Below are 57,671 nucleotides of genomic sequence, written 5' to 3'. Positions count from 1 at the left end.
AGGTAGAAGGTCTCGCTGCCGGCCGAACGCGCCACCGCTCACCGGGTGCCCCCGCCGCGTACCGAGGGGTGCCAGGAGAGCACCGCGCGTTCGAGTTGCCGGGCCAGTACGTTGACCGCCACGCCGAGCAGGTCGGTGCCGAAGAGCAGCACGGCGAGCGGGATCAACGCGACCGAGCGGATCGGCCGGAGGAACTCGACGGTCGAGGCGGTGAACTCGCGCAGCACCGGTACGGTGCCGAGGTCGAAGCCGACCAGCACGCCGAGCGCGACCGCGATCGCCAGGCCGAGGAACCAGCCGCGCAGCGTTTCGGTGGGGGCCGGTGCGGTCGAGGCGGGCGGCGGTACGGTGGCGGCTCGGGTCACGGGAGCAGTTCCGAGACGTCGACCTTCTCCTTGATCAGCCCGTCGCTCAGCATCAGGTCCGCCAGGGTCTGCACCGAGTCACGGTTGATCTCGGCGGGCCAGGCCGGCAGGGTGATCTTCGCGGCCACCGCCGGATCGATCTGGGTGTACGTCTGCAACACCTGGCGGGCCTCGTCCGGGTGCTCCTGGGCGTACTTCAGGGACTTGTCCATCGCGGCCTTGAACCGCTTGGTCAGGTCGGCCTTCTGGTTGATGGTCTGCTCGGTGGAGAAGTACGCCGCGACCGTCATGTCCGGGATGGCCTCGGCGAAGTTGTAGGCCACGACCCGGGCGCCCTGGTTCTGCGCGATCGTGAAAAACGGCTCGACGACCATCGCCGCGTCGACCCGCTTGCCCAGCACCGCCGCCGGCATCTCCGGGAACGGCAGTTCGGTCCACTTGATGTTCGACGGGTCGCCGCCGGCCTTGCGGATCGACGCCCGGGTGGTGGTGTCGGTGATGTTGTTCAGGTTGTTGATCGCGATGTTCTTGCCGGCCAGGCCGGCTGCGTCGGTGATCGGGCTGTCCGGCGGCACCACGACGCCGCCGAAGTCCGCGCCGGGCTTGCCGGTGGAGGAGTTCCCCACCGTGATCGCCTTGACCGGGATCTCTTGCGAGCGGGCGGTGATCAGCGAGACGACGTTGCCGAAAGCGAAGTCGAACTGCCCGCTGACCACCCCGGTCACCGCGATGGAACCGCCGGTGGTGTTGACCACCTCGACCTCGATGTTCTGCTCCTTGAAGAAGCCCTTGCTGTTGCCCAGGTGCAGCGGGGCGACGTCGACGATGGGGATCGCCCCGACCTGCACCTTGTCCACGCCGCCGGAGCCGCCCCCGGGCGAGTCGTCGGGGGAGGAGCCGCAGGCGGCGACGGCGAGGAGGGCGGCGAGGGCGGTGGTGGTGGTGGCGAGACGGCGCATCGGGTCTCCCGGCGTCCGGCGGTCCTGTCGGGACCGGGCTGAATGGCTCACGAAGGAGCCTCGGGGGTGATGGTGGTCGCTAGTCGAACGAATGTTCTCATTTGGAACGTTTGCACAGTGACCGAGTTCACGTCAACAAGCGCTCCGCAACTTCTCCGCAACGTCGCCGAGCGGTGCGCCGAGCGGCGCCGGGACCTCGTTGACGGATCGGGGGGACGGAGATCGCGTTCGTCATAAGCTCGGAAGTCCGCATGTCGAACGTGTCCAGGACCTGATCACCCGGTACGCCTGGGGCGAGATCTGGACCCGGCCGGAGCTGGACCGGCATACCCGCAGGTGCATCACCCTGGCCGTGCTGGCCACCCTGCATCACGACGAGGAGCTGGCGATGCACGCCCGAGCCGCGCTGCGCAACGGGCTGACCCGGGAGGAGGTCCGCGAGGTCCTGCTCCAGGTGAGCGTCTACGCTGGCGTTTCAGCGGCGAACCGGGCGATCGAGGTCGCCCAGGAGACTCTGCGGCAGGAGGACGGGTGACCGAGGTGACCGAGGAGACGGCCCGGACCGGTGAATTCGTCCAGTCGTTGGAGCGGGGACTCGCGGTCATCCGGGCGTTCGACGCCGATCGCCCGCAGTTGACCCTGAGCGAGGTGGCCCGGGCGACCGGACTGACCCGGGCGGCGGCCCGACGCTTCCTGCTCACCCTCGTCGAGCTGGGTTACATGCGTACCGACGGGCGGCTCTTCTCGCTGCGCGCCCGCATCCTCGAACTCGGGTACGCATACCTGTCCAGCCTGAGCCTGCCCGAGGTGGCCCAGCCGCACATGGAAAGCCTGGTCGCCGAGGTACACGAGTCCTGCTCGATGTCGGTGCTCGACGGCGACGAGGTGGTCTACGTGGCGCGGGTGCCGACCAAGCGGATCATGACGGTGGCGATCAGCGTCGGCACCCGTTTCCCGGCGTACGCCACCTCGATGGGGCGGGTACTGCTGGCCGCCCAGCCGGCCAGGTGGCTCGACAGCTACCTCGACACCGCCGAGTTGCGCCCGCTCACCCGGCGTACGGTCACCGATCCGGCGCGGTTGCGGACCATCCTGAACCGGATCGGCAACCAGGGCTACGCGATCGTCGACCAGGAACTGGAGGAGGGGCTGCGGTCCCTGGCGGCGCCGATCCGGGACGCCGACGGCGCGGTGATCGCGGCGCTGAACGTCTCCGCGCACGCCAGCCGGGGCAGCTCCGAGGTGATCCGCAAGGAACTGCTGCCGCCGCTGCTCGCCACCGCGAAGCGGATCGAGGAGGATCTGCGCGGCGGCCAGTCGCGCTAGGTCAGCCGCCGAGAGGTGCCCGGGCGGAACGTTCCCCCGGCCTCGAAGGGCACGATGTCCTCCAGCGTCCAGACATCGGACGCCGAATCCTCCCCCAGGATCTCGATCTCCGGCAACTTCTGATGCTCCGTCGGCTGTCTCGCCCCGGCCAGGGCTCCGAGGCACTCCGGAAGGGACGGCCGGACTACCGACCGTCCCGCAGGTCGGCCAGGCGGGTGGCGGAGAAGCTGATCCGGTCGAACCAGACCGGGCAGCCGGCGCCGGTCGGCGACTGCGCCGACAGGCCGAACCGCAGCGGTGTCCCTGCCGGGTCGAGCCGGAAATGCCGGACGAACTCCCACCACGTCCCGTCGGTGCTGGCGTGGAACGCCCAGGCCGGGCCGAGTCGGGAGATCCGCAGCCAGAGCGGGGCGGCGTCGTCGACCACGAATCCGTTGGCGTCGTCGGAGACGTCGCGGCTGATCACGGACACCACCATCGCGGCACCCTGCGGTGAGCGTTCGTACGCGAGTTTGGCCCAGTGCCGGGGTCCGGAGTAGAGCAGTAGGCAGCCGGCGTCGTAGCTGCCGGCGAAGCCGACCCTGACCCGGGCCGAGAACTGGAAGTCGTCCTCGGGTGCCGCGGTCAGCAGCCGGGGAGCGGAGAGCACGGGCTCGCCGCCGGTCGGGTCGACGAAGAGGTCGGTCTGGGCCGGTGCGCTGACCGTGAGCCCGGTGATGCCGTCGCGTGCCCAGTCGGGCGGCGCGACCTCCCAGTCCAGCGGTGTCGGTAGGCCGAGGTCGATCTGCTGCATCCGAGCAGGATGCCAGAGAACCACCCACCCCGGGGGCCCGGGTGGGTGCGGGTCGGAGGGAAAACCACCGCACCGCCGGGGTTTACCCCTTGGTTGAGCGGCGATTCCCCGGGTAATGGCGGTTCTCGCCGCGCCGCGGCGTGACCACCCGGGGCGAAAGTCTCGCGACAGGAGCGGAGGGAATGGGGTGGGGGGAGCATGGTACTGAGGCGTCGAGCGGTGTTGTTGGTGGTGCTCGTGATGAGCGCCATACCACTGGTTCTGGCGGGCTGTACGGGCAATCCGCTTGAGCGGGTCGGCCGGCCGGCACCGCCGCCACCGAAGCTGGCGATTACCCCCGCACCGGATAGCCGGGATCTGCCGACGAGCGTCGAGATCGGTACCGCGGTGAGGGACGGGAAGGTCGCCAACGTGGTCGTGACCGATGCCGCCGGCACCCGGGTCGAGGGCGAGATGCGCGCCGATGGTACGAGCTGGATGCCGAGCAAGGCGTTGGCGAACAAGCAGACCTACACCGCCGAGGTAACCGCGAAGAATGACGCCGGGAAGGCGGTCACCCAGAAGACGACCTTCAGCACCATGGACAAACCGGCTAAGCGGACCGTGACCAACCTTAATCTGCAGAGTGACCAGACCTACGGCGTGGCGATGCCGATAACGGTGTCATTCGACTCGGACGTCCCGAAGGACGCCCGTGCCGGGATCCAGCGACGGCTGCTGGTCAGCACCGACCCGCCGCAGCCGGGCGTCTGGTCGTGGGACGAGAACGGCCGGCAGGTTTCCTACCGCGCTCCCGACTTCTGGCGCCCGGGGACGACGGTCACCGTCCGGGCCGCGCTCGACGGGGTACCGATGGGGGGAGGGAGCTTCGGCGACACCGACCGCTCCGGCACCGCGAAGATCGGCAACCGGGTCTTCCTGGAGATCGACAACGCCACCAAGCAGATGTCGGTGTTCAAGGACGACGTGCTGGTCAAGAAGATCCCGGTCAGCCTCGGCAAGAGCAGCACCCCGACGTCGAGCGGCAAGATGGTGATCATGGAGAAGCACGAGTCGACGGTCTTCGACACCACGGGTTCCCCGGACCCCTACGTGGTCACCGTCTCGGATGCGCAGCGACTGACCTGGGGTGGCGAGTTCATCCACGCGGCACCGTGGTCCGTCGGTGACCAGGGGTACGCCAATGTCTCGCACGGCTGCACCAACGTGTCGGACGCGAACGCGGAGTGGCTGATGGAGACGACCAGGATCGGTGACCTGGTCACGATCAAGGGCACCGAGGTCACCCTCGACCAGGGCAACGGCTGGACCGCCTGGAACGTGACCTGGGACGAGTTCGTCAAGGGCAGTGCCCTGCCGGTGCCGGCCGACCTCAAGCCGGCGTCACCGGCTCCGGGTGGGCCGGCGAACGGCGGACCGCCGGCCGCCGACAAGCCGCCCGCGTCGCCGACCCCGTCGTCGGGCAGCGGCGGGCGGTAACCCGGCATCGCGGCAGCAACGCGGGTGCCACCGGCGACGATCGTCGCCGGTGGCACCCGGCGTCCGGCGGGTGGCTGGGCCGACGCCCATCCCGGCCGGGCGTACCGGCCGGAACGGGGACGCCGCACCCGGCCCCCGCTCACCGGCTGTTGTACGCCTGCACCACGTTCGACGGAATCCGGCCCCGCTCGGAAACCTCGTAGCCGTTCTGCACGGCCCATTCCCGGATGGCGCGGTTCAGGTCGCGGTCACTTCGCGTCGGGCTCGTGGCGGCGCCACGCCGACCCGACCGACGGCTTTCGACCGAGCCGCGTCCTACCCGGCTGCCCGCGTGGATGTAAACGTCCAGCGCCTTGCGGAGCTTGCCGGCGTTCTTATCCGACAGGTCAATCGTGTAGTTGACGCCGTCCAGGCCGAACTCGACAGTGCGGTCGGCCTCGCCGCCGTCGAGGTCGTCGGTCAGAAGTGTGATTACCTGCTTCGCCATGGTCGATTACTCCTCGTGAACATTTATTACTAGGTGTCGAGTTTGACTGATCGCATGCCAATTCTGCAAGACATTGGCTATTTCTCGCGCGTCGGCGGCAACCGCCGGGACTCTGGTTCTGGCGTTGGCGCGCGCGGTATCCCGGCCGGGTAAGGCTTCCGTGGTATGCCGCCGGAGCGCCGCCCCAGCAGGTGGGAGGCTGTCATTGCGGGCCGGGCGCGCTATCTCGATTAATCCGGCCGTACGCATTCCGGTGCCGGCGCTGCCGGGCGCGCCGCTCAGCCGGGCGCCGGTCCGGAACTGGTCCGGGCGACGAACCGGGGAGTCAACGACACCCGGCGGTTGGTCCGGACGCCGCTTTCGAGTTGTTCGATCAGCAGCTCCAGGCTGCGCCGGCCGAGTTCGGCGAAGTCCTGCCGGACCGTGGTGAGCGGCGGCAGGAAGTAGCTCGACTCCGGTACGTCGTCGAAGCCCACCACGCTGACCTCGTCCGGCACCCGGCGGCCGGCCTCGTGCAGCGCCCGCAGCGCGCCGAGGGCGATCTGGTCGTTGCCGCAGAAGATCGCGGTGACCGTCGGATCGGCGGCGAGCAGCCGGCCGTGCTCGTAGCCGGCCCGAGCGCTCCAGTCACCGGGTCGGGGTGCCGGCACCGGGGCGCCGGCGGCGTGCAGCGCCGCCCGCCAGCCGTCGGTCCGGTCCCGCGCCTCCGGCCAGTCGGGCGGGCCGGCGATGTGTTGCACGGTGGTGTGCCCGAGTCCGAGCAGGTGCCGGGTCGCCATCGCGGCGCCGGTGGAGTTGTCGATGCAGACCGTCGGTACGTGTTCGCCGCCGCCACCCACCCCGACCACGGCCAGCCCGGCCGGTGCCTGGGCCAGGGCGGTGCCCACACTGCTCTGCGGGGCGATCGCCACGATGCCCTCCACGGACTGTTCGCAGAGCCGGTCGACCGCGTCCAGCACCGACTCCCGGTCCAGCGTCCGTACGCTCGCCACGCTGACGAAGTAGCCGGCGGCCCGGGCGGCCTGTTCGAGGCCGTACAGAGTGGAGGCCGGCCCGAAGAGCGTGGTCTCGAAGGCGATCAGTCCCAGGGTGCGGGACCGGCGGGTGACCAGGGTGCGGGCCGCCGAGTTGCGCCGGTAGTTCAGCGCCCGCATCGCCGCGAGTACCCGGTCGCGGGTCTCCGGCCGGACGTTCGGATGGTCGTTGAGGACCCGTGAGACGGTCTGGTGGGAGACCCCGGCCAGGCGCGCGACGTCGCGCATCACCGAGCCCCGGGTCCGGGGCGGCGGGCCGCCGGGCTGGTCACCGGCGTCGATACGGTCAGCAGTCAACGGCCGCTCCTTTGTCTCGGCCGGCCGTCTGGCGGTGGAGGTCCGGCGACTTTCCAGCATCACGGATCCATACCGTCGCCGGAAGTACCCCTTGACGGCCGGCATGAGAACGTTAACACTCACGAAACAGGAAGCCCTGTGGATCGTCCGGCGTGCCCTGAAGGTCGGCTTTCTCCATGGCAGACTGGGCCGAATGCGGCAGCCTCCGGTATCGCGCAGACGGTGGCGAGGGGTGCCGGTCGGCCTTGCGTGTGAACGGTAACTACGACAGACAACGATGTTCCCAGGCGAGGAGGAAACGGTGCTGAAAAAGGTCTCCGCCGTTGTACTCGGCGGACTGATGGTGACCGCGTTGGCCGCCTGTGGAGGCGACGGCGGCGCGGGCAGCGGCTCCGGAAACGACGATGGCAAGATCACGCTGGGCTTCGCGCAGGTGGGCGCCGAGAGCGGCTGGCGTACCGCGAACACCAAGTCCATCCAGGACTCCGCCAAGGAGGCCGGGATCGACCTCCAGTTCTCCGACGCGCAGCAGAAGCAGGAGAACCAGATCAAGGCGATCCGGTCGTACATCACCCAGAAGGTCGACGTGATCGCCTTCTCTCCGGTGGTGGAATCGGGTTGGGACACCGTGCTCCGTGAGGCGAAGGACGCCAAGATCCCGGTCATCCTGACCGACCGGGCGATCGACTCTCCCGACAAGACGCTGTACAAGACCTTCATCGGGTCCGACTTCGTGCTTGAGGGGAAGAAGGCCGGTGAGTGGCTGGTCACCGAATACCAGGGCAAGGCCGAGCCGGTGAACATCGTGGAGTTGCAGGGCAGCACCGGGTCGGCGCCGGCCAACGACCGCAGGTCCGGCTTCGCCGACGTCATCAAGGCGGACCCGAAGTTCAAGGTGGTCGCCTCGCAGACCGGAGAGTTCACCCGGGCCAAGGGCAAGGAGGTCATGGACGCCTTCCTCAAGGCGCACAAGGACATCGACGTGCTCTACGCGCACAACGACGACATGGGTCTCGGTGCGATCGAGGCGATCGAGGGCGCCGGCCTGAAGCCGGGTGTCGACATCAAGATCATTACTGTCGACGCGGTGAAGGACGGCATGCAGGCGCTCGCCGACGGCAAGATCAACTTTATTGTCGAGTGCAGCCCTCTGCTCGGCCCACAGCTGATGGATCTGGTGAAGAAGGTCGTCGCCGGTGAGACCGTGCCGGAGCGGGTGGTCACCGAGGAGACCACCTTCACCCAGGAGCAGGCCAAGGCCGCGCTGCCGAGCCGGCAGTACTAGCCGAGGATCCCGCACCGCGGCGACGCGACGGACGGAGGAGGGCGGATGGAGACGTCGGGGGAGCCCCGGGCGATCCTGACCATGGCCGGCATCGGCAAACGGTTCCCCGGCGTACGGGCACTCGACGGGGTCGACTTCCGGCTCTTCCCCGGCGAGGTGCACGCGCTGATGGGTGAGAACGGCGCCGGGAAGTCGACACTGATCAAGGTGCTGACCGGGGTGTACGACGTGGACGAGGGCGAGATAGTCCTCGACGGCACCCCGGTCCGCTTCGCCGGCCCGTTGCAGGCGCAGCAGGCCGGGGTCAGCACCGTCTACCAGGAGGTCAACCTCTGCGCCAACCTCTCCGTCGCGGAGAACATCCACATCGGCCGGGAACCGCGTCGCTTCGGCGCCATCCACTGGAGCGAGCTGCGGCGTCGTTCCCGGCGACTGCTCGACGGGCTGGGGCTGGACGTCGACGTCACGGCCCCGCTCGGCAGCCTCTCCCTGGCGGTGCAGCAGATGGTCGCGATCGCCCGGGCCATCGACATCTCCGCCAAGGTGCTGATCCTGGACGAGCCGACATCCAGCCTGGACGCCGACGAGGTCGGGCAGCTCTTCCGGGTGATGCGCCAACTCAAGGAGGAGGGCATGGCGATCCTGTTCGTCAGCCACTTCCTCGACCAGGTCTACGAGATCTCCGACCGGATGACCGTGCTGCGCAACGGGCGCCGGGTCGGTGAGTACGTCACTCGGGAGCTGAGCCAGCTCGACCTGGTCAGCGCGATGATCGGCAAGGAACTCGCGGCGTTGGAGGAGTTGGAGGAGCAGCCCCGGCGCTCGCTGGCCGCGCTGGAGCGGGGCCGGCCGGTGGTCGAGGCGGCCGGGCTCGGCCGGGGCGGCGCGGTCGCCCCGTTCAGCCTGTCCATCCACCGCGGTGAGGTGGTCGGGCTGGCCGGGCTGCTCGGCTCCGGGCGTACCGAGGTGGCCCGGTTGCTCTTCGGCGCGGACCGGGCCGATTCCGGGGAGCTCAAGGTGGACGGCGAACCGGTGGCCATGCGCGGCCCGCGCACCGCGATGGCCCGGGACATCGCCTTCTGCTCCGAGAACCGGCGCACCGAGGGGCTGGTCGCCGACCTCACCGTGCGGGAGAACATCATCCTGGCCCTGCAGGCCGCCCGGGGCTGGTCCCGTCCGCTGCCCCGGCGCCGGCAGGACGAGCTGGTCGACAAGTACGTCAAGGCGCTGCGTATCGTGCCGGCCAACCCGGAGGCGCTGGTCGGTCAGCTCAGCGGCGGCAACCAGCAGAAGGTGTTGCTGGCCCGCTGGCTGATCACCGAACCGCGGGTGCTGATCCTGGACGAGCCGACCCGGGGCATCGACGTGGGCGCCAAGGCCGAGATCCAGCGGCTGGTGGCCGCGCTCTCCGACGGCGGGATGGCGGTGCTCTTCATCTCCGCCGAGCTGGAGGAGGTGCTCCGGCTCAGCCACAAGATCGCCGTACTGCGGGACCGGCAGATGGTCGACGAACTGGCCAACGACGACGAGGTGACCGCCGACCGGATCATGGCGATCATCGCCAGCGGCCACGGCGGCGCGCCACCGGACGCGGCCGGCCGCCCGCACGATCCGGACGTGGCCGTCGTCCGGGAGGAGGTGTGATGGCCAACCTCGTACGGCACCGGTTCTTCTGGCCGGTGCTGACCCTGGTGGTCCTGCTGGTCAGCAACCTGTTCTTCACCCCCGACTTCTTCGTCGTCGACGTCCGCCAGGGGCACCTGTACGGCAGCCTGGTCGACATCGTGCGATTCGGAGCGCCACTGATCCTGGTCTCGCTCGGCATGACCCTGGTGATCGCCACCGGCGGTATCGACCTCTCGGTCGGCTCGGTCGTGGCCATCTGCGGCGCGCTGGCCTGCCTGCGGATCAGCGAGCTGGGTGACCAGAACAGCGTGCTCGGTGTGCTGGCCGCGGTGGGAGTCGCCCTCGGGCTGGCCCTGCTGCTCGGCGCCTGGAACGGGCTTCTGGTGGCACAGTTCGGCATCCAGCCGATCATCGCCACCCTGATCCTGATGGTCGCCGGCCGGGGGCTGGCCCAACTCATCACCGATGGGCAGATCATCACGATCAACAGTTCGCCGTACAAGTTGATCGGCGGCGGCTACTGGCTGACCGTGCCGTTCTCGATCCTGGTCGCGATGCTGGTCTTCGGGCTGGCGTTGCTGCTCACCCGGCGTACCGCGCTGGGTCTGCTGATCGAGTCGGTGGGCGGCAACGCCGAGGCGAGCCGGCTGGCCGGCATCCACGCCCGGCGGATCATCTTCACCGGGTACGTCTTCGCCGCCTTCTGCGCCGGAGTCGCCGGATTGATGATCAGCTCCAACGTCTCCAGCGCGGACGGCAACAACGCCGGCCTCTGGATCGAGCTGGACGCCATCCTGGCGGTGGTGATCGGCGGTACGTCACTGGCGGGTGGCCGGTTCTCCCTCGGCGGTACGGTGCTGGGCGCGTTGATCATCCAGACCCTCACCACCACGATCTACACCATCGGCATCCCGCCGGAGACCACCCTGCTGTTCAAGGCGCTGGTGGTGACGGTCGTCTGCCTGCTCCAGTCGCCGGCCTTCCGGGCCAAGGTCTTCGGTCGGCGCCGGAAACCACCACTGCCGCCCGCTCCAGAGCGCGAGCAGCCAAAGATCGAGGTGCCGGCATGAGCGAGCGGAGTGCCGGCATGGGCGAGCGGAGTGCCGGCATGGGCGAGCGGAGTGCCGGCATGGGCGAGCGGAGTGCCGGCATGGGCGAGCGGAGTGCCGGCATGGGCGAGCGGAGTGAGCGAATCGAGGTGGGGGCATGACCGCCGTTCCGGGTACCGTCGCGAACGGTCGGGCGCGGATGTTGCGCCCGCAGCAGAAGTACCTTCCCTTGCTGGCCACCTCCGCCCTGCTGACCCTGATGTACAGCGCCGGGGTGCTGCGCTACGACGGCTTCTCCGACACCCAGGTGGTGCTGAACGTCTTCGTCGACAACGCGTTCCTGCTGGTGGTCGCGGTCGGCATGACGTTCGTGATCCTGACCGGTGGTATCGACCTCTCGGTCGGCTCGGTGGTGGCGCTGACCACGATGCTCTCCGCCTCGCTGCTGGAGGAACGGGGCTGGTCACCGTATCTCGTGCTGCCGCTGGTGCTGCTGCTCGGCGCCCTGCTCGGCTGCGCGATGGGCTGCATCATCCACTACTTCGAGATCCAGCCATTCATCGTCACCCTGGCCGGGATGTTCCTGGCTCGCGGGCTCTGCTACACGATCAGCACCTCGTCGATCACCATTGACGACCCGTTCTGGACCTCGGTCGCCCAGCAACGGATCCGCTTCGGCGGCTTCTTCATCTCCATCAGTGTGGTGATCGCGCTGGTGGTGGTGGCGATCGGCATCTACGTACTCGGCTACACCCGGCTGGGCCGCAACACGTACGCGATCGGCGGCAATCCGCAGTCGGCGCTGCTGATGGGCCTGCCGGTCGGGCGTACCCGGATCGGGGTCTACACGATCAGCGGGTTCTGCTCTGCGCTCGGCGGGCTGCTGCTCAGCTTCTACATGCTCTCCGGCAACAACGGGCACGCGGTCGGCCTGGAACTCGACGCGATCGCCGCCGTGGTGATCGGCGGCACGCTGCTGACCGGCGGCTCGGGCTACCTGGTCGGCACGGTGCTCGGGGTGCTGGTGCTGGGGCTGATCCAGACCATCGTCACCTTCCAGGGCGATCTCAGCTCCTGGTGGACCAAGATCGTAATCGGTGTGTTGCTGTTCGTGTTCATCGTGCTGCAGCGCACCGTGACCCGGCGGCAGGCATAGCCGGGATCCGCCCGCTCCGGCGGGCGCCGGTCGACCGGACCCGGCCTGGTGGTAGCGCTAACACCATGGTTGGCTGGCGGGGTAGCGGGGGCTCCGGTGGGGGCGCCGCGAGCCGGTCCACCGGGCGCGGGCGGCCGGCGAGGGAGAACAGAGAAAGTCCAGGAGGACACGAGTGAGCGCTAACGGTGCGGACCGGTACGTGGTGGGTGTCGACTTCGGCACGCTCTCCGGCCGGGCGGTGGTGGTCCGGGTCTCGGACGGCGCCGAACTCGGCTCGGCGGTGCACGAGTACCGGCACGAGGTGATCGACGACCGGCTGCCGGAGACCGGGGCCAAACTGCCCGGCGGCTGGGCGCTGCAGATGCCGGAGGACTGGCGGTCGGTGCTGCGCGAGGCGGTGCCCAAGGCGCTCTCGGTCGCCTCGGTGGCCCCGGATGCGGTGATCGGGATCGGCACCGACTTCACCGCCTGCACCGTGCTGCCAACCCTCGCCGACGGCACCCCGCTGAACGAGGTCCCCGGGCTCGCCGACCGGCCGCACGCGTACCCGAAGCTGTGGAAGCACCACGCCGCGCAGCGGCACGCCGACCGGATCAACGAGCTGGCCGAGCAGCGCGGCGAGCCCTGGCTGTCCCGGTACGGCGGGCGGATCTCCGCCGAGTGGCAGTTCGCCAAGGCGCTCCAGGTGCTCACCGAGGATCCCGAGGTCTACGCCCGGACCGAGCGGTGGATCGAGGCGGCCGACTGGATCATCTGGCAGCTCTGCGGCGAGGAGACCCGCAACGTCTGCACCGCCGGCTACAAGGGCATCCACCAGGACGGGCAGTACCCGTCCCGGGACTACCTCGCCGCGCTGCACCCCGACTTCGCCGACTTCGTGGATACCCGGCTCGCCCACCCGCTCGCCCCGCTCGGCGGGCTGGCCGGCCGGCTGACCCCGGAGGCGGCGGCCGCCACCGGGCTGCCGGCCGGGATCGCGGTGGCGGTCGGCAACGTCGACGCGCACGTCACCGCCGCCGCCGCGAACGCCGTCGAGCCCGGTCAGTTGCTGGCCATCATGGGCACCTCGACCTGCCACGTGATGGTCGCGGACGCCCTGGCCGAGGTGCCCGGGATGTGCGGCGTGGTGCAGGACGGCATCGTGCCCGGCAAGCTCGGCTACGAGGCCGGGCAGAGCGGTGTCGGGGACATCTTCGGCTGGTTCGTCGAGCACTGCGTACCGGCCGGCTACGCCGAGGAGGCCGCCCGGCGGGGGATCGGGGTGCATGAACACCTGACCGAGTTGGCCGCCGCGCAGCGCCCCGGCCAGCACGGGCTGGTCGCGCTGGACTGGCACAACGGCAACCGCTCGGTGCTGGTCGACCACGACCTCTCCGGGGTGATCGTCGGACAGACCCTGGCCACCCGGCCGGAGGACCAGTACCGCGCCCTGATCGAGGCGACCGCCTTCGGCACCCGGACCATCGTCGCCGCCTTCGAGAACGCCGGGGTGCCGGTGACCGAGTTCATCGTCGCCGGCGGCCTGCTCAAGAACACCTTCCTGATGCAGGTCTACGCCGACGTGTTGCGCCGGCCGCTGTCGGTGATCGACTCCGACCAGGGGCCCGCGCTGGGCTCGGCGATCCACGCCGCGGTGGCGGCCGGGGCGTATCCGGACATCACCGCCGCGGCCGCCGCGATGGGCAAGGTCCGGCGGGGCGTCTACCAGCCCGACCCGGCCAGCGCCGACGTGTACGACCGGCTCTACGCCGAGTACGAGCGGCTGCACGACTACTTCGGCCGGGGCGGTAACGACGTGCTGCACCGGCTACACGCGCTACGCGAGGAGGTGCGCCGATGACCAGCGGCGGACTCACCGGCACGATCAGCGACGCCGTCGCCCGGATCCGTCAGGAGGTGTGCCGGCTGCACGAGCAGCTCACCCGCTGGGAGCTGGTCACCTGGACCAGCGGCAACGTCAGCGCCCGGGTGCCCGGCGCCGACCTGATGGTGATCAAGCCCAGCGGAGTGTCGTACGACGACCTCACCCCGGAGTCGATGGTGGTGACGACCCTGGACGGGGACGTCGTGGACGGCAACCACTCGCCGTCCAGCGACACCGACGCGCACGCGTACGTCTACCGGCACATGCCGCAGGTCAACGGCGTCGTGCACACACACAGCCCGTACGCCACCGCCTGGGCCGCCCGGGACGAGGCGATCCCGTGCGTGCTCACCGCCATGGCCGACGAGTTCGGCGGGGAGGTCCCGGTCGGGCCGTTCGCGCTGATCGGCGGCGACGACATCGGCAAGGGCATCGTCGCCACCCTGGAGGGACACCGCTCACCGGCGGTCCTGATGCGCAGCCACGGGGTCTTCACCATCGGGGCCAGCGCCAAGGCGGCGGTGAAGGCGGCGGTGATGTGCGAGGACGTCGCGCGTACCGTGCACATCGCCCGGGCCGGCGGCCCGCTGGTGCCGATCGAGCCCCGGCACATCGACGCCCTCTACGAGCGCTACCAGGGGGTCTACGGCCAGCGTTGACGTCCGGGCCGGCGGCGGAGGCCGGGGCGGTCCGGCGGCCCGCGCGCCCGCCCCCGGGCTGGTGCGCCGGCAGCCGGACTGGCATGCTCGCGCCAGAATGTCCCGGGCGGGCGCGCCCGTGCCCGCCGTCCACCCACGACCCCTGGTGGTGCCAGTTGACCGGATCCCGTCGACCGCCCGACGACCTGCCCGGGGCGGCCGCCCCGACGCGTGCCGGGGCGGGCGTCCCGGTGCCGCCGGTGCCGGGGGAGTGCCAGGTGTGGCGGCTGCCGATCGGTCCGGCGCACTGGGCCGGGCTCGACGTGCTCGACGACGAGGAGCGGGAGCGGCACGCCCGGTTCCGGCGGGTCGCCGACCGGGACCGCTACCAGGCCGCCCACGTCGGGGTGCGGATGCTGCTCGGGCACTACCTCGGGATGCCGGCCGGGCAGCTCGGCTTCTCCCGGCACTGCCGGCACTGCGGCGCCGGGCACGGCAAGCCGGTGGTCGACCGACCCGCCACCAAGCTCGACTTCTCACTCACCCACTCGGGGGAGTGGGTCGCCGTCGCAGTGGCCACCGACCCGGTCGGCCTGGACGTGCAGGAGCTGACCGACGGTACCGACGTGGCCGCGTTGAGCGGTAGCGTGCTGTCGCCGGCCGAACTGAGCTGGTGGACCGACCAGCCTGCGGAGTCCGCCCGCCGGGCCTTCTTCGGGTACTGGGCCCGCAAGGAGGCGCTGCTGAAGGCGACCGGGCACGGGCTGGCCGTACCGATGAACCGGATCACGCTGACCCCGCCGGACGAGCCGGCCCGGCTGGTCGACTGGGCCGCCGGGCGTCCCCTCGACGGGCCGGTGCAGCTGCACGACCTCGACGCCGGCCCGGACTACACCGCCGCCGTCGCGGTGCTCTCCAGCCTGCCGGTCCGGATCAGCCGGGCGGAGTTCCCGGCATCGTTCGCGGCCGGCCGCCCGATGCCCGGCCCGGTCTGAACGCCGACATCCGGCCCGGTCTGCACGCCGACATCCGGCCCGGTCTGCACGCCGACATCCGGCCCGGTCTGCACCGTGTCCGCTCCGGTGCCTCGCCGAGTGCGTCGCTCACCCGGCTGTGCCCGTCCAGCTCCGCCGCACCGGTCGTCCTGGCTCTCCGTAAGGACGCGCCCAGACCCCGCGCGGGAGCAGTCACGTGCCGTCGTCCCGCGCCCGGCGGCGGATCGCCGCTGCCGTGGCGTCGTCCACTATCCGGGCGCAGACCTCGGCCGGTTGCTCGTACAGGTAGAAATGGCCGCCTGACCACAGGTGCACGGGGGCGGGTGAGCTGCCCATGCTGGTCCAGCTACGCATCTGGGTGGCGGTCACAAAGGGGTCGGCGTCACCGCCGAAGACGGACACGGCCACCGGAAGCGGTTCGACCAGTGGCGGGCGATGATCGGCCATCAGGCGCAGATCCGCGTCGAAGGTACGCAGGATCCGCTCGGTGAGCGCTGCATTCTGCCAGGTGCGGTCGGGGATGCCGTCGAGTGCGCGGGCGAACTCCAGCAGGCCCGACGAATTCCACTGCCGCACCACGTGTTGCAGGTTTCCCGCGGCGGCATGCGGTGCCGGGCTGCCGGAAACGCCCAGCCACACGGGCGGGCAGCCATGCCGGGCGAGTGCGTGGCTCAGTTCGTACCCTAGGACGGCGCCCAGACAATGCCCGAACACCGCATACGGTCTGACGGTTCCCTCGACGAGAAGCGGTACCAGCGTGTGCACGGCCTCCATGAGGCTGGCAACCCCGACGCGGCCGCCAGCGGCCACCCGGCCAGGCAGCTCAGGTGCGAGGATCGTCCAGTCGGCCGGCAGGTACGGCAGGATCGGGCGGAAGCTCTCCGCGGACCCGGCGGCGTGGTGCAGCAGCACCAGGGTGGAGAGCGCCGACGTGTCGGGAGTGGGGTCCGCGCGCCCGACCAGGCGCCGTACTCGCACCGCCGCCGTGCTCCGGCCCAGGTCGGCTGTCACTCCCCGGTTACTCCGGCCGTCCGGGCATGGGCCGTCTCGTATGCCGCGACCAGTTCACCGACGCTGCCGACGTCTGAGATGGACGTCTCCTGGAACGGGTCCACCTCCAACTCGGCTTCCAGGTTGACGAGCAGTTCCGCAAGCATCAGCGAGGTGAAGCCCAGCTCCACGAGGCAGGCATCGAGGTCGACCGATCCCGTCTCGGTACCGTTGTCCTCGAGGACCCCGCGGACCTGCCGCACCACGGTTTCGGCGATCGCCTTCCGGATCAACACGTGAAACCTCCATCGACAACCAGGGACTGTCCCGTGACGAAAGCCGCCGCGGGAGACGCGAGGAAGAGCGCCACGTCTGCGATCTCCGCGACATTCGCCAGCCGGCCGAGCGGGGTGCGGCGGCGGATCCGCTCGCGCGCTTCGGGCGGCATCCGCGCCGTCATGTCGCTGTCGAAATAGCCCGGCACGACGGAGTTGACGCGGATGTTGAGTGGCCCGAGTTCCCGAGCCAACGCCCGGGTGAACCCGTCCAGCCCGGCCTTGCTCGCCGCGTACGCGGACACTCCTCGTACGCCCCGGACGGCGTTGACGGACGACACGTTCACGATGACCCCACCTCGACCGATCATCAGGCGGGCGCACGCCTGAGCTACCGCCATCGCACCCACCAGGTTCGTCGTCACCAGCGACTCCATCACCGAGGTCGGTGTCGTGAGCAGTAGTTCCTCGTGCGTGACACCGGCGTTGTTGAGTAGCAGGTCGACCGGCCCGAAGCGGCGGTACGCCTCGCGTATGGGCGCGCGCACCTCGGCCGGGTTCCCGAGGTCGAGAGAGTGCCACCAGAACGCGTCGGGGTGCCCCGCCGCGGCCTCCTCGATGAACGGGCTGCTGGAGCGGCTGAGGCCGGCGACCTTCCACCCCTCGGCCAGCAGGCGACGGACGACTTCGGCACCGAGGCCGCGGCTGGCTCCCGTGACGACCGCGAACCGGCTCGTCGAGCCCTTCCCGGCTCGGTCGGCTCCGAGCTGCCCAAGCGACGTGCTCACGCCGTTGACTCCCTTCCTGCCGGCTCGCCGTCGTCGGCGCTGGACGCGACTATCCCCTGGCCTTCTTGAAGCGCGCCGAATGCAGTGCCTCCCGGGACACGGTGACGAGTGCGGGCACCTTGAAGGGGGCCAGGCGGCTGCGGCAGTACTCGCGCACCCGGCGGCGGACACTGCGATCGTCCTCGTCGTGCTGGAGGTGCACGGTCGCCGTCACCACCATGCCGGTGACGGGGCTGGGACGTCCCTTGACGGTGACGTCGGCGATGTTCGGAATTCCGAGGATCACGTTCTCCACCTCGGCGGGATAGACCTTCTCGCCCCCGACGTTGATGATCTCCGAACGTCGTCCCAGCACCCTGAGGTACTCCCCGTCGGTCTCCACGACGTCGTGGGTGTTGAAGTATCCCTCCTCGTCGAATTCCGCCCCGGCGTTGAGGTATCCGAGCATCGCGGTGTCCGACCTGATCCAGAGGACTCCGTCCACGATCTTGTGGGCGAAGCCGGCGGTGCCGAGCTTCATCCATCCACTGCCGTCCGCCTTCGACTTCGTGGGGAGGATTCCCAACTCCGAGAGCCCGTAGGTCTGCTTCAGGCGTACCCCCGGGAGCGCGGTGCGGAGAAGTTCGAGTGTCCGGTCCGGCATCGGCTCGGTCCCGTACGTGACGAGTTCCAGGGTGTCCGTGCGGAATCGCCGGTGCGCGCCGACCGCGAGAAGCATGTTCAGGAACGTCGGAGTCGTCGGCAGTATCTCCGCACCATGCCGCACGATGCTCGCGAGTACGGTGTCCGGGGCCCGGTCGGGGACGGTGATGACCGTTCCTCCGGAGCTCAGCGTGTGCAGCAGCGTGTTGATTCCGCCGATGTGGTCCAGGTTGAGGAAGAAGATCGTCCTCCGGCCGCCTCCGGCTACGGTGTGGTAGCGGATCAGCAGCCTCGCGAAGTCGAGAACCGTCGCCTTCGTCCGCCCCGAGGTACCGGAACTGAACAGGACCAGGCCGGGCCTGCCGGTGGCCCGCAGCGATTCGTGGAGCCCGTTCGTGGCCGCCCGTCCGGTCCTCCGCGAGACCCGGTCGCCGTACCGGTCGACACTGACCACCACTTCCACCTCGGCGACGTCGAGGTAGGTGCCGACACCCTCCACCGGGCTCGGGGTGATCGGGACGACGATGGCCCGCCGGGTGACCAGCGCCAGCAATGCGGCGGCCACCTCCGGAGAACAGACCCCTTCGAGCATCACGACGTCACCAGGGCCTATCGACTCGGACTCCAGATAGGCCACCCACTCGTCCACCATCGAACCGAGAGCGCGGTAACTGAGCGGCTCGTCGCCGTGCACGAACGCCTGTGCCCCGGCGTGCGCCCGCAGCCGTTCGAGGAACACCAGACCCGCTCCGGTCCCGGCCTCAGGTTCCATACCTGCTCCGCTTCGGGCCGGATGCCCGACCCGGCCACCCGACAGGTTCGGGGTGGGGCGTGAGGTCGACACGTTCACCGCCCGGCGCCGGACCGACGCACGTCACCGACCCGCGCCGCCGTGGAAGGGTCCGTCCGTCCGGGTCGTTCCGTCGGCGGACGTCCTCGGCGGCGCTAACCACGGCCGTGTCCGTCGGGTGAGAGCCCCATCTTCGCCTCCACCAGCCTGCTGATCCGCTCGATCGAGTCGAGGTTTCCGTTGGTCACCTCTTCCTCGCCGAGGGAGAGCCCGAACGTCTCCTCGACGAAGAGCACCAGCTCGACGAGCCCGAGGGAGTCGACGATCCCCTGCTCGAGCAGCGAGGCGGTGTCTGACAGTCCCTCGTCGTCGCCGAGGAGGAATCTGTTGACGACGTACTCTCGGACGCGTTCCGAAACATCCGGCTCGGCTGTCGTCATGAAGTCTCCTCCGCGTTCGTCGCGTGCTGCTGCCCGTCGTGCGCTCCGGTGCGGTACGACCTACCGCGCACGGGCGCGTGAATCCTGGTTCGGTACGTCGTAGCGGCCGTGGCCGGCAGCCGTGGGGTAGTCGGAGGCCAACTTCTCGGCCAACCCCACGAGGGCACGGCGATCGACCTTTCGGTTGTCGTTCAGGGGAAACTCGTCAAGACGCCACTGCCGCCGGGGCACCATGAAGTCCGGCAGGGTGGCTCGGAGGCCGTCGATGATCTGTTTCCGTGCCATCGGTGCGCCGAGGTAGAACAGCGCCAGTTCGACGTCGCCGGTAGCCGTGGTGAACCCGACCACGACCGCATCCGACACGCCGAGTTCCCGCCGCGCCGCGGCCTCGATCTCGGACGGCTCGATACGGTAGCCGCGCATCTTGATCTGCTGGTCTATCCGGCCCAGGTAGGCGAGTCCGGCCGTACCGGCACGGCGTACCAGGTCGCCGGTGCGGTACCAGCGACGGTCGTCATGGTCGAGGAACCGGCCGGCGTCGTCCGCGGGGTCGAGGTATCCGGGGAACATCTGCGGTCCGGTGACGCACAGCTCGCCCTCGTCCGCCGCGAGATTGCCGTCCGCGCCCAACAGGACGCCCTCCATCGTGGGATAGACCGTCCCGATCGGCACGACGTCGTTCACGCACAGCGCCGGCGAACGCTGCGGGTTCCACCGGTAGGCGGTACAGGCGAGAGTCAGCTCGGTCGGCCCGTAGAGGTTCTCCACCACCGAGCCGGCGGAGGCCAGTTGCCAGTCCGTCGCGTCGCGGGCGGTCAACGCCTCACCGCAGAACAGGCTCCACCGCAGCGAGGGCATGCTGTTCGCGGACAGGCCCCCCGCCCGGTGGACGAGGCGCACGGCGCTGGGCACCGAGAACCAGACGGTCAGGCCGTGATTCCGGACGAAGTCGGGCAGGTTCGCGAACGCGTGCGGCGTCGTGCACACGCTGGTGGCACCCGCGCTCCAAGCCATGAACAGGTCGAACATCACCAGGTCGAAGGTGATGTCGAAGGTCTGGGAAAGCACGTCGTCGGGGGTGATGCCATAACGCGCCTGGTTGTACTCCAGAAACCAGTCCATGTTCGCGTGCGTCACGGGTACGCCCTTGGGGCGACCCGTCGACCCGGAGGTGAACAGCACGTAGGCGACGCCGCCGGGGTCGACGGCCACGGGATCGGCCAACGCCGCCGCCGGGTCGGGACGCAGGAGCGGTCGTCCGGCCGCGACGACCGCCGGATCGGGCACCAGTACGGGCAGTCCGGCGAGCGGGCCAGCACCGTCGGCGGCGACCGTCACTCCGCGGCCGTCCGCGATGAGAATGCCCACGCCGGCTTCCCGGGCCATCGCGGCGGTGCGCTCGGCCGGATAACCGGGGTGGAGCGGCACCACCACCGCCCCGGCGTACAGCGCGGCGAGGATCCCGGCGTACGCCTCGATCGTGCGGGATGCGAGCACACCGACCGCAGCGGGGCTACCTCCGGACCGGCGGACCAGGGTGCCCGCCCAGCACAGCGCCAGGTCGTGGAGTTCACCGTACGTCCAACTGGCGCGACCGATGCGGAGCGCGATGCGATCGTGGCCGCCGTGTAGCCCGTGGGCGAACCACTCGGCGAGGGTGCGGGTACCCACGCCGTCTCTCGAACCACTGTAAGCACTTGGCGACATGTGGGCCTGCCGATCCTGGAAGCTGTGGTGCGCTACGGTGGCGCCGTCGCCTGCGGTGGCGTCCGCGGGCGCCGTCACGCCGGTTCCTCGCCGGCCCCCGCCGCCAGGCGGGCGCCGATCGCGGTGAGGTAGGCGGTGGCCTCCCGGCCGTTGACCACCCGATGGTCGTAGGTGATGCCGAGGTGGAAGAACGGCCGGGTGCGGGCCACGCCATCCTCGTCGAGGTAGACCTCCTCCTGTAGGGCGCAGAGCGTGACGGTGCAGGTCTGACCGGGGAAGACGATCGGTCGGGCCAGCACGATTCCCGGATCGCTGTGCAGCGAGAGGGTGATGTTCCCGCCCCGGAGATCGGATTCGCGGAGCGTGCGGCGGCGGGCACGTGCCCGGAAGTCCATCAGGGTGCCCGAGATGTCCGCCAGCGTCCGCGCGGCCGCCTCCCGGAGGACGGGGACGTAGAGCCCGCCGCCGACGTCGACCGTGACGCCGATGTCGGGCGTGGCGGCGAGTGTCAGGCTCAGGTCGTCGTGCACGGTGGCGTAGAACAGCGGCCATTCCGCGTGCAGTCGCGCCAGCGCTCGTACCACCAGCTCCGGGATGCCGATGAACCCGCCCTGCCGTCCGCCGATCTCGCGCAGCTCGGCGAGGAGCGGCGCGGCCTGCACCTTGGCCGCGGCGAACGCGCTGGGAATCGTGGCGTGCGAGGCGGCGACCGTCCGTGCGACGGCCCGCTGGTGTGCCGAGAGCTGGCGGCGGTCGCCGGTCCCGCCCCGGCCGCCGGCGCGCAGCGCTGCTACATCGGAGAGCTTGACCACCCGCTTGCCGAGCGCGGCGACGGCCGCCATCGGGATGCCATGCTCGGCCAGGTACTCCGCGGCTGCCCGGCTGACGACCGGAGCCACCTCGGCGCTGCCGGTCCCGCCCGCCGGCTCGGGCGTGTCGGTCGGGGCGGCCGCCTCCGCGCTGCCGGTCCCGTCCGCCGGCTCCGGCGTGTCGGTCGGGGCGGCCAGCTCGGCGTGCACGTGGGCGACGACCTGGCCGGGCTCGCAGGTGGTGCCGGCGACCACGGCGTGCCGCAGGTAGCCGGTCGTCTCGGTGGCCAGGTCCGCCAGTGCCTTCGACGTCTCGATCAACGCCACCGGGTCGCCGGCGGAGACCCGGCCGCCGTCGGGCACCAGCCACTCGGTGAGGACGTACGAGGTGTCGTTCGCATTGAGCGTCGGCACCGCCAGTTCAGCCATGGTTCTCCCCCCGCAGGGCGGCGCGGATCGTCTCGTCCTGGACGAGGAACCGACGCTCCAGGTGCGGTGCGGCCGGTATCACCCCGCAGGCCGGCCGGACCAGGCGCACCGGCTCGGGCAGCACGCCCCAGAGGCGGTCGTGCAGGTGGGCGGCGATCTCGTTGCCCCAGCCGCCACCGGCCACGCCGTCCTCGACCACCAGGATCCGGCGTACCCCGGAGGTGAGCGGCAGTACGGGCCCCACGTCCGCCGGGTACAGGCGGGCCGGTACGAGCAGTTCGCTGACGCACTCGTCCTCGATGAACGCCTGCCGCATCGCCGCGAGTGCCCGTGGCGCCACGCCACCCGGCGCGATGACGAGCTGGTCCGGTCGACCGCCATCCATGATGGACACCCGGGCCCACGTCCCGGCGCCGGGGAGCAGCTCGTACCGGAACAGGTCGTCCACCGACCCGTCACGCGCTGCCGGCGTCGTGTAGAGCACCTTGTCCTCGAAGAAGATGCCGGGCTCCCGCCGGGCGAACATCTCGGTGAGCACGTCCAGCGGGTCGTGGAACGCGGACAGCTCGTACAGTGCCAGACCGGGTACGCCGAGGAAGTGCTTCTGCAGGTTCTGGCTGTGCGTCGGCCCGTACCCGCGGTTGCCGCCGACCGGGCAGCGCACCACCATGGCGATCGGCAGCCGCTGGCCGTACATCGTGACGGACTTGGCGGCGAAGTTCACGATCTGGTCGAAGCAGAGCGTCACGAAGTCGCCGAACATGACCTCGACCAGCACCCGGTCCCCGGCGAGGGCCAGCCCGGCGGCGACCCCGCTCATCGCGCCCTCGCTGATCGGCGTGGCCAGTACCCGGTCCGGATAGCGGGTGGACAGGCCACGGGTGATGCCGAAGGCGCCGCCGTACGGGTCGAGCACGTCCTGCCCGAGCAGGAACAGCCGTGGGTCGTCGGCGAAGAGCTGGTGCAGGGCCGCGGTGAGCCGCTCGGCGACCCGTCCGGCGCTCACCGGGGCCACCCGTCCGGCGCTCACTGCGGCCACCCGGCCAGCGGGCGGGCCAGCACGTCGCGGGCCACCGCCTCGATCCGGTCCCGGGCCCGCGCGTCGGCGGCCTCGAACTCGGCCGGACACCGCGCGGCGTACTGGGCACACCAGTCGCGCTCGGCCAACCTGCGGACCACCTCCGGCGGGCGGGTGTCGTCACCCTTGCTGTGCGGTCCGAGCCGGGCCGTCGTGAACTCCACCACCAGTGGCCCCTCGCCCCGGAGGGTCGCGGCGACGGGCTCGGCGAGCCGGTCGCGGATCTCCGGGATGTGGCTCGTGTCGATCGGCACGTACCGGACGCCGAACGCGGCGGCCCGCCCCGCGATGGTGCCGGACAGGTGACGCTCGATCGGGGTGGTCTGGGCGATCCCGTTGTTCTCCACCAGGACGAGCAGCGGTGCCCGCCACAGGGCGGCGAGGTTGAGCGTCTCGTAGACCACCCCCTGGCCCCAGGTTCCGTCGCCGATGTAGGCCGCGACGAGGCCGTGCCGGCCGCTGGTCCGTCGGTGCATGGCGACACCCAGGGCCACCGGAAGGCTCTCGCCCTGCACGCCGGTCGAGCAGAACCCGTCGCGGTACACGTGCTGGCTGCCGCCGACGCCGCCGCAGACGGCGCCGGCGCGTCCGGTGATCTCGGCGAGCAGGCCGGCCGGGTCGTCGAACTTCGCCAGATAGTGCCCGTGTCCCCGATGGTTGCTGAAGACGAACGCGTCCGCGAGGAACGGGCGCATCGCCACCGGGACGTACTCCTGACCCAGGCAGGTGTGCGTGGTGCCGGGGATGTGCCCGGCGGCGAACAGCGCGAGCAGCTTCCGCTCGAAATGGCGGATGGTCAGCAGCAGGTCCAGGTCCTCGGTGGCGAGGGCATCCGCGGAGGCGACTGCCTCCGCGTCGGTCGCGGCGTCCGGCTTGGTCGTCGCCTCCGGGCCGGTGGCGACGGCGCCGTGGAGCAGCGCCTCGGGCGTGCTCATCCCGGCCTCCCGGCGAGCACCGGTTCGCGGCCTGTTCCCTCGGCCAGCACCGGAAGCCGGCGCCAGGCCCCGGGGGAGCCGCCGTCCTGCGGCGCGCCGGCGCAGACCACGTAGTGTCCGGGCGCGACCGCGTCACGGACGCCGTCCACGGCCCGGGTCAGGCGCGCGTGCAGGTCGGCGAGGTCAGGCACGGGCGCCCCGACGGGCAGGCCGACGTATCCGACGAGGGACCGCCGCCCGCCGTCGTCGGCCGGCAGCACCAGGACGTCGGCGGTGCCGGCGGTCGCCCGTAGGCACTGTTCCACAGAGGACGGGTTGACCCAGCTCCGCTCGACGAACGTCCAGGTGGACAGCGCGGCGGGCGGGCCGAGCCCGGTCAGGGCCCCCACGTCGGTGAGGCGCAGGTCATCCACGGCCGCCTGGGTGATCACCAGTTCCAGGCCGCGCAGCAGGGCCGCGACGTCGGTGCGGGACACCTGACGGGTGTCGGTGAGCACCGCGAGGGATGCGGTGTCCGCCCGGTTGAGCACGGTGACGAACAGGTCGACGCCGGGCAGGTTCATGCCGTACGGCCGCCAGCGGCACGCCGCCTCGCCGGCCAGGTCGGGTGCCCGGAGGAGTTCGGGCGTGGCACCGTCGGCCAGGAACGTCGCCGGCCGGCGGGTGTCGTTGACGAGGCAGCTCCGCATCGGGACCATTCCCCGGCGCAGCGCCTCCCGGGCAAGGGCCGCGTCCCTGGCGGCGGGGTCGTAGCGGGCGTACCGGTGGGCCGCCATCGCCGCCGACCGGCAGGCGAGCGCCAGTTCGCGGAACGAGGCGTCGCCGAGCGGTACCGCGCAGATTCCCTCCTGCATGTAGAGCATCGCCGAGCCGACCGCGGCCGGGTCGGCCATCCGGTTGTTCACGATCAGCCCCAGTGGGCAGGCGGCGACGCCGGTGTGGGCGCCGAGTACCGCCGCGAGACCGGCGAGCAGGACGTGCCCGGTGCTCACCCGGTACCGGGTCGACAACAGGGTGCAGCCCACCGCAGTGGGAGTGGAGTCGAACCGGCACAGCCAGTGCGGGTCGGCCGCCGGGTCCGGGGACTCCGGCGAGACCGGGAACAGCGTCCGTGGCATCTCCGCCAGCCGGTCGCGCCAGAACTCCAGCGCCTCTTCCTCGGTCCGCGCGCCCGCGGCTGACTGCTCCCAGCCGGCCATCCCGGCCGGCTGCCGGGGCGGGGGAGCCTCCGGGGGTTCGCCGCCGGGTAGCAGCGCGGCGAGGTCCTGCCGCAGGGTGGCGATGCTCCAGCAGTCGACGGCGAACGCGGAGACGACCAGCACCAGGTGGACCGGCCGGGTCCCGCCCACCAGCACGCCCACCCGGACCGGCACGTCGCGCTCGTGGTCGACGGGCGTACCCGTCAGCTCGGCGGTGAGTCCCGCCGCCCGGTCCGCCGGCCCGTCGCCCACCGTACCGTCCAGCCGCTCGATGCGCAGGTCGTACGCCCCGGCGCCGAGCAGTCGCTGCACCCGCTCCCCGCCACCGGTGACGGGGTAGCAGGTGCGCAGCGACTCGTGCCGATCGAGGAGGCGTCGGACCGCCGCCCGGATGTCGTCCATCGTGGTCTGGCCGGGCAGCGGTAGGTCGACGGAGAGGAACTCGGTGCCGGTCCGGTACGCCGGCCACCAGGAGCGTTGCGCCCAGGTGAGCGCCGTCGTTCCCGACCGCAGGCCGGAGAAGGCAACACGCTCCTCGCCCACGGCTACCGCATCGTCCACAATCATTCTCCGCCCACCCGAAAATAGTCTGCGGCCGTCCCAGATAACCGTGACTTCCGCCGGACTTTAGGAACGGGTCCATCCGGCGTCAATAGCGACATCGACGCGATCCCGTTACCGCCGCAGGCGTGCTACCTTGGGCGCGCCCAGCGGTCTCGGGGGAGGAATGCGTGGCGGATTCGGCGGCCGGTGACGGCGTGCCAGAAAAAGACATGGCCGACGTCATGACGGTGGTTGTGGACGCCTGGCGGCGGGTCTTCGAGCGGCCGGACCTCGGGCCCGATGACGACTTCTTCGCCGCCGGCGGGGATTCCTTCCGCATGGTCATGCTGGTGACCGAGATCGGCGACCGCTACCGCCTGGCGCTCGACCCGGTGTCGTTCTTCGACACGCCTACGCCACGGCAGATGAGCCGGGTGGTGGCGGAGCTGTTGTCCCGGCCGCGTTGACGTCCCCGCGCCACGCCGCCCACAGCCGCGCGTAGGCGCCGCCCGCCGAGACGAGCTCCCGGTGCGTGCCCAACTCCGCGATCCGGCCGCCGTCGAGCACGACCACCCGGTCGGCGTCGCGGGCGGTGTGCAGGCGGTGCGCGATCACGATCACCGTCCGTCCGGACAGGACGTCGGCGAGCGACCGCTCCAGGGTACGGGCGGACCGGTCGTCCAGCATCGAGGTGGCCTCGTCCAGCACCAGTACCGGCGGGTCGGCCAGGACCACCCGGGCCAGGGCGAGCTGTTGGGCCTGCGCGGGTGACACCGGCATCCCGCCGGAGCCGATCGGTGTGTCCAGGCCGTCCGGCAGTTCGCGTACCCAGTCCAGCGCGCGTACCAGGTGCAGGGCGTGCTCGACCGCGTCCCGGCCAGCGGACGGTGCGGGCAGGGTGACGTTGTACGCCACGGAGCCGCCGAAGACGTGGTTCTCCTGCGGCAGCAGCGCGACGTGCCCGCGTACCAGCTCCGGTGGGAGGTCGGCGATCGGGACGCCGCCGATCCGCACGGTGCCCGAGCGGGGTCGGTCGAGCCCGGCGACCAGCCGGCCGAGGGTGCTCTTGCCGGCGCCGCTCGGCCCGACGATCGCCAGCCGCTCGCCCGGTGCGACGTCCAGGCTCACGCCGTGCAGCACGTCGTCCCTGCCGTCGTACCCGAACCGCACGTCGCGGATTCGCACGCCGGCCTCGCCGCGCGGCCTCGGTGTTGGCGCGGGTCCGCGTGGCGGCTCGGCCCCCGCGACGCCCGCGATCCGGGCGAGCGCGGTAGCGGCGACCTGGACCTCGTCCAGCCAGGTCACCAGCGTGTCCACCGGACCGACCAGCAGCCAGGCGTAGACGCAGACCGCGACGATCTGCCCGAGGCCGGCCCAGCCCTGGCGGTGGCCCAGACCCCCGAGGACCAGCGCCGAGACCAGGACCAGCAGGTAGGCCGCCTCCAGACAGGGCAGCCAGGTGGTGCGTAGCCGGAGCGTGTACCGTTCCGCCGCGCTCACCTCGGCGATCGCCTCGTCGGTGTCCCGGGCCCGCCGCTCGGCCAGGCGTAGCGCCTCGACGGACCGGCCACCGCCTGCGGTCTCCTGGATCACGGCGTTCACCCGCGCCCAGCCGGCCATCTCGCGCCGGTAACCCTCGGGCGCCCGCCGGAGGTAGCGGCGGGTGCTCCAGACGACCAGCGGCAGCCCGACCACGACGCAGAGCGCCAGGGGCGGGCTGGTCAGCAGCATGGCGCCGATGGTCAGGCCGGTCACCGCGGCGGCGACGGTCACCTCGGGTACGGCGTGGCGCAGCGCCGCGGACAGCGTCTCGACGTCCGTGGTGGCCCGGGTCACCAGCTCTCCGGTCGACGACCGCTCGACCGTGGACGGCGGCAGCCGGAGCAGGCGGGCCAGGAAGTCCTCCCGCACCCGCGCCAGGACGAACTCGGCCAGCACGGCGGCGCGGAGTCGGGCCGACCGGGTACAGAGCGCGCGGACCAGCAGGGTGACCGCGAACAGCCCGGCGAGCAGGTCCACCTGGCCGCGCCCACCGCCCCGCTGCACCGACTCGACCAGGGCGCCGAGCAGCCGCGGGCCGGCCAGCCCGGCCAGCGTGGCGACGACGTGCAGGGCCAGCACGGCGAGGAGCGCCCGCCTGCGGTCACGCAGCACGGGGACGACGACGGCCCGCGCCTCCGCCGGGGTGGCGACCGGCAGGGCGTCGCCGGTCACGCCGGCATCACCCGGTCGCTGTCCACGGCACCCCGCGTCACGCAGTCGCGGTAGGCGGCGCTCGTGGCAAGCAGCGCGGCGTGGGTGTGCTCGGCCACCACCCGGCCGTCCACCACCAGCACCACGCGGTCCGCCCGCTCCAGCAGCAGCGGGCTGGTCGACAGGACCACTGTGGTCCGCCCGGCGCGCAGCGTCCGCAACCCGTCCGCGACGCGGGCCTCGGTGTGCGCGTCGACCGCGCTGGTGGGCTCGTGCAGCACCAGGATCTCCGGGTCGGCCACCAGGGCGCGGGCCAGCGCGATGCGCTGGCGCTGCCCGCCGGACAGCGAGCGCCCCCGCTCGGTGACCTGCGCGTCCAGGCCGTCCGGGTGGGCGGCGACGATGTCCTCCGCCGAGGCGGCCCGCAGCGCGTCGGCGACGCTGACCCCCGGGGCGTGCCGGGGCGGGTCGAGCGAGTCCCGCAGGGGCCCGGCGAACAGCACGTCGTCGGAGCCGGCCAGCATGATGCGGCGGCGGACCTCGGGCAGGGCCAGCCGGCGCAGCGGTACCCCGCCGAGGGTGACGTCGCTGTCGACGTATCGGGCGAGGCGGTCACCGAGGTCCGCGGCGTCCGCCGCGGAGCGGCACGCCACCCCGGTCAGGAGCCCTGGCCGGACGGTCAACCGGTAGTCGTGGTCCGCCAGCGGGCTCCCCACCGGCGGGGGCGCCAGTGGCGATCGCGGCGCGGGGACGTCCCGTTCCAGCCGCAGCAGCCCGCTGACCCGGCGGGCGGCGACGTAGCCCTGGGCGAGGGAGCCGGCGATGTCGGCGGCGGCGGCCAGCGGCAGGACCAGGAAGACGGCGTACCCGTAGAAGGTGACCAGCTCGCCGGGGCTGATCCGGCCGGCGAGCGCGAATCTGGATCCGAGCCAGGTGACGGTGACGATGAGCAGCCCCGGTAGCAGCACCTGGGCGCCGTCCAGGACGGAGCGGAACCGACCGACGGCCTCGCTCACCCGGCGCAGGCGTTGGGAGATCTCGCGATAGCCGGCCAGCACGGTCTCCTCACCCCCGATCCCACGCAGGATCCGCAGGCCCGAGACCGCGTCGGTGGCAGCCGTGGCGGTCAGGGCGGCCGCCTCGTGCACCCGTTGCTGCCGCCGCTCCAGCGGTGGCGTCAGCGCGCCGATCGCGACCATCACCACCGGCACACCACCCAGCACCAGCAGGCCCAGCGGCGCGGAGAGGGTGACCAGGACGCCGGCGACGACGGCGATCCCGGCGAGAGTGCCGAACGCGCGGGCCAGTGCCACCAGACTGAAGCCCAGGTGCGCCGACTCGATGCCGGAGAGCGTGACGACCTCGCCCGTGGCGATCCGCCGGGACAGCGTGTCGCCGAGCCAGCCGACATGCCGGACGGTCAGCCGCTGCACGTGGAAGCCCGCGGCCAGCCGGATCCGCACCCCGAGCCGATGGTTGAGCACGCTGGCCGCCGCGCCGACGACGCCGAGCGCGGTGACGACCAGCACCCAGCCGGCGAACCGTCGCCCGCCATCGTCCAGGATCGCGTCGATCGCCATCCCGAAAGCGGCGGGAATGAAACTCCGGCTGCCCATCGCGACCACACCGAGCGCCGCGCTGCCGACCAGACGGCGCCATTGTCGACGGCAGACGGACCTGAAAAATGACGCAGGTGAATGCGCTACCCGCGCATGCGCCGGCTTACCACCAAGGCGATGCACGTGTGGAGGATAGCCGTAGGGCGTCGGCGACACGATCGCTTCATGGACGCCGGGCATCGGCGTTACTGTCCTCGCAACGCCACCGGAGAAGTGGTCCGTGCCGATCGGTGGATTTCGAAGTGGTTGCCGGGGAGGCAGTTGGTGTATCGCTCCATACTCAAATCGAAGATCCATCGCGCCACCGTCACGCGCAGCGACCTGCACTACATCGGTTCGGTGACTGTGGACCTCGACCTCATGGAAGCCGCCGACATCGCGGTCGGTGAGCAGGTGCACCTGGTGGACGTGACGAACGGGGCGCGCCTGGTGACGTACGCCATCGAGGGCGAGCGCGGGTCCGGCGTGATCGGCGTCAACGGCGCCGGCGCACGGCTGGTCCACCCCGGCGACCTCGTCATCCTGATGGCGTACGGCGTGCTGGACGAGGACGAGCTGAAGTCGTTCCAGCCGAAGGTCGTGTTCGTCGACGAACGGAACCGGATAGCGAGACTGGGACATGAGCTCGACCGGTGACGAGGCGGAGCGCGACGGCTACGGGCTCTCACCGATCCAGCGGAGCCGGTGGTTGCTCGACGAACGGAACGGCGCACCGGACGGCCTGCGGTGCGACGTCGAGACGACCGGGCCGCTCGACCCGGTCGCCCTGACCGAGGCCCTGCGGCGGGTGGTCGACGAACACGAGATTCTGCGCACCTCCTTCCCGGTCCCGCGCAACATGCGGCTGCCGGTGCAGGTGATCGCCGACCGGGGTCGGGTCGACCTGCGGGAGGTCGACCTGACCGGAGCGGCGGAGGCCGAGCGGAACCGGCGTCTCGATGCGGCCCTCACCGAACCTGTCGACCTCGACGTGGCCGGCGAGCCGGTGCTGCGGACGCTCCTGATCCGGCTGGCCGCCGACCGGCACCGACTGGTCGTCCGGGCACCCGCGCTGCGTACCGACGGCGGGTCCATGCGGCTGCTGGTGCGCGACGTCGTACGCCACTACGCCGCGTTGACCGGCAGGGCAGGTGAAATCAACGGAGCGCAGGTGTTGCCGCCGGACGCCGAGTCGCCGCCGCAGTACGCCGACGTGGCCGCGTGGCTCGACGACCTGCTCCAGTCGCCCGACAGCGAGCCGGGCCGGTCACACTGGGCGGCGCTGGCGGGCAGGGCGGACGGCACGGAACCGCTCGTCCGGCCGGTGCCGTTCGCCCGCGTACCACCGGGACCGGGCGGCCGGTTCTGCCCGGACCAGCGCGGCGTCGAGCTGCCGCCGGACACGCTGGCCGCCGCGGAGGCGGTGGCCCGGGCGACCGGCGGCACGGTCGAGTCGGTGCTGCTGACCGCCTGGCAGGTGCTGCTCTGGCGGCTGGACCCGGCGACCGACCCGCTCGTGGCGGTGGCCCGCGACGGCCGGGACCTCCCCGAGCTGTCCGATGTGGTCGGCCCGATGACCCGGTACGTGCCCAGACCGGTCCGGCTCGGGGCGGCGACCCCGTTCGACCGCACCGTGGCCGATCTGGTCCCGGCCGACCGCGACATCGACCGGTGGCACGCGTACTTCAGCCTCGCCGAGTGGCGGCGACCGGGCGACCCGGCCGGCGGCGAACCGTACCTGCCGGTGCTCTTCGACTACGCGACCGGGCAGCCGCAGTACCGCGTCGGCGCGGTCACGTTCCGGCTCACCGAGGTGCACGGCTGCGCCGAGCGGTACGACCTGATGCTCCGCTGCGTGCGGGAGGCCGGCGGCCTCACCGCGACGTTGCACTACAACGGCGCCGCCCTGGACGGCGAGGCCGCGGACCGGCTGGCCGGGCACCTCGGCACGTTGCTGGCCGATGCCCTCGACCGGCCGGGTACACCGATCGGGGACCTGGCGGTGCTGACCGGCGCGCAGCGGCGCCAGCTCGCCGGCTTCGGCACCGTCGCGCCGCCCGGGGTACGGGAGCCCGCCTGCTTCCACGAACTGTTCGCGGCGCAGGCGCGGCGCACACCCGACCGGGTGGCGGTGCGCTGCGGCGAGGAGAGCCTGACCTTCGTCGAGCTCGACGAGCGCGCCAACCAGCTCGCGCACTACCTGCGCCGCCGCGGCGTCGGGCCGGACATGCTGGTGGGGCTCTGCCTGGGCGCGTCGCCGGAAGCGATGGTGACCCTGCTCGCCGTGCAGAAGGCGGGTGCCGGCTACGCGCCGATCGACCCGGACGACCCACCGCAGCGGATCGCGTTCCAGGCGCGGGACGCGAGCCTGGCGCTGCTGTTGACCCGTACCGGACTGCTGCCCGTCGGCTTCGACGGCAACGTCGAGATGCCGGTCGTCCGGCTGGACGTGGTCGCGTCCGAGGTACGGAAGGAGGAGGTGATCCCACCGACCCCGCTGGCCCGTCCGGACAACCTGGCGTACGCGATCTACACGTCCGGCTCGACCGGGTCGCCCAAGGGCGTACTGGTCGAGCACCGGTCGGTGAGCGCGTTCCGGGACGCGATGCGCGCGGCCGTGTACGACCGGCACCTGGACGGCCACCGCGACGTCGCGCTGAACGCGCCGCTGACCTTCGACGCCTCGGTGCAACAGCTCGTCCTGCTGCTGGACGGGCACACGCTGCACCTGCTGCCGCAGTGGCTGCGCCGGGACGACCGGCTCCTGGTCGACTACCTCCGCCGTAACCGGGTGGACGTGGTGAACGCCACCCCCACCCAGTTGGAGACGCTGGTCTCGGCCGGCCTGCTGGCCGAGGACGGCGGGCCGGGGCGGCCGCCGGCCCTGCTGCTGGTGGCCGGAGAGGTGCTACCCGCGCCGCTGGCCGCGGTGCTGGGCCGGGCCGGGCGGACCGTCGCCTACAACTGCTACGGCCCGACCGAGTGCACGGTCAACGCCACCGGCGAGCGGGTCGGCCCGGAGGAGCCGCCGGCGATCGGTCGCCCCCTGCCCGGCTACCGCGTCGCCATCCTGGACCGGCGGCTGCGCCAGGTGCCGGTCGGCGTCGCCGGCGAGATCTACCTGGGTGGTCCGGCGGTGGCGCGCGGCTACCTGGGCCGGCCGGAGCTGACCGCGACCCGGTTCGTGCCGGATCCGGCCGCTGGCTCCGGCCACGGACCCACGGCCAGCGAGCCGGGCGGCCGGCTCTACCGGACCGGCGATCTGGGGCGGTTCGGTCCGGACGGCCGGATCTGGTACCTCGGCCGGGCGGACCAGCAGGTGAAGCTCCGGGGATTCCGGATCGAGCCCGCCGAGGTGGCCGCCGCGCTGTCGGAACATCCGGCGGTCCGGGAGGCGGCCGTCGTGGTGCGCGAACTCGGCGGCGGGTGCGGGCTGGTGGCGTACTGCGTCTTCGGGCCGGGCAGCCCACCGTCCGACAGCTCGCTGCGGGAGTTCCTGGCCGACCGGCTGCCCGTGTACATGGTTCCGGCCGTGTTCGTCGCGCTCGACGCGCTGCCGGTGACCCGTGGCGGCAAGCTGGACCGCGCCGCGCTGCCCGCGCCGACCGGGGACCGGCGCGGGGCCGATCTGCCGTACGCGGCGCCGCGGCTACCGCGCGAGGAGATCCTGTGCGCCGTCTGGGCGGCTGTGCTCGGCGTCGACCGGGTCGGCATCGACGACGACTTCTTCGCACTCGGCGGCGACTCGATCCGGAGCATCCAGCTGCGCGCCGCAGCCGCGGAGCGGAACATCCACCTCTCCGTGCAGCAGCTGTTCCAGCACCGCACCGTCCGGGAGCTGAGCCACGCGCTGGACAGCGTCGCCAGCGACGGTGACGACGACGGCCAGACCCGGCCACTGCCGGCGTTCGCCCTGATCGACGATGCGGACCGGTCGCGGTTGCCGGCCGGCGTGGCGGACGCGTACCCGCTCACCCACGGCCAGGCGGGGATGGTGTTCGACAGCGAGTTCCGGCGTGACGCGCCGGTCTTCCACACCACCCGGACGGCGCACCTGCGGGCACCCTTGCGGGTGGACGCCTTCCGGGAGGCCCTGGACCAGCTCACCGACGCACACCCGGCACTGCGCACCTCGTTCGCGATGCTCGGCTACACCGAACCGCTGCAACTGGTGCACCGGACGGTGACGGTGCCGCTGGAGGTGCACGACCTGAGCCATCTGCCGGACGCCGAACAGTCGCGGGCGGTCGCGGAATTCTGCGCCTCCGGCCAGCGGCACCGGTTCGGGTGGGACCGGCCGCCGTTCCTGCGGTTCGCCATCCATCGCCGGTCGGCGGACCGGTTTCAGCTCACCGTGACCCTGCACGAGGCGGTCCTCGACGGCTGGAGCGTCGCGTCGCTGCTGACCGAGCTGTTCACCCGCTACCTGGCGCTGCTCGCCGGGCGACCGGCGGCGGTCCAACCGCACCCGACCTCGTACGCCGACTTCGTCGCCCGGGAGCGGCTCGCGGCCCGGCGCGCCGGGGACGCCGAGTTCTGGACGGACCGGCTGGCCGGGACCGCCGGCACGCCCCTGCCGCGCTGGACGCGGGACGGCGCGGCGGCGCAGCACGTGGTCGAGGTGCCGATCAGCGAACAGACCGGCACCGCCCTGCGGGCGCTGGCCCGCTCACTCGCCGTACCGGTCAAGAGTGTGCTGCTGGCGGCACATCTGCGTGCGGTGAGCCTGGCCACCGGGGAGGCGGACGTCGTCACGGGGCTGGTCTCCAACGGCCGGCTCGGCGTACCCGGCGGCGACCGGGTGCTGGGCCAGTTCCTCAACACGCTGCCGGTGCGGGCCCGGCTGACCGGTACGGGCACCTGGGCGGACCTGGTCCGTGCGGTCTTCGACGCGGAGTCCGCGCAGCTGCCGCACCGGCGCTTCCCGGTGACCCGGATCGTGCGCGGGCAGCGGCACCGGCCGGTCGTGGAGACGGCCTTCAACTTCACCCACTTCCACGTCTACCGCAGCCTGGAACAGGCCGGCATCGAGGTGCTCGACGACGACCTTTTCGACCGTACCGGCCTGCCGCTGCTCGCGGACTTCAGCGCCGATCCGCTCACCGGCTCGATCCGCGCGACGCTGAACTGCACCGACCTGCCACCGGAGCAGGTGACAGCGATCGCCGGGTACTACCGCGAGTGCCTGGCCGACCTCGCCGACCGGCCCGAGGGCCGGTACGGAGAGCCCTGGTCGGCGATCGGCGCGCAGAGCGGTGCGGACCGGCTCGATCAGTGCTTCGCCGAGCTGTTCGAGGCCCGGGTGCAGCGGGCGCCGGATGCCGTGGCCGTGGTCTGCCGGGGTCAGTCGATCACCTATGGCGGGCTGAACGGGCGGGCGAACCGGCTGGCCGAGCTGGTCGCGGACGCCGGTGCCGGCCCGGAGACCGTCGTGCCCATCCTGGCCGGTCGCGGGATCGACCTGGTCACGGCGATCGTCGCGGTGCAGAAGGTGGGCGCGGCCTACACGCCGCTGGAGCCGACCGACCCGGTCCGGCGGCTGCGCGAGGCGTTGCGCCGCAGCCCGGCCCCGCTCGTGCTGAGCACCACCGAGTGCCTGCCGGTGCTCGACAAGGTGCTGGCCGACTGGGAGCCGGCGCGCCGCCCCACGGTGATCACCGTCGGGGCCGCGATCTCGCTCGGCCCGCTGGCGACCAACCCGCCACGCCGGGGCGGCCCGCGCAGCCTGGCCTGCCTGCTCCACACGTCCGGGTCCACGGGTACGCCGAAGGGCGTGATGCTCGAGCGACGCGGCGTGCTGAACCACGCGTACGCCAAGATCGACGAACTCGGGCTGACGGCTGCCGACCGGGTGGCGCAGACCGCCCGGTCCACGTTCGTGGTCTCGGTGTGGCAGTTCCTGGCCCCGCTGATGGTCGGCGCCACGGTGGTCGTCGTGACCGACCACGACGGCCGGGACCCGGCGCGGCTGCTGCGCGAGCTGGCCCGGACCGACGTCACCGTCGCCGAGGCGGTGCCGTCGATGCTGGCCGCGATGGCGACGGTGGCCGGACAGGAGCCGGTCGACCTGCCCCGGCTGCGCTGGATGGTCTCCACCGGCGAGGCGTTGCCGGGGCGTACCGCACGCCGATGGCTGGCACGGTATCCCGCTGCCGGCCTGGTCAACGCGTACGGGCCGACGGAGTGTTCGGACGACGTGACCCATTACCGGGTCCCGGCGACCGTCACCGGTGCCGGTTGTCCGGTCGGCCGCCCGATCCCGCACATCCGGCTCTACCTCCTGGATCGGGACCTGGCGCCGGTACCGGCCGGAACCGCGGCGCAGCTCTTCGTCGGCGGGCCCGGCGTCGGACGCGGGTACCTGGGCGACCCGGCGCAGACGGCGGCGGTGTTCCGGCCGGACCCGTTCCTACCCGGCGGCCGCATGTACCGCACCGGGGACCTGGCCCGGCAGTTGCCCGACGGCACGGTGGAGTACCTGGGCCGACAGGACCGGCAGGTGCAGATCCACGGGATCCGGATCGAGCCCGGCGAGGTGGAGGCCGTGCTGGCTCGGCACGAGGCCGTGGCGGACGCGGTGGTGACGGCGCGGTCGGGGGAATCCGGGACATTCCGGCTGGTGGCCTACGTGGTGGGGCGCGGCGGTACTCCGGTCGACCCGGCGGCGCTGGTCGAGTACGCGCGTGGCCTGCTGCCCGCCGCCTACCTGCCCGCCGCGTTCGTCAACCTGCCGGCGGTTCCCCGGAACGCGAACGGCAAGGTGGACCACGCCGCGTTGCCGGCGCCCGAGTCCGCCGTCCCGACCGGGAGCGAGCCGCACCGGCTGCCGCCCGGCCCGCCCCGCACCCGCACCGAGCGGGTGGTCGCCGAGGCGTACGCCGAGGTGCTCGGCCTCGACGCCGTCGGCGCCGCGGACGACTTCTTCGTGCTCGGCGGCGACTCCCTCTCGGTGACCCTGCTGGCCTTCCGGCTGCGCGTCGAACTCGCCGTGGACCTGCCGCTGCACCTGGTGTACGAGCACCCCACCGTGGCCGAGCTGGCCCGGGTGGTCGACGCCGCGGCCACCAACGCCCCCACCACCGCCGTGACCCCATCGGAGGACGAGTGAGCAGCACCGACGTGGAAACCCTGACCGCCGCCGCGCACATCGTGGACTGCGTCCGGAGGGTGCCCGACCGGTACCGGAGCTTCACCGAGAGTGTCGACCGGACGATACGCACGCACGGAATACCCGCCGCACTGCTGGAATACCTGGTGGAGTGCGGCCTGCCGTACCGTGGCACCGGCGCCGACCGTCGCTTCCACAAGGACGACCTGGAGAACATCGGGCTCTACATGCGACTGCCGTGCCCGCGCCGGACGGCGATGCGGTGGTGGTCGCGGGCGCTCAATCTCGTCGACGTGCAGGTCGAGACCACGTTCGCGATCGAGGTGGTCGGCGACTGCCCCGAGCCCGGTCACGACGGGCCCTGCGACATCCGGTTGCAGCCGACTCTGGCCGAGAGCGCGGACGAGGGCACGTTCGAGGCCCTGCGGCCGGGGCACTACAAGCTGAACCTGACCCGTACGCCGTCGCGGTACTCCTTCGGCGCCCCGTACCTGGAGATGATCGAGGAGGTTCGGGCGCTGGAGTTCCACATCCTGCCCGACGAACTCTCCACCGATCTCGGCTTCGTCCGGGACACCGGGCTGGCCGACTGCCGGCTCGCCACCCGGCACCTGGTGGACATCGCCACCCGGCGTGGCGTACCCGCGCGGCGGGCCTGCGGCGGTTTCATCGCCATCCCGTACCCGATCTACCACGAGTGGATCGAGTTCGAGGTGGACGGCGAGTGGTTGGGCGCCGACCCGTTCCTGCTGATCTCGATGGAGCGGTGGGGCACCGTGGACGCCGAGCAGTGGCCGCCGAACCGGTCGTTGCAGTTCGTGCTCTGGGCGTTCAGCCGCGACTTCGGCCACCTCATCACCCATCGGGGTGTGCCGTTCTTCCCGGCCATCACGGTGTTGTCGCAGGAACCGGCCGAGGCGCGGCGGGGATGACCGCCGGCTCGGCGTGACCACCGCCCGCCTGGGCGACCTGGGTCCGGTCGAGCCGGCCACCGACCAGCGCATCGCCTTCGGCCGGGCCGACCGGCAGACCAGGACCGGCGAATCGCCGAGCCGACCCGGCCCGGGTGCTCGGGCTGATGACGGTCAGGGGGTCGTACGGACCGGCTGCGCCATCCCCACCAGGATCCGCCGGGGTGGCGTGAAAGGCTCCCGGCCGTGCGCGGTGAGCATGTTGTCCAGCATGAGGATGTCGCCCTCGCGCCACGGAAAAACCACCGTCTCGGCGCGGTACGCGGCACGCAGCTCGTCCAGCACCTCGGGCTCGATCTCCGTGCCGTCGCCGTAGTAGGTGTTGTTGGGCAGGCGGTCCCGGCCCAACGACAGCATCGCCCGGGACAGCACCGGATCCAGTGTGGACACGTGGAAGAACGTGACATGGTTGAACCAGGTCGTCTCCCCGCTCTCCGGGTGCTGGTGGACGGCCGCGCGGACCTGCGCCGTGCTGAGCCGCTCGCCGCCCAGCCACCGATGCTCGATGCCGTTGGCCTCGCAGTACCGCTCCACGGTCGCCCGGTCGTCGGTCTGGAACGCCTCCCGCCAGCCGAGGCCGAACCCGGTGCCGAAGTTGCGCACGTACCGGTAGCCGCGTTCCGCGAAGCGGTCCCGGGTGCGGGCCGAGATGCGCTGGTACACCCGGCGACAGTCGGCCACCGGGGTGGCGCCACCGGCCGCCGGCGCGACCGTGCAGTGGAAGAAGATGCGCAACGGCCAGGTGAGGTTGTACGACTGCTCGTTGTGCAGGAAGATCGCCTCGTTGGCCGGGTGTTCGGTGGAGGTGTAGACGTTCCCCTCGACCTCGCGACGCGGTGACGACCGCTCCAGATAGGGGAGTGGCTCGCCCGACGCGGCGGTGATGAAGTGGTGGAACACCTCGACGGATCCCGCCGTGAAACCGCGGAACAGGATGCCGCCGTGCCGGGCCAGGCGGCGGTGGAGCGCCGGTCGGTTGTCGGCGGCCCACTTCACCAGGTCGAAGCCAGCGTACGCGGGTTCCACGACGAGCGGAAGCGATCGGCCGGGCGCGGGTTCCGTCTCGCGTACGTCGGCGAATCCGGTGGTCATATGGCTCCTCCCACTATCGGTTCGTACTCACGCCGGAGGGCTTCCCGAACGTAGCATCGAGTGGCCTCAAAGCCGTTTCGTCTCGTCCTCGCCATACACCGGTGATACATCCACGAGCACACCATTCGGAACTTACTCGGCAGTACGCGTTCCGTCGTTTAGTGTGGGCGAGCATGCATCGACGGGGGACAACGTGACGCGCTGTACGGGGCGCAGAGCTGCGTGTGTTTCCTCCTTGCCGTGTCGTCGGGTGGCGCCCGACTCTCGTCTCGACGACGAATCGCCTTTGGTATGGGAGGTCGTTCCTTGAAGCAGAATCACACGAGTCCGCTCGTGGTACCGCTGAGGCGCCCGATGGAAACAGAAGGCCCCGTCATGGTAGACGAGAATCAGCGTGACGAGCGGGAAACGCAACTGGTCCCAATAAATTCGCTGCTGCCGGCCGACTCGCCGAGGTTGGCCGGTGAGAGCGTAGACCATACCGAACTGCTCGCGCATACGGACGCGGCTCTGCCGCCCATCCTGGTCCACCGGCGGACGATGCGGGTCGTCGACGGCATGCACCGGCTGCGGGCGGCGCTCCGACGTGGCCAGGACGTCATCGCGGTGCGGTTCTTCGACGGCGGGGAGCAGGACGCGTTCGTGGCCGCCGTCGAGGCGAACATCGCGCACGGGCTGCCGCTGACGCTCGCCGACCGGGAGGCCGCCGCCAGCCGGATAATCCGGTCCCACCCGTGGTGGTCGGACCGGGCCATCGCGGCGGTCACCGGGCTCGCCGCCGCCACGGTCCGCACCATCCGTGGCCGTACGGGTACCGATGACGCTCCCGAGGAGATCAGTCGGCTCGGCCGGGACGGCCGGGTCCGGCCGCTGAACGGCGCGGTGGGCCGGTTGGCGGCGAGCGCGATCATCGCCGAGCGCCCGGATGCGCCGTTGCGCGAGATCGCGAAGGCGGCGGGCATCTCGCCGACGACCGCCCGGGACGTCCGCGAGCGGATGCGTCGGGGCGACGACCCGGTGCCGCCCCGGCAGCGGCCCGGCGGCGACACCGGACCGGAAGATCCGGCACCGGGCCGGCCGGCTGCCGTGGGCCACGGCTGGGCAGACCGGTCGGCACCGGCCCGGGACGGTGCCGGCGCCGCCGAGGGCCGGGAGAAGGCCGCGATCCTGCGGGGACTGCGGAACGACCCGTCGCTGCGGTTCACCGAGTCCGGGCGGGCGCTGTTGCGGTGGCTCTGGCCCCGGGTCACCGGCCCCGAGGGTTGGGAGGACATCGTCCTGACCATCCCGCCACACTGCACCTACCTGGTGGCGGATCTGGCCCGGCGCTGCGCGGACGAGTGGCTGACGTTCGCCGAGGAGATGGAGCAGCAGGCGCGTTCCATGGCCTGACGTGCCGATCCGGCGCCGGTGGCGGCCTGTCCAACTGAGAATATCGATCGGTTGGACAGGCCGATCGAACCCTTTTCGACCCGAACCGCGCCGCGCTCGCGCGCTGCGTCCGACCTTGCGGTCAGCCGGACCGCAAGGGGAGCTTGAGGAGGTTCATTGAACGGGCGGAGGCGGACGGTCATCTCTTGCACGATCGGGCTCTATTATGATTCGGCAAATCCATGATGCCCATTCGTTCCTGCTCGCCGACGGCGTTTTGCTAGTCGACGCACAGCGCAGCATGCGATTGCCGGCACCCGGTTCGGAACGTGGTGAGCGAGGGGCGGAATGACCGGAACGGTGATGCCGCGGTTCATTCAGGAGGCGCGGACGAACAGTCCGCTCGCGAAGCTGAACGTCAGCAGCGGCGGGACGGCGCATATGCTGTGGCTGAAACTGGAGACGAGGAATCCCACCGGCTCGGTGAAACACCGGACCGCGCTCGGGCTGCTGGCGTCCCTCGACGCGCAGAGCCCACTCGCACCGGGCACCCGGGTCGTCGAGTCGACCTCGGGCAACCTCGGCCTCGCGCTGGCGCGCACGCTGCGGGACCTGGACTGCCAGCTGGTGGCTGTGGTCGATCCGAAGGTACCGCGGTCGACCCGGGCCCTTCTGGAGGCCGAAGGAGCCGAGCTGGTCCCGGTGACCGAGCCGGACGTGTACGGCGGCTACCTGCTCACCCGGCTCGCCAAGGTGCGCGAGCTGCGGCTCGCGGATCCGCGGCTGCGCTGGCCGGACCAGTACCACAACCCTGCCAACCCGGGTATACACCGCGACACCCTCGCCGAGGAACTGGTCCGGCAGACCGGCGGCCGGCTGGACACCGTGCTCGTCGCGGTGAGCACCGGCGGCACGCTGGTCGGGATCAGCGAGGGGCTGCGCGCGGTCGCACCAGCGGTGCGGATCTACGCCGTGGACGCGTACGGCTCCGTCGTCACCGCCGACGCCGGCACCCCCCACCTGCTCACCGGCGTCGGCGCCAGCCGTAAGTCGTCCTTCCTGCACCGCCGTCACTTCGAGCGGGCGATCCGTATCACCGACGTGCGGGCATTCGCCTTCAGCCGGATGCTGGCCGAGGACACCGGGCTGGCCGTCGGCGGCTCGGCCGGCGCCGTGCTGGCCGCCTTCGCCAAGCTGGCCGCCGGCGGGAGCCCCGGCCGCCACCCGGTCGCGGTGGTCGCCGACGGCGGCGCCAACTACCGCTCCACCTTCTATGACGACGGGTGGCTGGCGGCCCGGGGCGTGCTCGAGCGGGTACTCGCCACGGAGGCCACGGCCCGGGCCAACGGGCTCGGCTTCGACCTCGAACTCGATCCGGAGGTCCACCCGGACTTCCACCCGGACAAGGGGCGCTGACGATGGGGCAGGTATCGGGAACCCGCTGGGCGCACGGCTGCGAACTCCTGGAGTACCGGTACGGTCCGGACCTGCTGCCCGGCCGGGCCGACGGCGGGCCGGCGGGGATGTGGCGGTACCGGGCGTTGCTCCCCGTGGACCCCGGCCCGATCCACTACCCGGTGCCGGTCGGCGGCACCCCGCTGCTGGCGCTGCCGGGGCTGCGCGCGGTGACGGGCGTACCGGAGCTGTTCGTGAAGGACGAGACGCGCGGTCCCAGCGCCTCCAACAAGGACCGCGCGACGGCCCTGGTCCTCGAGGGCGGCCTGCGGACCGGGGCGGACACGATCACCACGGCGTCGACCGGCAACGCGGCGGTGGCCACCGCGCTGGGCGCCGCCGCGGTGGCGCTTCGTTCGGTGATCTTCGTGTCGACGGGCTGCCGCCCCGACAAGGTCGGCCTGATGCGCGCCGCCGGCGCCCAGGTGTTCGCGCTGGCTGACGGCTACAGCGCCGCGGTGGAGCTGTCCCGGGCCGCCGCCCGGGAGTTCGGCTGGTTGGACCGCAACACCGGCGTCAACCCGTACACCACCGAGGCGAAGAAGACTGTCGCCCTGGAGATCTGGGAGCAACTCCGACGGCAGCCCCCCGACGTGGTCGTCGCGCCGGTGGGGGACGGACCCACGCTGGCCGGGCTGGCCAAGGGCTTCGACGAGTTGCTCGCCTGTGGCGGAATCGAGCGGCTGCCCCGGCTGATCGGCGTGCAGGCGGCCAACTGCCAGCCCCTCGTGCGGGCGTGGGCCGGCGCGGACGGCTCGGCCACCTCGGGTGCACCCGGCGATCCGGCGAGCGGTGCGACGACGATCGCCGACGGCATCGCGGTCACCCGGCCGACGGCCGGCGCGCTGGCCCTGGACGCCGTACGCCGTACCGGCGGTGCGATGGTCGCCGTGCCGGACGACGCGCTCTCGGCCGCCGGGGCAACCCTGCTCCGGTACGGCGGGCTGGGCAGCGAGCCGGCCGGCGCGGCCGGGCTGGCCGGACTCGTGGCGGCGCTGGCCGGAGGGCTGGTGGATCGCGCGGAACGGGTCGTGGTCATGCTGACCGGGCGCGAGCTGGCGGCCGGCCCGACACCGGTGCCGGAGCCGGCCGCGCCGGTGATCGAGCCGGACCTCGACGCGGTACGGGCCGCGCTGGCGGACCACCCGCGCAACTGAGCGGCTGAAATCACGCCACGCCCTGCGCCTCGTCCATCTGCCGGCGCAGGCTCAGCGGTCGCATGTCGGTCCACACCTCGCGGATGTGCGCCAGACACTCCTCCTTCGAGCCGGCCCTGCCGCCCTCCCGCCAGCCGGCCGGAATCTCCTGGTCGGCCGGCCAGATCGAGTACTGCTCCTCGTGGTTCACCACCACGGTGTAGCGCCGGTCGTCATCCGTCTCGTCGTCAACAGGCATGCCGCCTCCTGGCCGTGATGGAAAGGCTGAAATGACACCGCGCCGGATCCTACGTCGCGCGCGCCGGTTGCGGCGGGCCTCGCCGCGACGGCTTGTGGGACGTTTCCCGAACGCATATGCATAGTCGAACACGAGTGGTATCCCACGGTTCGCCCAATCACGGGGAAGGTTTCATGGCCGACGTATCCGTGCCCGCCTGGTCGCACCTCGTCGAAATCCTCGACCAGCGCGCGGCGGGCGCGCCGGACCGGGTGGCGTACCTCTTCCGGGACGAGGCCGGGCGGGACGACGCCAGCCTCAGCTACGGCCAACTGGCCGGCCGCGCCCGGGCGGTCGCCGCAGAACTCCTCCGGACGACGACGCCGGGCGAGCGGGCGCTCCTGCTCTACCGGCCCGGACTGGACTTCCTCGTCGCGCTCTTCGGCTGCTTCTACGCGGGCGTCGTCGCGGTCCCCGCGTACCCGCCACGGGGTCGGCGATCCCTACCCCGGCTGGCCGCGATCCTGGCCGACAGCGAAGCGGCGGTCGCGCTCACCGACTCGCCCACCCGGGTGCCGGCGGTCGAGTCGTGGCTCGGCGACGAGCTGCGCCGGCTGCGGTGGATCCACACGGCGGCGCTGCCCGAGGCGGACGAGCCCGGCCCGGCGGTGCCGATCGGCGCGGAGACCGTGGCCCTGCTGCAGTACACCTCGGGATCGACCGGACAGCCGCGCGGCGCGATACTGAGTCACCGGCAGATCCTGCACAATTCCCAGCACATCAGCCGGCTCTTCGGCACCACGGCACAGAGCCGGTCGACGGTCTGGCTGCCGCCCTTTCACGACATGGGGCTGATCGGCGGCGTGGTGCAACCGCTGTACGCCGGATTTCCCATGACGCTGATGTCGCCCACGACATTTCTCCAGTCGCCGTACCGGTGGTTGGAGACAATTGCCGAAACCGGATCGGACGTCAGCGGGGGGCCGAACTTCGCGTACGAGCTGTGCCTGCGCCGGATCAGCCGGGAGCAGCGTGCCGAGCTGGACCTGAGCGGCTGGCGGGTGGCCTTCAACGGCGCCGAGCCGATCCGCCCGGAGACGATCGACAGGTTCGCCGAGTACTTCGCGCCGTGCGGGTTCCGTCGGTCGGCGTTCCTGCCGTGCTACGGCCTGGCCGAGGCGACGCTGCTGGTCAGCGGAGGACCCGCGGTGGTCAGGACGTTCGACCGGGCGGAACTCGAACGCGGCCGGGTGGCGCCCGCGTCCGGACCGGCCGGTCAGGCACTCGTCGGCAGCGGCCGGGGCCTGCCGGACCAGGTGCTGCGCATCGTCGATCCGGACACCGGCGGGGCCAGCCCGGCCGGTGCGGTGGGCGAGGTGTGGGTCGCCGGGACCAGCGTCGCCCGGGGTTACTGGAACCGTCCGGAGGAATCCGCGGACACCTTCGGCGCCCGCGTGGCGGAGTCCGGTGACGGCCCGTTCCTGCGCACCGGCGACCTGGGCTTCCTGGACGACGGCGAGCTTTTCGTCACCGGTCGGATCAAGGACCTCATCGTCATCCGCGGCCGGAACCACCACCCGCACGATATCGAGCGGACGGTGGAGGGAGCGCATCCCGTGCTCCGTCCGGGGTGCGGTGCGGCCTTCCCGGTCGAGGCTGGTGGCGAGGAGCGGCTGGTGCTGGTCTACGAGGCCGTGCTCGGCGACGGGGTGGATCCGGAGCAGGTGGCCGGCGCGGTCCGCCGGGAGGTCGCCGCGGCCCACGGGCTGCACGCGTACGCGGTGGTGCTGATCCGCCCCGGCAGCGTGCCACGGACCAGCAGCGGGAAGATCCAGCGCCACCGCTGCCGCGCCGACTACCTGGCCGGGCGGCTCACCGTCGTGGCGCAGAGCACTGTGCAGCTCCTCGGGCAGGGGGCTGCGCAGCAGGACGCGGCGGGCGAGCGGGTCGTGCCGCCCGAGCCGGCCCGGCTGCGGGCCGCCGCGCCGCCGGCCCGCCGCCGGCTCGTCGAGGCGTACCTGCGGGCGCAGGCGGCCGCGGTGCTGCGGGTCGACGGGAGCGAGGTGCCGCTGGACCGCCCGCTGAACGAGCTCGGCCTCGACTCGCTGGCCGCGACCATGCTCCAGCACCGCATCGAGGAGGACCTGCACACCCTGCTGCCGCTCGCCGACATCGTGGACGGCGCCAGCGTCGCCGCCCTCGCCGAGCGCCTGGTCGAGCCGTCGGGCATCCCCGGCGAGGCCGGCTCCGACGGGACCGGCTCCGACGGGACCGGCTCCGACGAGGCGGATCCTGGTGAGGTGGGTCCTGGCGAGGCCGTGCTCTCCGTCGGCCAGCGGTCGATGTGGTTCCTCCAGCGACTCGCGCCGGCCAGCGCCGCGTACACCATCTCCTGTGCCGTGCGGATCCCGGGCGACCTGGACCCGGCGGCCCTCCGGCACGCGTTCGCCGCCCTCGTCGACCGGCATGCGATCCTGCGTACCAGCTACCCGGCGCGCGGCGGGGAGCCGGTCGCGGTGGTTCGGGACCGCGTCGACGGCTGGTTCCGGGAGCACGACGCGACCGGCTGGGACGACGGGCGGCTGCACCGGGCCCTGGCCGACGAGGCGGACGAGCCCTTCGACCTCGAAAGCGGGCCGGTGCTGCGGGTCGCCGTGTTCCGCCGGGGTCCGCGGGAGCACGTGCTGCTGCTGGCCGTGCACCATATCGCCGCCGACTTGTGGTCGCTGGAGATCCTGCTCGGTGAGCTGGGCACGCTGTACCAGGCTGGCGGCACCGGGCCGGTGGAACCGGCGCGGGTCCAGCACCAGGACTACGCCCGCTGGCAGCAACGCCTGCTCGCCGGCTCCGAGGGCGAGCGGCTGTGGACGTACTGGCGGGGACAGCTCGCCGGTGACCTGCCGGTGCTGCGGCTCCCGCTGGACCGGCCGCGACCTGCGGAGCGGACGTACGCCGGCGCGGTGCACCCGTTCCGGCTCGGGACGGAACTCACCGTCCGGCTGCGGGCGCTGGCGGCGGAGCGCGGCGTGACGCCGTTCACCGTCCTGCTCGCCGGCTACCAGGCGTTGCTGCACAGGTACACGGGGCAGGACGACATCGTCGTCGGCTCGTCGCTGACCGGGCGGGGGCGGGCGGCGTTCGGCGGGGTGGTGGGGTACCTGGTGAACATGGTGCCGCTGCGCGCGGACCTGTCGGGAGAGCCGACCTTCGGGCAGCTCCTGCGTGACGCGTGGCACACCGTGCTCGGTGCGCTCGCGCACCAGGACTGCCCGTTCCCCGAGATGGTCGCGCGGCTCGGCGTACGCCGGGATGCCTCGGTCTCGCCGATCTTCCAGACCGCGTTCACCTTCCAGCAGGCCCGGCTGCACGGCAGTGGCGAACTCGCGGCCATGGCGCTGGCCGGGCCGGGGCTGCGCGGGCGGCTCGGCCCGCTGCCCGCCGAGTCCGTCGGCCTGCGGAGCAGGACCGCGCAGTTCGACCTGTCCCTGCACCTCGCGGAGGTGGACGGCGGGCTGGCCGGCTCCCTCACCTACCGCACCGCACTGTTCGACGCGGAGACGATCGCCCGGATGGCCGGACACCTGGAGGCCCTGCTCTCCGCCGCCGTCGAGGCGCCCGACCGGCGGGTGTCGGCGCTGCCGCTCGCCCCCGCCGGCGATCGGCGGCCCGGGCCGCCGGGTCGGCCGGACGGCGACCTGGTGCATCGGCTCTTCGAGGCGCAGGTGGCCCGCACACCGGACCGGGTCGCCGTGGTCGACGGCGACCGCGAGGTCACGTACCGCGATCTCAACCAGAGTGCCAACCGGCTGGCCCGGCACCTGCGTGCCCGCGGGATCGGGGACGGGGCCGTCGTCGGCGTCCTCCTCGAACCCGGTGCGGAGCAGGTGCTCGCGGTGCTCGCCGTGCTCAAGACCGGCGCCGGTTACCTGCCCCTGGATCCCGGCCACCCGCCGCCGCACCGCGCACACCTGCTCGGCGCCGCTGCGGCCGTCGCCGTCGTGACCCGGGGGCCGGCGCCGGCCCTACCGTCCACCGTGGCCGTCGTCGACCTCGACGCGGACGGCTCGGCCATCGCCGGGGAGCCGGCCGACGACCTCGCCGGCCGTGCGTTCCCCGCCGGGCCGTCCGGCGTGGCCTGCGTCGGCTACACGTCCGGCTCGACCGGCCGGCCGAAGGGCGTCATGATGACCCACGCCGGACTCGTCGCCCAGATGCGGGCGCTCGCCAACCGGACGCGGACGACCGCGGACGACCGGTACCTGCTGGTCGAGCCGCTCGCCGCGGCCTCCTCGGTACGGCAGCTCACCGTGCCGCTCTGTGCTGGCGGGGCGGTGGTGCCGGTGCCCCGACACCGCGTCACGGACGTGCCGGCGCTCTTCGAGTTGATCCGGCGGCACGGCGTGACGGTCGTCTCCGCCACCCCGTCGTTCTGGCGGCACAGCGCCGAGGCGCTGGACCGGCTGCCCGCACCGCGCCGCGACGCGCTCCTGGACAACCAGCTCCGCCTGCTGCTGTCCGCCAGCGAGACGCTGCACGCGGACCTGCCGCAGTGGTGGCTCGCCCGGCTGCGCCCCGGGGTTCGCATGGTCAACCTGTTCGGCCACACCGAGATCTCCGGTATCGCCACCAGCTACCAGGTCCCGCCGTCCGGGGAGTCGGAAACCCCTGGCGCCGCGGTGCCGGCCGGGACCCCGCTGCCCGGCATCGAGGTGTACGTGCTGGACGACAGCATGTCCCCGGTGCCGCCCGGCGTGGCCGGCGAGGTGTACGTCGGTGGCCCGTCGCTGGCCCGCGGGTACCTCGACCGGCCCGACCTCACCGCCGAGCGGTTCCTGCCGGACCCCTTCGGCGAGCGCCCCGGTGGCCGGCTCTACCGCACCGGGGATCTCGCCCGGTACCTGCCCAGCGGCGACATCGCGCACCTGGGCCGCCGGGACGACCAGGTCAAGGTGCGGGGCCACCGGATCGAACCGGCGGAGGTGGCGGCGGTCCTCGCCGGGCATCCCGCGGTACGGGACGCCGCCGTGCTGGCCGGCCCGGACGACACCGGGCAGATCCGGCTGGTGGCGTACGTGGTGGCCGAGCCGGCGCCGACAACCAGCGAGCTGCGCCGCCACGTGGCGGACCGGCTGCCCGAGTACATGGTGCCCGCGGTGGTGCTGGTGCTGCCCGTGCTGCCCCGGACGGTGTCCGGCAAGGTCGATCGCCGCGCGCTTCCGGCGCCGGAGCGGCAGCGGCCCGCGCTCGACGGTGAGTTCACCGCCGCGGTGTCACCGCTGGAGGAGACGCTCGCAGGCATCTGGGCGGAGGTCCTCGGCGTGGAGCGGGTGGGCGTGCACGACAACTTCTTCGACGCGGGGGGCAACTCGCTCTCGCTGGCCCGGGCCCATCAGCGCATGTGCGAGACCTTGGAGATCGACATGGAGATCGTGAAGCTCTTTCAGTACCCGACCGTGCGGGCGCTCGCGGAGCATCTGAGCCAGTCCGACCCCCGGGTCTCCACCCACCTGCGGCGCAGCGGGGCCACCGCCGCGCACCGACGGGAGAGACTCGACGACCTGCGGGCACGGCGGCAGGGCGGGACGCGATGAGTTCCACCGACATTGCCGTCGTCGGGATGGCGATCCGCTGCCCCGAGGCGAGCGACCTCGCGGAGTTCTGGGCCAACCTCGTACAGGGCCGGGAATGCCTGTCGGTCTTCCGCCCCGAGGAGTTGGAGCCGTACGACTTCCTGCCGGTGGACCCGGCCGACCCGAACTTCGTGCCGGTGGCCGGGGTGATGGCCGGCGCGGACCGGTTCGACGCCGAGTTCTTCGGCATCTCCCGCGCCGAGGCGGAGGACCTGGACCCCCAGCACCGGCTCTTCCTGGAACTCGTCTGGCACGCGATGGAGGACGCCGGCCACGACCTGGGCGGCCACGACGGCAACGTGGCGGTCTACGCCGGTTCCACCAGCAACACGTACCTGCTCTCGGTGCTGCCCCGGACCGGCTCCAGGCTGCGCAGCTACCAGGGGTTGGTCGCCAACGAGAAGGACTACCTGGCAACCCGGGTGTCGTACAAGTTGGGCCTGTCGGGCGAGAGCATGACCGTCCAGTCGGCGTGCTCCACGTCGCTGGTGGCCGTACACCTGGCGTGCCAGAGCCTGCTCACCGGGCAGTCCAGCGTGGCGGTCGCCGGCGCCGTCTCGGTGCAGGCGCGGCAGAAGACCGGGTACATCTACCACGAGGACGCCATCTTCTCCCCGGACGGGCACTGCCGGGCCTTCGACCGGGACGCCCGCGGCACGGTGTTCAGCAACGGCATGGGCGTGGTGGTGCTCCGGCCGCTCGACGACGCGGTGCGGGACGGCGACCGGATCTACGCGGTCATCAAGGGCTCGTTCGTGAACAACGACGCGAACGCGAAGGTGAGCTACACCGCGCCCAGCGTGGACGCGCAGGCCGCCGTGATCGCGGGTGCCCTGGACTTCGCCGGGGTGGACGCGGACACCGTGGACTACGTCGAGACGCACGGCACCGGCACCTCGCTCGGCGACCCCATCGAGGTCGAGGCGCTGACCCAGGCGTTCCGCCGGACCACCGCCCGCGAGCGGTTCTGCGCGATCGGCTCGCTGAAGACCAACATCGGGCATCTGAGCACCGCGGCCGGGGTCGCCGGCCTGATCAAGACCGCGCTGTCCGTGTACCACGGCGTCATCCCGGCCAGCCTGAACTTCCAGCATCCCAATCCGGTGATCGACTTCGAACGCAGCCCGTTCTACGTCAACACCGAGCGGCGGGAGTGGCCGCGTACCGGCCGGCCCCGCCGGGCCGGGGTCAGCTCGTTCGGCATCGGTGGCACCAACGCGCACGTCGTGCTGGAGCAGGCACCGCCCCGGCCGGCCCGCCCGGCCGGCGGACGCACACGGCACCTGCTCACGCTCTCCGCCCGGACCGAGCCGGCGCTCCGCGAGCTGGCCGGACGGCACGCCGAGCGGCTGCGCCACGAGCCCGGCGTGGACCTGGCCGACTACTGCTTCACCGCGAACACCGGACGGCGGCACTTCGCCCACCGCCTGGCACTGCCGGCCGCCTCGACGGCGCAGCTCCGCGCGGCCCTGGAGCGGTACGGCCGGGACGACACCGACGGGCTGATTCTCGGCGCAGCCGGCCAGCCGCCGGCGGTCACGTTCCTGTTCACCGGCCAGACTGCCCAGTACCCCGGCATGGGCTGGGCGCTGTACCACGGCGAGCCGGCGTTCCGGGCCGCGCTCGACGAGTGCCGGGAGCCGCTCGCGTCCTACCTGGACGCCCCGCTCGAGCGGTACCTCGACCCGGACGGCGGGCTCTCCGCCGAGCTGGACCACACCCGGGTGGCCCAGCCGGTGCTGTTCAGTCTCGGTTACGCCCTGGCCCGGCTCTGGCAGTCGTGGGGGGTGCGCCCGGCCGCGGTGCTCGGCCACAGCCTCGGCGAGTACGTCGCCGCGTGCGTGGCGGGCGTCTTCCCGGCGCAGGACGGCGTGCGGCTTGTCGCCGAGCGGGCCCGGCTGATGCAGCGGGTCGCCCCGGACGGCGCGATGGCCGCGGTCTTCGCGCCGGAGCAGGAGGTCCGGTCCGTGCTGGTGGCGGGCGGCCATCCGGTCGCGGTCGCCGCGGTCAACGGCCCGCGCCAGGTGGTCGTCTCCGGGGAACGGGAAGCGGTGCGCGAACTGACCGAGGCGCTGCGGGCCCGGGACACGGCGGTGCAGGAGCTGCCGGGGCACTGCCCGTTCCACTCCCCGCTGATCGAGCCGATGCGGGACGAGTACGCCGCCGTGCTGGCCCGCCAGCGCTTCGCCGAGCCGGCGACCGCGATGTACTCCGCGCTGACCGGGCGCCGGATCGGCCCGGGGGAGGTGCCGGGCCCGGAGCATTGGCTGGCACACCTCACCGAACCGGTCCGGTACGCCGACGCGCTCGCCGCGCTCCGGCCGCCGGCCCGGGTCTTCCTGGAGGTGGGGCCGCACCCGACGCTGATCGGGGTGGGCCGGCGAATCGACCCGGTCGATGGGGACGAGCCGGCGCTGTGGCTGCCGTCGCTGCGGCAGGGCGTCGACGACCGGGACGCGCTGCTCGACACGCTCGGCCGGCTGTACGCGCACGGGGTTCCGGTGGACTGGACCGGCTTCGACCGGCATGAGCGCCGGTTCCGGGTCACGGTGCCCGACTATCCGTTCCAACGGCAGCGGTACTGGATCGAGGACCACGCGCCCACCGACGCCGGGGCGGGTGAGCCCGGCGAGGCGCGGACCGCCTCGGTGCCCGGCGAGGCGCGGACCGCCTCGACACCCGCCGGGCTGACCGCCTCGACACCCGCCGGGCTGACCGCCTCGACGTCCGCCGGGCTGACCGCCTCGACGTCCGCCGGCCGGCACGAGCGCATCGTCGCGCACCTGCGCGCGGCCGTGGCCCGGCTGCTGCGCGCCCGGCCCGAGCAGGTGGACCCGGCGATCCCGATTCTCCAGGCCGGTGTCGACTCGATCGCCATGATCGAACTGGCCCAGCTCGTCGGCGACGAGTACGGGGTCACCGTCGGGATGCGCCAGATCATCTCCGAGCTGAACACCCTCGAGGCGCTCGCCGCGCACGTCGACGCGCTGCTGCCGGCCGACCACCATCAGGCGGCGGGACCAGGTCCGGGGGAGCCGGACACGCCTCCGGTGGCGGCCGGAGGCGCCGCCCCGACGGCGGCGGGCGGGCCGCACCGGGACCCGGCGGTGCCGCAGACCCCGCAAGTCCCGGACGGCGGGACGGTGGCAAGGCTGATGGAGCGGCAGCTCGAGGTGCTTGCCGACGTCATGGCGCAGCAGTTGCGGGTGCTGGCCGGCGGCGACACCATCCCGTCGGAGCCGGAGGGCGCGCCGCTCACGGCGGTGGACCGGGCGGCCGACGGCGGGTTGCCCGAGGCGGTCGTGCAGGCGGGGCCAGCGGAGCCGGTGGAGGCGGGTGACCTCGGGCCGTACCGCCCGTTCACGGTGCGAGGTGCCGACGCGGACGACCCGGCGCGGCGCGCGGCGCTGGCCCCGTTCCTGCAGAGCTACGCCGCCCGGACCGCCGGCTCGAAGCGGCTGGCCGCCACCTACCGGCCGGTGCTCGCGGACAACGCGAACCGTGCCCTGTCGGACTTCCGGATGGCGACGAAGGAGATCGTGTATCCGATCGCGCTGCACCGGTCGGCCGGCAGCCGGGTCTGGGACGTCGACGGGAACGAGTACGTCGACCTGCTGATGGGCATGGGCACCAATCTCTTCGGGCACTCCCCGGCGTTCGTCACCGAGGCGATCCAGCACCAGCTCCGCCTCGGTGTGCACCTCGGCGCCCAGTCGGACCTGGCCGGCCGGGTCGCGGAGCTGACCTGCGAGCTGACCGGGGCGGAGCGGGTCGTCTTCTGCAACACCGGCACCGAGGCGGTGATGACCGCGCTGCGGCTGGCCCGGGCCCACACCGGCCGGGGCACTGTGGTCCAGTTCACCGGCGCGTATCACGGCGGCTTCGACGGGACGCTGGTACGCCCGCGCCGGCTCGCCGGTGGCCGGCCCGCCCCGCTCGCACCCGGCGTACTGCCGCACGTGGTGGACGACGTGGTGCTGCTCGACTACGACCGGCCCGAGTCGCTCGAATACCTGGCAGCCAACGGGGCGGACGTGGCGGCCGTGCTGGTCGAACCGGTGCAGAGCCGGCGGCCGGACGTCCAGCCGGGCGAGTTCCTGCGCCGGTTGCGGGAGCTCACCGAGCGGCTGGGCGCGGCGCTGATCTTCGACGAGATCGTCACGGGGTTCCGGTGCGCGCCCGGCGGTGCGCAGGAGTGGTTCGGCGTTCGCGCCGACCTCTGCGCGTACGGGAAGGTGCTCGGCGGCGGGATGCCGATCGGGGCGGTGGCCGGGCGGGCGGCGTACCTGGACGCCGTGGACGGGGGCCGGTGGAGCTACGGCGACGACTCGTACCCGAGGGCGCAGACCACCTTCTTCGCCGGCACGTTCTGCAAGCATCCGTTGGCCATGGCCGCCGCGCTGGCGACGCTGACCGAACTCCAGCGCCAGGGTCCGGAGCTGCAACGCGATCTCAACGAGCGGACCGCCGGGCTGGTCGAGCGGCTCGGCGACCTCTTCGCGGCCGACGGGGTGCCGGTGTCGGTGCTGCGGTTCGGGTCGCAGTTCCGGTTCGCCTCCGGCGCCGACCTTCAACTCTTCTTCCAGCACCTCGTGCACAACGGCGTGCACGCCAGGGAGGGCGGCAACTGTTTCCTGTCCACCGCGCACACCGACGCCGACGTCGACGCGGTGGTCGCCGCAGTCGCGGCGAGCCTCCGCCAGGGCCGGCAGAGTGGACTGCTGTTTCCGGCCGCCCGGTCCGTGCCCGCCCGGGAACCGGTGATCCCGGCGGCCGACGAACCGGTGCCGGACCGGATCCCGCTCACCGAGGCGCAGCGGCAACTGTGGACACTCGCCGGCCTGGACACCGACGCCTCGGTCGCCTACAACCAGACTGCGGTGCTGCGCGTCGAGGGCGTTCTGCGCCTCGACGCACTGCGGACGGCGCTCGCCGAGGTACTGCGCCGGCACGAGTCGCTCCGGACCGTGTTCGACCCGGCGGGCGAACACCAGTGGGTCCGGCCGGTGTCCGAGGTGGACGTCGAGGTGGCGGTGCGAGACGTCCCGCCGGACTCGTCGCTGGCCGAGGTGGTGACCGCGGCGGGGCGTCTCCCGTTCGACCTCGTCCGTGGCCCGCTGCTAAGGGTGACCGTGCTGCGCGAGCGGGAGTCCCGGCACACCCTGCTGGTCTGTGCGCACCACATCGTCGCCGACGGCTGGTCGATGGGCGTGCTGATGCGGGAACTCGGCGAGGCGTACAACGCCGCGTGCCGGGACGTGCCGGTGGTGCTGCCGCCGCCTACGCAGTTCCGCACGTACCGGGACTGGTTGGAGCGGGGGGCCGGTCCAGGGCTGGCCGCCGCCGAACGGTACTGGCTGGACCGGATGGCGGGCGACCTGCCTGTCCTGGAGCTGCCGACCGACCACCCCCGGCCGGCGATCCGCGGCCACCGGGGGGCGCGCCTCGCCCACACCCTGGCGCCGGAGCTGGCTGGGGCGTTGCGCGAGGTGGCCGCCGCCCATGGAGCGACCCCGACCATGCTGTTGCTGACCGGGTACGTGCTGCTGCTGCACCGGCTCACCGGGGCCCGAGAGCTGATCGTGGGCCTGCCCGTGGCGGGGCGCGTGGACGGGCGCTGGCGGCAGATGATCGGCATGTGCGCCAACCTGGTACCGATCCGGGTCCGGATCGCGCCGACGGCGCCGCTCGGTGACTGCATCGCCGGAGTCCGCGACGCCGTGCTCGGTGCCGGGGAGCATCAGGACTACCCGTTCCCGGCCCTGGTGCGGCGGCTCGGGCTGCGGCTGGACCCGGCCCGCACCCCACTGGTCGGCACGATGTTCAACCTGGACCGCCCGGTCGAACCGCCGGCCCTGAGCGGCCTGCAGGTCGAACAGGTCACCTTTCCCACCAGCTACGTCCAGTTCGATCTCGCGCTGAACGTGGTCGAGACCGCGGACACGTTCCGCCTGGAGCTCGACTACGCCACCGGGCTCTTCGACGCGGCGACCCCGCTCCGCTGGCTCGACCTGCTCGGCGACCTGCTCGGCAGGCTGCCGGGGGGCGTGGACCGGTCGGTACAGGAACTGACCGCGCCCCCGCCCGGCGAGCTCGCCGCCGTCTTCGCCCTCGGGACCGGCCCGGTGGTGGCCGGTGACGACCGCTGCCTGCCGGAGCTGTTCGACGCGCAGGCCGTGCGGACGCCGGACCGGGTCTGCGTGTACGACGGTGCCGAGCGGCTGACCTACCGGCAACTGCGCGAGCGGGCGGACGCGTTGGCGGCGCACCTGCACGGGCACGGCGTGCCCGAGGACGGGCTGGTGGCGGTCCTGCTGCCACGGTCGGCGGCGGCGTACGTGGCGATCCTCGGTGCGTGGAAGGCCGGCGCCGGGTACCTGCCACTTGATCCGGACCATCCGGACGGGCGACGGGCGGACGTGCTGGCGGACGCGAAGCCGGCGGCGGTGGTCACACTGGACCGGCTCACCCCGCTCCTGCCTGCCGGCGCCGGGCCGGTGGTGCGGCTGGACACCGACTGGCCGGAGATCGCTTCGGTGGGCGGCGCCGCTGCTTCCCGTCCGTCGGGGCCGGCCGGGCCGGAGAGCGTCGCCTGGGTCATCTACACCTCTGGCTCCACCGGCCCGGCGAAGGGGGTGGTGAGCACGCACCGGGCGGTGGTGAACCGCCTGCGGTGGGGTTGGCGCAGCCACCCGTTCGGTCCGGAGGACATCTGCTGTCACAAGACGGCGCTCGGTTTCGTGGATTCGGTCGCCGAGATGTTCGGGCCGCTGCTGAGCGGGATCCCCACGGTGGTGCTCTCGGCGGAGGCGACGCGGGACTCCCGCACGCTGGTACGGGAGTTGGCCGACCGGAACGTGACCCGGATCGTGCTGGTGCCGTCCCTGCTCCGGGTCGTACTCGACGCGCTGTCCGCCGAGGGCCGGTCGCTGCCACGGCTACGGCACTGGGTGGTCAGCGGCGAGCCGCTGCCGGGCGGCCTGCTGGACCGGTTCCACCAGGTGCTGCCCGGCGCCAGCCTGTTCAACCTGTACGGCGCCACCGAGGTGATGGGCGACGTGACCGCCGCCGCCTGCCCGCCCGGCGCGGGCGGCGGACCGGTCCCGATCGGGCGCCCGCTCGACAACACCCGGCTGTACGTGCTCGACGAGGAGGCGCGACCCGTCCCGATCGCGGTCACCGGCGAGCTGTACGTCGGCGGGCCGGCCCTGGCCCGGGGCTACCTCGGCCGGCCGGACCTGACCGCCGAGCGGTTCGTGCCGGACCCGTTCGGCCCGGACGAGGGTGGCCGGCTGTACCGCACCGGGGACCGGGCGCGACTGCTGTCGGACGGCACGCTCGTGCTTGTCGGCCGCGCCGACCGGCAGCTCAAGGTCCGCGGCGTGCGCGTCGAGCCGGCCGAGGTCGAGGCCGCGTTGGAGCGGCATCCGGACGTGTCGCAGTCGGCGGTGGTGGCGGTGACCGGCCCGGCCGGCGAGCCGGTGCTGACCGGGTACCTGACGGAGCGGCCCGGCCAGCCGGGCCGGTTTGCGGGTGACGGCGTCGAGCGGCTCCGGTCGTTCCTGCGGACGCGGCTGCCCGAGCAGTTGGTCCCCACTCACCTGGTCGTGCTCGCCGACCTGCCCCGCACGCCGACCGGCAAGGTGGACCGGGCCGCGCTGACCGCCCGCGCGGCCGACGCCCGGCCGGCGCCGGCCGGGGCGCCTCCGCGCACCCCGACCGAACACGCCCTGCACGACATCGTCACCTCCCTGCTGGGCGTGGACCGGCTCGGCGTGACCGACGACCTGCTGGACGCCGGCGGCACCTCACTGACCGTGATGCGGCTGGCCGTACGGCTGCGCGCCACGTTCGGCGCCGACCTGGCGGCCGGTGAGCTGCTGGCCGCGCCGACGATCGCCGGCATCGCCCGGTTGGTCGACGGGCCGGACCGGTCGGACCGTCCCGTACCGGACCCGGCCGTGCCGCGCCGTGCCGACCAGGGCCCGGCGCCGCTGTCGTTCGCGCAGCAGCGACTCTGGTTCCTGCACCAGTACGAGCCGGAGAGCCCGGCCCTGAACCTGCCGTTCGCCGTCCGGCTGAAGGGGCCGTTGCGGGTCGTCGCGCTGCGCGAGGCGCTGGTCGCCACGGCCCGGCGGCACGGGGCGCTGCGGACCGTCCTGCCGGTGGTGGACGGCCAGCCGGTGCAGGTGGTGGTGGATACCGACCCGCCCTGCCCGACCGTCGACCTGTCGCACATCGCGCCCGGGGACCGGTGGGCCGAGGCGCTGCGGCTGGCCCGGGAGGAGGCGTGCCGGCCGTTCGACCTCGCGGCGGGACCGCTGCTGCGCGCCGCTGTGGTCCGGATCGATCCGACCGACCACCTGTTCCTGCTCACGATGCACCACGTGGTCGCCGACGGTTGGTCACTCGGCCTGCTGGTCGAGGAGGTCGTCGCCGGGTACCGACAGCGTGTGGACGGCGGGCCGAAGGATACACCGCCGGAGCTGCCGATCCAGTACGCGGACTTCGCCGCCTGGCAGCGTGAGCGCGTCGACGAGCACGACGCCGACCTGGAGTACTGGCGCACCGAGCTGGCCGGCGCCCCGGCCGTACTGGAACTGCCGACGGATCGCCCGCGCTCGGATCGGCGCACCTCGGCCGGCGCCACCCAGCGGTTCCGGTTGGAGCGGGGTGTGGTGGAGGGGTTGGTGGGGGTGGGGCGGGGTGTGGGTGCGACGTTGTTCATGACGTTGTTGGCGGGGTTCGTGGTGGTGTTGTCGCGGTATTCGGGGCAGCGTGAGGTGTGTGTGGGTACGCCGGTGGCGAATCGGTCGCGGGCGGAGTTGGAGGGTTTGATCGGTTTTTTTGTTAATACGTTGGTGTTGCGGGTTGGTGTGTCGGGTGGGGTGTCGTTTCGGG

At 72.3% G+C, this 57,671-nt stretch carries 40 protein-coding genes (1 of these 40 running past the window's edge); 20 read left to right on the top strand and 20 right to left on the bottom strand.

Going from position 1 to position 57,671, the window contains the following annotated elements; genetic code table 11:
* The 3 genes in view from R6Y94_RS36295 to R6Y94_RS36285 are tightly spaced (each overlapping or abutting the next) and all read right to left on the bottom strand, a layout consistent with a single transcriptional unit that may run on beyond the window.
* On the bottom strand, positions 1–42 hold the 5' portion of the coding sequence (locus tag R6Y94_RS36295) for an ABC transporter ATP-binding protein (RefSeq protein ID WP_318401027.1). The gene continues 828 nt to the left of window position 1, outside the view; 42 of the gene's 870 nt are visible here — the first part of the coding sequence; the start codon lies at positions 40–42; its stop codon lies off the left edge, out of view.
* On the bottom strand, positions 39–365 hold the full coding sequence (locus R6Y94_RS36290; protein ID WP_318401025.1) for a hypothetical protein: 327 nt from the start codon (positions 363–365) through the stop codon (positions 39–41). Before R6Y94_RS36290 ends, R6Y94_RS36295 begins: the two co-directional genes overlap by 4 nt.
* The gene (locus R6Y94_RS36285) at positions 362–1,324 is read right to left on the bottom strand and encodes an ABC transporter substrate-binding protein (RefSeq protein WP_318401023.1); all 963 of its coding nucleotides are present in this window, start codon (positions 1,322–1,324) and stop codon (positions 362–364) included. Before R6Y94_RS36285 ends, R6Y94_RS36290 begins: the two co-directional genes overlap by 4 nt.
* A gap of 199 nt (positions 1,325–1,523) precedes the next feature.
* Here R6Y94_RS36285 and R6Y94_RS36280 point away from each other — a divergent pair, with 199 nt between their 5' ends.
* Entirely contained in the window at positions 1,524–1,859 is a 336-nt protein-coding gene (locus R6Y94_RS36280) for a carboxymuconolactone decarboxylase family protein (RefSeq protein WP_318401021.1), read from the top strand.
* On the top strand, positions 1,856–2,650 hold the full coding sequence (locus R6Y94_RS36275) for an IclR family transcriptional regulator (RefSeq protein ID WP_318401020.1): 795 nt from the start codon (positions 1,856–1,858) through the stop codon (positions 2,648–2,650). Before R6Y94_RS36280 ends, R6Y94_RS36275 begins: the two co-directional genes overlap by 4 nt.
* 184 nt (positions 2,651–2,834) lie before the next feature.
* On the opposite strand, the gene R6Y94_RS36270 is transcribed toward R6Y94_RS36275, so the two are convergent.
* On the bottom strand, positions 2,835–3,443 hold the full coding sequence (locus tag R6Y94_RS36270; RefSeq protein WP_318401019.1) for a DUF1349 domain-containing protein: 609 nt from the start codon (positions 3,441–3,443) through the stop codon (positions 2,835–2,837).
* A 198-nt stretch (positions 3,444–3,641) separates the two neighbouring features.
* On the opposite strand from R6Y94_RS36270, the gene R6Y94_RS36265 reads away from it, so the two are divergent.
* Entirely contained in the window at positions 3,642–4,922 is a 1,281-nt protein-coding gene (locus R6Y94_RS36265) for a L,D-transpeptidase (protein ID WP_318401018.1), read from the top strand.
* 139 nt (positions 4,923–5,061) lie between these two features.
* Here R6Y94_RS36265 and R6Y94_RS36260 read toward each other — a convergent pair whose 3' ends face one another.
* Both R6Y94_RS36260 and R6Y94_RS36255 read right to left on the bottom strand, forming a co-directional pair.
* Positions 5,062–5,409 carry an Lsr2 family protein gene (locus R6Y94_RS36260; protein WP_318401017.1) on the bottom strand — a complete coding sequence of 116 codons (348 nt, stop codon included), beginning with the start codon at positions 5,407–5,409 and terminating at the stop codon, positions 5,062–5,064.
* A gap of 278 nt (positions 5,410–5,687) precedes the next feature.
* Positions 5,688–6,671 (bottom strand): LacI family DNA-binding transcriptional regulator, encoded by a 984-nt coding sequence (locus R6Y94_RS36255; protein ID WP_412102961.1) that lies wholly within the window; start codon positions 6,669–6,671, stop codon positions 5,688–5,690.
* A 409-nt stretch (positions 6,672–7,080) separates the two neighbouring features.
* On the opposite strand from R6Y94_RS36255, the gene R6Y94_RS36250 reads away from it, so the two are divergent.
* From R6Y94_RS36250 to R6Y94_RS36215, 8 genes are all read left to right on the top strand, one after another.
* Complete coding sequence (locus R6Y94_RS36250) at positions 7,081–8,025, top strand: ABC transporter substrate-binding protein (protein WP_318401049.1); 945 nt, start codon at positions 7,081–7,083, stop codon at positions 8,023–8,025.
* Positions 8,026–8,070: 45 nt separating this feature from the next.
* Positions 8,071–9,669: a sugar ABC transporter ATP-binding protein gene (locus R6Y94_RS36245; RefSeq protein ID WP_318401014.1), complete on the top strand. Its 1,599-nt coding sequence runs from the start codon at positions 8,071–8,073 to the stop codon at positions 9,667–9,669.
* Positions 9,669–10,721 (top strand): ABC transporter permease, encoded by a 1,053-nt coding sequence (locus R6Y94_RS36240; RefSeq protein WP_318401013.1) that lies wholly within the window; start codon positions 9,669–9,671, stop codon positions 10,719–10,721. The genes R6Y94_RS36245 and R6Y94_RS36240 overlap by 1 nt, the downstream gene beginning before the upstream one ends.
* Entirely contained in the window at positions 10,718–10,861 is a 144-nt protein-coding gene (locus R6Y94_RS36235; RefSeq protein ID WP_318401011.1) for a hypothetical protein, read from the top strand. Before R6Y94_RS36240 ends, R6Y94_RS36235 begins: the two co-directional genes overlap by 4 nt.
* Positions 10,858–11,856: a galactofuranose ABC transporter, permease protein YjfF gene (gene yjfF, locus R6Y94_RS36230; RefSeq protein ID WP_318401009.1), complete on the top strand. Its 999-nt coding sequence runs from the start codon at positions 10,858–10,860 to the stop codon at positions 11,854–11,856. The genes R6Y94_RS36235 and yjfF overlap by 4 nt, the downstream gene beginning before the upstream one ends.
* 172 nt (positions 11,857–12,028) lie before the next feature.
* A complete protein-coding gene (araB, locus tag R6Y94_RS36225; protein ID WP_318401007.1) occupies positions 12,029–13,696 on the top strand; it encodes a ribulokinase in 1,668 nt (555 codons plus the stop codon).
* On the top strand, positions 13,693–14,379 hold the full coding sequence (locus R6Y94_RS36220; protein ID WP_318401005.1) for an L-ribulose-5-phosphate 4-epimerase: 687 nt from the start codon (positions 13,693–13,695) through the stop codon (positions 14,377–14,379). Before araB ends, R6Y94_RS36220 begins: the two co-directional genes overlap by 4 nt.
* A gap of 155 nt (positions 14,380–14,534) precedes the next feature.
* Positions 14,535–15,353, top strand: a complete 819-nt coding sequence (locus tag R6Y94_RS36215) for a 4'-phosphopantetheinyl transferase family protein (protein ID WP_318401003.1) — start codon at positions 14,535–14,537, stop codon at positions 15,351–15,353.
* 192 nt (positions 15,354–15,545) lie between these two features.
* Here the strand turns inward: R6Y94_RS36215 and R6Y94_RS36210 are convergent, their stop codons facing one another.
* From R6Y94_RS36210 to R6Y94_RS36165, 10 genes are all read right to left on the bottom strand, one after another.
* Positions 15,546–16,364 (bottom strand): thioesterase II family protein, encoded by an 819-nt coding sequence (locus R6Y94_RS36210; protein ID WP_318401001.1) that lies wholly within the window; start codon positions 16,362–16,364, stop codon positions 15,546–15,548.
* Entirely contained in the window at positions 16,361–16,639 is a 279-nt protein-coding gene (locus R6Y94_RS36205; RefSeq protein ID WP_318400999.1) for an acyl carrier protein, read from the bottom strand. The genes R6Y94_RS36210 and R6Y94_RS36205 overlap by 4 nt, the downstream gene beginning before the upstream one ends.
* The gene (locus tag R6Y94_RS36200) at positions 16,633–17,406 is read right to left on the bottom strand and encodes an SDR family NAD(P)-dependent oxidoreductase (RefSeq protein ID WP_318400997.1); all 774 of its coding nucleotides are present in this window, start codon (positions 17,404–17,406) and stop codon (positions 16,633–16,635) included. Before R6Y94_RS36200 ends, R6Y94_RS36205 begins: the two co-directional genes overlap by 7 nt.
* A gap of 49 nt (positions 17,407–17,455) precedes the next feature.
* Positions 17,456–18,820, bottom strand: coding sequence for a long-chain fatty acid--CoA ligase (locus R6Y94_RS36195; protein ID WP_318400996.1), 1,365 nt, complete (start codon positions 18,818–18,820; stop codon positions 17,456–17,458).
* A 173-nt stretch (positions 18,821–18,993) separates the two neighbouring features.
* On the bottom strand, positions 18,994–19,278 hold the full coding sequence (locus R6Y94_RS36190) for an acyl carrier protein (RefSeq protein WP_318400995.1): 285 nt from the start codon (positions 19,276–19,278) through the stop codon (positions 18,994–18,996).
* 60 nt (positions 19,279–19,338) lie between these two features.
* Positions 19,339–20,949, bottom strand: coding sequence for an AMP-binding protein (locus tag R6Y94_RS36185; protein ID WP_318400994.1), 1,611 nt, complete (start codon positions 20,947–20,949; stop codon positions 19,339–19,341).
* Between the two features lie 110 nt (positions 20,950–21,059).
* Positions 21,060–22,223 (bottom strand): 2-oxo acid dehydrogenase subunit E2, encoded by a 1,164-nt coding sequence (locus R6Y94_RS36180; protein ID WP_318400992.1) that lies wholly within the window; start codon positions 22,221–22,223, stop codon positions 21,060–21,062.
* Entirely contained in the window at positions 22,216–23,229 is a 1,014-nt protein-coding gene (locus R6Y94_RS36175) for an alpha-ketoacid dehydrogenase subunit beta (protein ID WP_318400991.1), read from the bottom strand. The genes R6Y94_RS36180 and R6Y94_RS36175 overlap by 8 nt, the downstream gene beginning before the upstream one ends.
* 20 nt (positions 23,230–23,249) lie before the next feature.
* On the bottom strand, positions 23,250–24,236 hold the full coding sequence (locus tag R6Y94_RS36170; protein ID WP_318400990.1) for a thiamine pyrophosphate-dependent dehydrogenase E1 component subunit alpha: 987 nt from the start codon (positions 24,234–24,236) through the stop codon (positions 23,250–23,252).
* Positions 24,233–26,002, bottom strand: coding sequence for a condensation domain-containing protein (locus R6Y94_RS36165; protein WP_318400989.1), 1,770 nt, complete (start codon positions 26,000–26,002; stop codon positions 24,233–24,235). Before R6Y94_RS36165 ends, R6Y94_RS36170 begins: the two co-directional genes overlap by 4 nt.
* Positions 26,003–26,166: 164 nt before the next feature.
* Here R6Y94_RS36165 and R6Y94_RS36160 point away from each other — a divergent pair, with 164 nt between their 5' ends.
* On the top strand, positions 26,167–26,445 hold the full coding sequence (locus tag R6Y94_RS36160; RefSeq protein WP_318400988.1) for an acyl carrier protein: 279 nt from the start codon (positions 26,167–26,169) through the stop codon (positions 26,443–26,445).
* On the opposite strand, the gene R6Y94_RS36155 is transcribed toward R6Y94_RS36160, so the two are convergent.
* Both R6Y94_RS36155 and R6Y94_RS36150 read right to left on the bottom strand, forming a co-directional pair.
* On the bottom strand, positions 26,390–28,192 hold the full coding sequence (locus tag R6Y94_RS36155) for an ABC transporter ATP-binding protein (protein WP_318400987.1): 1,803 nt from the start codon (positions 28,190–28,192) through the stop codon (positions 26,390–26,392). The genes R6Y94_RS36160 and R6Y94_RS36155 overlap by 56 nt on opposite strands.
* Positions 28,189–29,787 (bottom strand): ABC transporter ATP-binding protein, encoded by a 1,599-nt coding sequence (locus R6Y94_RS36150; RefSeq protein ID WP_318400986.1) that lies wholly within the window; start codon positions 29,785–29,787, stop codon positions 28,189–28,191. Before R6Y94_RS36150 ends, R6Y94_RS36155 begins: the two co-directional genes overlap by 4 nt.
* A 267-nt stretch (positions 29,788–30,054) precedes the next feature.
* On the opposite strand from R6Y94_RS36150, the gene panD reads away from it, so the two are divergent.
* The 3 genes from panD to R6Y94_RS36135 are packed head-to-tail and all read left to right on the top strand — an operon-like array spanning position 30,055 to position 37,809.
* Positions 30,055–30,426 (top strand): aspartate 1-decarboxylase, encoded by a 372-nt coding sequence (gene panD / locus R6Y94_RS36145; protein ID WP_318401047.1) that lies wholly within the window; start codon positions 30,055–30,057, stop codon positions 30,424–30,426.
* Positions 30,410–36,877 carry a non-ribosomal peptide synthetase gene (locus tag R6Y94_RS36140; protein WP_318400984.1) on the top strand — a complete coding sequence of 2,156 codons (6,468 nt, stop codon included), beginning with the start codon at positions 30,410–30,412 and terminating at the stop codon, positions 36,875–36,877. Before panD ends, R6Y94_RS36140 begins: the two co-directional genes overlap by 17 nt.
* Positions 36,874–37,809: a hypothetical protein gene (locus tag R6Y94_RS36135; RefSeq protein ID WP_318400982.1), complete on the top strand. Its 936-nt coding sequence runs from the start codon at positions 36,874–36,876 to the stop codon at positions 37,807–37,809. Before R6Y94_RS36140 ends, R6Y94_RS36135 begins: the two co-directional genes overlap by 4 nt.
* A gap of 153 nt (positions 37,810–37,962) precedes the next feature.
* Here R6Y94_RS36135 and R6Y94_RS36130 read toward each other — a convergent pair whose 3' ends face one another.
* Positions 37,963–38,940, bottom strand: a complete 978-nt coding sequence (locus R6Y94_RS36130) for a TauD/TfdA family dioxygenase (protein WP_318400980.1) — start codon at positions 38,938–38,940, stop codon at positions 37,963–37,965.
* Between the two features lie 375 nt (positions 38,941–39,315).
* Between R6Y94_RS36130 and R6Y94_RS36125 the strand changes: the two genes are divergently transcribed.
* The 3 genes from R6Y94_RS36125 (at position 39,316) to R6Y94_RS36115 (ending at position 42,923) form a co-directional block, all read left to right on the top strand.
* Positions 39,316–40,332 carry a transcriptional regulator protein gene (locus R6Y94_RS36125; RefSeq protein WP_318400978.1) on the top strand — a complete coding sequence of 339 codons (1,017 nt, stop codon included), beginning with the start codon at positions 39,316–39,318 and terminating at the stop codon, positions 40,330–40,332.
* A 327-nt stretch (positions 40,333–40,659) separates the two neighbouring features.
* Positions 40,660–41,727, top strand: coding sequence for a cysteine synthase family protein (locus R6Y94_RS36120; protein ID WP_318400976.1), 1,068 nt, complete (start codon positions 40,660–40,662; stop codon positions 41,725–41,727).
* Between the two features lie 2 nt (positions 41,728–41,729).
* Positions 41,730–42,923, top strand: a complete 1,194-nt coding sequence (locus R6Y94_RS36115) for a threonine synthase (protein ID WP_318400974.1) — start codon at positions 41,730–41,732, stop codon at positions 42,921–42,923.
* Positions 42,924–42,933: 10 nt separating this feature from the next.
* On the opposite strand, the gene R6Y94_RS36110 is transcribed toward R6Y94_RS36115, so the two are convergent.
* Positions 42,934–43,161 carry an MbtH family protein gene (locus R6Y94_RS36110; RefSeq protein WP_318400972.1) on the bottom strand — a complete coding sequence of 76 codons (228 nt, stop codon included), beginning with the start codon at positions 43,159–43,161 and terminating at the stop codon, positions 42,934–42,936.
* A gap of 173 nt (positions 43,162–43,334) precedes the next feature.
* Here R6Y94_RS36110 and R6Y94_RS36105 point away from each other — a divergent pair, with 173 nt between their 5' ends.
* Positions 43,335–48,731 (top strand): non-ribosomal peptide synthetase, encoded by a 5,397-nt coding sequence (locus R6Y94_RS36105; RefSeq protein ID WP_318400971.1) that lies wholly within the window; start codon positions 43,335–43,337, stop codon positions 48,729–48,731.
* Positions 48,728–57,671: non-ribosomal peptide synthetase/type I polyketide synthase (locus R6Y94_RS36100; RefSeq protein ID WP_318400969.1), on the top strand; the 8,944-nt coding region annotated here is incomplete at its 3' end. The genes R6Y94_RS36105 and R6Y94_RS36100, both read left to right, overlap by 4 nt.

This window comes from Plantactinospora sp. KLBMP9567 (assembly GCF_033446045.1).
GTDB lineage: Bacteria > Actinomycetota > Actinomycetes > Mycobacteriales > Micromonosporaceae > Plantactinospora.
The sequence above is the reverse complement of the archived record's forward strand: the minus strand, read 5'-3'. Positions and strand labels throughout refer to the sequence as shown.

What these genes read in the sequence shown, in the direction of transcription:
- R6Y94_RS36285 (WP_318401023.1), bottom strand. Translation starts at nt 1,324, where the DNA reads ATGCGCCGTCTCGCCACCACCACCACCGCCCTCGCCGCCCTCCTCGCC.
- R6Y94_RS36270 (WP_318401019.1), bottom strand. Translation starts at nt 3,443, where the DNA reads ATGCAGCAGATCGACCTCGGCCTACCGACACCGCTGGACTGGGAGGTC.
- R6Y94_RS36265 (WP_318401018.1), top strand. Translation starts at nt 3,642, where the DNA reads ATGGTACTGAGGCGTCGAGCGGTGTTGTTGGTGGTGCTCGTGATGAGC.
- R6Y94_RS36260 (WP_318401017.1), bottom strand. Translation starts at nt 5,409, where the DNA reads ATGGCGAAGCAGGTAATCACACTTCTGACCGACGACCTCGACGGCGGC.
- R6Y94_RS36255 (WP_412102961.1), bottom strand. Translation starts at nt 6,671, where the DNA reads ATGCGCGACGTCGCGCGCCTGGCCGGGGTCTCCCACCAGACCGTCTCA.
- R6Y94_RS36250 (WP_318401049.1), top strand. Translation starts at nt 7,081, where the DNA reads ATGGTGACCGCGTTGGCCGCCTGTGGAGGCGACGGCGGCGCGGGCAGC.
- R6Y94_RS36245 (WP_318401014.1), top strand. Translation starts at nt 8,071, where the DNA reads ATGGAGACGTCGGGGGAGCCCCGGGCGATCCTGACCATGGCCGGCATC.
- R6Y94_RS36240 (WP_318401013.1), top strand. Translation starts at nt 9,669, where the DNA reads ATGGCCAACCTCGTACGGCACCGGTTCTTCTGGCCGGTGCTGACCCTG.
- R6Y94_RS36235 (WP_318401011.1), top strand. Translation starts at nt 10,718, where the DNA reads ATGAGCGAGCGGAGTGCCGGCATGGGCGAGCGGAGTGCCGGCATGGGC.
- yjfF (WP_318401009.1), top strand. Translation starts at nt 10,858, where the DNA reads ATGACCGCCGTTCCGGGTACCGTCGCGAACGGTCGGGCGCGGATGTTG.
- R6Y94_RS36220 (WP_318401005.1), top strand. Translation starts at nt 13,693, where the DNA reads ATGACCAGCGGCGGACTCACCGGCACGATCAGCGACGCCGTCGCCCGG.
- R6Y94_RS36195 (WP_318400996.1), bottom strand. Translation starts at nt 18,820, where the DNA reads ATGGAACCTGAGGCCGGGACCGGAGCGGGTCTGGTGTTCCTCGAACGG.
- R6Y94_RS36190 (WP_318400995.1), bottom strand. Translation starts at nt 19,278, where the DNA reads ATGACGACAGCCGAGCCGGATGTTTCGGAACGCGTCCGAGAGTACGTC.
- R6Y94_RS36180 (WP_318400992.1), bottom strand. Translation starts at nt 22,223, where the DNA reads ATGGCTGAACTGGCGGTGCCGACGCTCAATGCGAACGACACCTCGTAC.
- R6Y94_RS36170 (WP_318400990.1), bottom strand. Translation starts at nt 24,236, where the DNA reads ATGAGCACGCCCGAGGCGCTGCTCCACGGCGCCGTCGCCACCGGCCCG.
- R6Y94_RS36165 (WP_318400989.1), bottom strand. Translation starts at nt 26,002, where the DNA reads ATGATTGTGGACGATGCGGTAGCCGTGGGCGAGGAGCGTGTTGCCTTC.
- R6Y94_RS36150 (WP_318400986.1), bottom strand. Translation starts at nt 29,787, where the DNA reads ATGGGCAGCCGGAGTTTCATTCCCGCCGCTTTCGGGATGGCGATCGAC.
- R6Y94_RS36140 (WP_318400984.1), top strand. Translation starts at nt 30,410, where the DNA reads ATGAGCTCGACCGGTGACGAGGCGGAGCGCGACGGCTACGGGCTCTCA.
- R6Y94_RS36130 (WP_318400980.1), bottom strand. Translation starts at nt 38,940, where the DNA reads ATGACCACCGGATTCGCCGACGTACGCGAGACGGAACCCGCGCCCGGC.
- R6Y94_RS36125 (WP_318400978.1), top strand. Translation starts at nt 39,316, where the DNA reads ATGGTAGACGAGAATCAGCGTGACGAGCGGGAAACGCAACTGGTCCCA.
- R6Y94_RS36120 (WP_318400976.1), top strand. Translation starts at nt 40,660, where the DNA reads ATGACCGGAACGGTGATGCCGCGGTTCATTCAGGAGGCGCGGACGAAC.
- R6Y94_RS36115 (WP_318400974.1), top strand. Translation starts at nt 41,730, where the DNA reads ATGGGGCAGGTATCGGGAACCCGCTGGGCGCACGGCTGCGAACTCCTG.
- R6Y94_RS36110 (WP_318400972.1), bottom strand. Translation starts at nt 43,161, where the DNA reads ATGCCTGTTGACGACGAGACGGATGACGACCGGCGCTACACCGTGGTG.
- R6Y94_RS36105 (WP_318400971.1), top strand. Translation starts at nt 43,335, where the DNA reads ATGGCCGACGTATCCGTGCCCGCCTGGTCGCACCTCGTCGAAATCCTC.